This is a genomic window from Sphingomonas canaveralia (genome assembly GCF_047238125.1).
Lineage (GTDB): Bacteria > Pseudomonadota > Alphaproteobacteria > Sphingomonadales > Sphingomonadaceae > JBDFMH01.
Window position 1 is genome coordinate 2085586 of sequence record NZ_JBDFMH010000001.1, and the last position, 57671, is coordinate 2143256.

The following is a 57671-nucleotide window of genomic DNA, read 5'->3' on the forward strand; positions in this document are numbered from 1 at the left end:
ATCGAGGTCGTCGTGCCCGACGATCAGCTGTCGCTCGCCATCGGCCGTCGTGGCCAGAATGTCCGCCTCGCCAGCCAGCTCACCGGCTCCGCGATCGACATCCTGACCGAGGCCGACGCCTCCGAGAAGCGCCAGCGCGAGTTCGTCCAGAACAGCGAGCTGTTCCAGAACGAGCTCGATGTGGACGAGACGCTCGCCCAGCTGCTGGTGGCCGAAGGCTTCGGCAGCCTCGAGGAAGTCGCCTATGTCGAGGCCGACGAGATCGCCTCGATCGAGGGCTTCGACGAGGAGCTGGCGGCCGAGCTGCAGAGCCGCGCGCAGGAAGCGCTCGACCGCAAGGAGCAGGCCAATCGCGAGGCGCGCCAGGCGCTGGGCGTCGACGATGCGCTGGCCGAAATGCCTTATCTCACCGAAGCGATGCTGGTCACGCTCGGCAAGGCGGGCATCAAGACGCTCGACGATCTTGGCGATCTCGCCACGGACGAGCTGATCGAGAAGAAGCGCCAGGAACCGCGCCGCCGCGCCGAGACGACCGGCCCCGCCAAGCCGCGCCCGGTCGACAAGGGCGGCGTGCTCGGCGAATATGGTCTGTCGATGGAGCAGGGCCAGGAGATCATCATGGCCGCCCGCCAGGCCGCCGGCTGGTTCGACGACGAAGTGCAGGAGGACGCTCCTGCGGATGGCGGACAATGATCGCCTCGATCGGATAGCATCCGACAACGACCGTTCGTCCCGGGCGAAGTCGGGGGACGCTGCGCCCGCCGCTGATGGCGCGCAGCGTGTCTCGACTGCGCTCGACACGAACGGCGAAGGCAGGGACCGGCCCAAGCGCCACGTGCCCGAACGCCGCTGCATCCTGACCGGCGCGCATGGCGAGCGTGCGGATCTGATCCGGCTCGCGCTCGGCCCCGATGGGCAGGTCGCGCCCGACGTGCGCGCCCGCGCGCCCGGCCGCGGCGCCTGGATCGGGGTGGACAAGCCCGCGCTCGCCGCGGCGCTGGCCAAGGGCAAGCTGCGCGCCGCGCTGGCCCGCGCCTTCAAGACCGGCGACGTCACCGTGCCCGCCGACCTGCCCGATCGGGTGGAAGCCGCGCTGGCGCGTGATGCGCTCGACCGGTTGGGGATGGAGGCCAAGGCGGGCACGCTCGTCACCGGCAGCGACCGGATCGTCGATCATGCCCGCAAGGGCCAGGTCGCGCTGCTGCTGCACGCCGCCGATGCCAGCGCCGATGGCAACCGCAAGCTCGATCAGGCGCTGCGCGTGGGGCTGGACGAAGAGGGTTCGGGCGCGCGGGGACTCGTAATCCCGGCGGACCGCACCACATTGTCGTTGGCCTTGGGACGCGAAAATGTGGTACATGCCGCGCTGATCGCGCCGGCTGCCGCCGCGCGCGTCGCGCGGACACTCGGCCGGTGGCGCGGCTTTATTGGACGACAGGAAGGCTCCGAGCCTTGCGATAACGCATCGCAAGGCCCATCGGCGCTGACAAAGTGAGGGTTTCGACGACCGTATGAGCGATAACGACAAGCCGAAGCTGGGGATGCGCGCGCCGCTGGGCCTGAAGCGGACCGTCGAGACCGGCAAGGTGAAGCAGAGCTTCAGCCATGGCCGCTCCAACACCGTGGTGGTGGAGGTCAAGCGCCGTCGCGTGCTCGGCAAGCCGGGTGAGGCCGAGGCCGCCCCGGTGCAGGAAGCCGCGCCCGTCACGCCCGAGCCTGCGGCCCCCGTCGCCGCGGCGCCCGCGCCGGCGCCTGCCGCCCCGCCCCAGCGCCCGGCGCAGGCGCCGCGCGCGCTGAGCCCGCTCGAGCGGCGCGAGCAGCAGGAACGCCTGCTGCGCGAAGCCGACGAGGCGCGCATGGCCGCGCTCGAGGAAGCCCGCCGCCGCGAGGATCGCGCCCGCGTTGAGGCGAGCGAGGAAGAGAAGCGTCGCGCCGAGGAGAATCGCCGCGCCGAGGAAGCTGGCGAGCGGACCCCCGTGGAGGCTCCCGCGCCCGCGCCTGCCCCGGTTGAGGCACCGGCAGCACCGGCCGCGCCGGCTGCCGAAGCTCCCGCCGAGCCGGCCGCCACCGCTGCGGCCGAGCCTACCGCCGAGGAGCGCAAGCCCGGCTTCCCGCCGCCGCGCCGCTTCACCCCCGTGATCGCGCCCAAGCGGCCCGAGCCCGCCCGCCCTGCATCGCGGGATCGCAAGAGCGACGATCGTCGCCAGTCGGGCAAGCTCACCGTCACCCGTGCGCTCGACGACGGCAACGAAGGCGCCCGCGCCCGCTCGCTCGCCGCGCTCAAGCGGGCGCGCGAGAAGGAGCGCCGTGCCCACCAGATGGGCGGCGGTCCGCAGGCCAAGCAGATCCGCGATGTCGTGGTGCCCGAGACGATCACCGTCGGCGAGCTCGCCAACCGCATGGCGGAACGCGGCGCCGATCTGGTGAAGGCGCTGTTCAAGATGGGCAGCCCGGTCACGATCAACGCCACGATCGACCAGGATACCGCAGAGCTGCTCGTCACCGAGTTCGGCCACAACATCAAGCGCGTGTCCGACAGCGACATCGATCTCGATGCGACGGTCGACGTCGATGCCGACGAGACGATGGTGCAGCGTGCGCCGGTCGTCACGATCATGGGCCATGTCGATCACGGCAAGACCAGCCTGCTCGATGCGCTGCGCGGCACTGATGTCGCCGCGGGCGAAGCGGGCGGCATCACCCAGCATATCGGCGCCTATCAGGTGCAGGTGGCCAGCGGCGAGAAGATCACCTTCCTCGACACGCCGGGCCATGAAGCGTTCAGCGACATGCGTGCGCGCGGCGCCAACATCACCGATATCGTGGTGATCGTGGTGGCCGGCGACGATGGGCTGCGCCCGCAGTCGATCGAGGCGATCGCGCATACCCGCGCCGCAGGCGTGCCGATGATCATCGCGATCAACAAGATGGACAAGCCGGGCAGCAATGCCCAGCGCGTGCGCGAGGCGCTGCTCCAGCATGACGTGCAGGTCGAGAGCATGGGCGGCGACGTCCAGGAGGTCGAGGTCTCCGCGCTCAAGAAGACCGGGCTGGACGAGCTGATCGAGAAGATCCTGCTCCAGTCTGAACTGCTGGAGCTGCGCGCCAATCCCGATCGCGCCGCCGAAGGCACGGTGGTCGAGGCGACGCTGGACAAGGGCCGCGGCGCCGTCGCCACCATCCTCGTCCGTCGCGGCACGCTGAAGGTCGGCGATGTGTTCGTGGTCGGCGCGGAAAGCGGCAAGGTCCGCGCGCTGGTCGACGACAAGGGCAAGAATGTGAAGCTTGCCGGCCCGTCGGTGCCGGTCGAGGTGCTCGGCCTGTCGGGCGTGCCGTCGGCGGGTGATCCGCTGTCGGTTGTCGAGAACGAAGCGCGTGCGCGCGAGGTCGCGGCCTATCGCGCCGGCGTCATCCAGCAGAAGCGCACCACCAGTGCGCCCGCCTCGCTGGAATCGATGTTCTCCGCGCTGCGCGAGAAGCAGGCCCAGCAATATCCGGTGGTGGTCAAGGCCGACGCCCAGGGCTCGGTCGAGGCGATCGTGGGCTCGCTGAACAAGATCTCGACGCCCGACATCCAGGTCCGCATCCTGCATTCGGGCGTGGGCGGCATTACCGAGAGCGACGTCAGCCTGGCCGCGGCCTCGAAGGCGCCGATCATCGGTTTCAACGTCCGCGCCAATGCCAAGGCGCGCGAGATCGCCACGCGCGATGGCGTCGCGCTGAAATATTATGACGTGATCTACGATCTGCTCGACGAGATCCGTGCCGCGATGGCGGGCCAGCTCGGCCCCGAATATTTCGAAACCGTCGTCGGCCGGGCCGAGGTGCGCGAGGTCTTCTCGGCGGGCAAGCACGGCAAGGCGGCCGGTCTGCTCGTCACCGAAGGCTTCATCCGCAAGGCGCTCAAGGCGCGCATCACCCGCGAGGACGTCATCGTCTTCAACGGCGAGATCGCCAGCCTGCGCCGCTTCAAGGACGATGTCGCCGAAGTGCGCGCCGGCCTGGAATGCGGTGTCACCTTCAGCAACAACTTCGTCGACATCAAGCCGGGCGATTATCTCGAGACGTTCGAGGTCGAGGAACGCGCGCGCACGCTGTAACGAGGATCGTCATGCCGGCGCAGGCTGGCATCTCCGCTGGCCGAGGGATCCCCGGCCACGAGTGGCCCCGGCTCGTGCCGGGGTGACAGGCTGTTGGGAGCGCAGATGCGCCAGAAGGAAACCGCCGAGGGCCGCTCCGTCCGCACGCTGCGCGTGGGCGAACAGGTGCGCCACGCGCTGAGCGAGGTGCTGATGCGCGGCGACGTGCATGACGACACGCTCGCCAGCCATCTCGTCTCCGTCACCGAAGTCCGCATGTCGCCGGACCTGCGCCACGCCACCGTGTTCGTGAAGCCATTGCTGGGCGAGGAGGAGGAAGGCGTGCTCAAGGCGCTGCGCACCAACACCGCCTATCTGCAGAGCGAAGTCGCGCGCCGCGTGAACCTCAAATATGCCGCGAAGCTCAAATTCCTGATCGACGAGAGCTTCGACGAAGGCAGCCACATCGATCGCCTGCTGCGCGATCCAAAGGTGGCGCGGGATCTGGACTGAGCCCGGCTAGCCCGCCGCTCCGCACCTCGGCCGGCCATCGCTCCCCACCGAACAGCGGGCCACCTGCGCGCCGCCGGTCTCGCCGATATAGATCGCCCAAATACCGTCGCCGCCACAGTCCGCCACCCAGAGCGACAGGCCCGCCTGCTCGCGCTGATAGCCGGAGTTGGCGACAAACTGGCACGTCTGACCCGCATCGCGGATCGCGCGCACGAACACGGCATTGCGCGCGCCCGGCGTCATCGCGCGGACCCGGTCGCGCACCGCGGTCGCCCGGGGCGGCTGAGCGGGCGGCTCGGCGGTGTCGCACGATATCAATGCCAGTACGAGCCCGATCGGGATTGCACTCCGCATGTCCCTCTCCCGTTGATCCAGCTGGCGCGTCGTGGGAAGGCGGCGCGCCATGGCCAAGCTCTATTTCTACTACGCCTCGATGAACGCGGGCAAATCGACGATCCTGCTGCAGTCGAGCTTCAACTATCGCGAACGCGGCATGGCGACGATGCTGTGGACCAGCGCGGTCGACGATCGCTATGCGGTCGGGCGGATCACCTCGCGGATCGGGCTGGAGGCGGAGGCATCGGTCTTCGGCCGCGAGACCGATCTCTACGCCGCGGTCGAGCGACGCCGCGCGGAAGCCCCGCTCCACTGCGTGCTGGTCGATGAAGCGCAGTGGCTCGGCGAGCATCAGGTCCGCCAGCTCGCCGCCATCTGCGATCGGCAGGGCCTCCCCGTTCTCGCCTATGGCCTGCGCACCGATTTCCAGGGCCGGCTGTTCGAAGGCTCGGCCGCGCTGCTGGCGCTGGCGGACACGCTGACCGAGATCAAGGCGATCTGCGAATGCGGGCGCAAGGCCACGATGAACCTGCGCGTCGATGCCGCCGGCCGCGCGGTCCGCGAAGGCGCGCAGACCGAAGTCGGCGGCAATGATCGCTATGTCGCGCTGTGCCGCCGCCACTTCATGGAACGGATCGACGCATGAGGGATGCGCTGCACGTCGCCCTGGCCGAGGCCGACACCCGGCTCGATCCGCTGCTGCCGGCCGATCGCGAACCATTGCGCGCCGCCACCGGCGCCGACGAGGCGATCTGGCCGCTTTATCCCACAGACTGGTCCGGCCCCGCGTTCGACACCCAGTTCGATAAGCTGCTCGCCGATCCGCTACGCCTGCCCTTCGCCATCCGGGAGGACGGCGTCGTGGTCGGCATGACCGCCTATATCGTGCCCGATCTGTGGAAGGGCATCGTCGAGATCGGCAACAGCTATATCCTGCCCGCCGCGCGCGGCACCGGGCTCAACGATCGCGTCAAGCGGCTGATGATCGACCACGCCTTTGCCGCCGGCATCCGCCGCATCGAATTCCGCGTCGACGAACGCAATGGCCGTTCGCAGGCCGCGGTGCTGAAGCTCGGCTGCGTCAAGGAAGGCGTGATGCGGCAGGAACGGATCACCTGGACGGGCCATGTCCGCGATACCGCCCTCTTCTCGCTGCTGATCGGTGACTGGCGCGGGCGCCACGGATGAACGGCTGGATCATCCTCGACAAGCCGATCGGCATCGGCTCCACGCCGTGCGTATCCGCGGTCAAGCGCGCGCTGCGCGAAGGCGGCTATGCGAAGGCCAAGGTGGGCCATGGCGGCACGCTCGATCCGCTCGCGTCCGGCGTGCTGCCGATCGCGCTGGGCGAGGCCACCAAGCTCAGCGGCCGCATGCTCGATGCCGACAAGGCCTATGACTTCACCGTCCGCTTCGGGGCGGAGACCGACACACTCGATCTCGAAGGCAAGGTCGTCGCGATCGACCCGCATCTGCCCTCGGCCGATGCTGTCGCCGCCGTCCTCGCCCGCTTCACCGGTCCGACCGAACAGGTGCCGCCCGCCTACTCCGCGATCAAGGTCGATGGCCAGCGCGCCTATGATCGCGCCCGCGCCGGCGAGACGGTGGAAATGAAGATGCGGGCGGTGACGATTCACGCGCTCGATCTGCTCGAGACGACCTCGGATTCAGCCACATTCGCCGCCCGCGTCTCGAAAGGCACCTATATCCGCAGCCTCGCGCGCGACATCGCGGCCGCCTGCGGCACGGTCGGCCATGTCACCATGCTCCGCCGCACGAAAGCCGGCCCGTTCGGGCTGGCGCAGGCGATTTCGCTGGACAAACTGGCTGAACTTGCTAGGGCGCGCCGGCTTGAAGAAGCGCTCTTGCCGCTGACGGCGGGACTGGACGACATCCCGGTTCTGGCCCTCACCCCCGATCAGGCAAGGCTGCTCCGCCAGGGGCAGACGGCGATCGGGACTGCTGCCACGTCCGGCCTCGCATTGGCGATCGAAGGGTCCGTTCCCGTCGCGCTGGTAGAGGTATCGGGGCCCGTCATCCGGGTCGTGCGCGGCTTCAACATGGCCGATGTCGCGAAGGAAGATTGATGACGATTACTGCAGAGCGCAAGGAAGCGCTGATCAAGGACAATGCCCGCGCCGATGGCGATACCGGCAGCCCCGAGGTGCAGATCGCGATCCTGACGGAGCGCATCGCCAACCTCACCGAGCATTTCAAGACCCACGCGAAGGACAATCACTCGCGCCGCGGTCTGCTGATGATGGTCAACAAGCGGCGTTCGCTGCTGGCCTATCTCAAGAAGGAAGACGGCGATCGTTACGCCGCGCTGATCGCGAAGCTGGGTCTTCGCAAGTAGGAAAAGGCGCCCTTTCGGGCGCCTTTTTCGTATCCCGGACATGATCCGGGATCCAGCAAGTGACGGACGCGGAAGCGTCCATTCCAGCCGCTGGAGCTGGATCCCGGCTCCGAGTCCGGGATGACGGGTGGAAGGCAATCCGGTCGTCCACCCAACGAGCCGCTACCGGCTCGACCAAGAGGCGCAGGCAGCGCCTCCTATAGGCCCCGCACGCATCGGGCGTGCGGAGACAAGGAAACCAGATGTTCGATATCAAGAAGCAGGAAATCCAGTGGGGCGGCAAGACGCTGACGCTGGAAACGGGCCGCGTTGCCCGCCAGGCCGATGGCGCGGTGATTGCCACGCTCGGCGAAACCGTCGTGCTGTGCGCCGTCACGGCCGCGCGCTCGGTCAAGGACGGGCAGGATTTCTTCCCGCTCACCGTCCACTATCAGGAAAAATATTCGGCGGCCGGCCGCATTCCCGGCGGCTTCTTCAAGCGTGAGCGTGGCGCCACCGAGAAGGAAACGCTCACCAGCCGCCTGATCGATCGCCCGATCCGTCCGCTGTTCCCGGAAGGCTTCTACAACGAGATCAACGTCATCGCCCAGGTGCTGAGCTATGACGGCGAGAACGAGCCCGACATCCTGGCGATGGTTGCCGCGTCGGCCGCGCTCACCATTTCCGGCGTGCCGTTCATGGGCCCGATCGGTGCCGCCCGCGTCGGCTATGTCGACGGCGAATATGTGCTGAACCCGACCCTGGAGCAGGTGAAGGCCGGGGATCTCGATCTGGTCGTCGCCGCCACCCATGATGCGGTGATGATGGTCGAATCCGAAGCCAAGGAGCTTTCGGAGGAAGTCATGCTCGGCGCCGTCGTGTTCGCGCACGAAGCGTCGAAGCAGGTCGTCAAGGGCATCATCGGCTTGGCAGAGAAAGCCGCCAAGGATCCGTGGGAGCTGCCGAGCCTCGACGAGAGCGAGCTCAAGGGCAAGGTCAAGGCGCTGCTGGGCGATGGCCTGACCGCCGCCTACAAGAATACCGGCAAGGCCGATCGCGTCGCCGCCATCGCCGAGGCGAAGAAGGCGCTGCACGAGCATTTCAAGGATGCCGACGCCGAAACCCGCCTGAAGGCCGCCAAGCTCGGCAAGAAGGTGGAAGCCGAGATCGTCCGTACCGCGATCCTGAAGGAAGGCCGCCGCATCGACGGTCGCGACACCAAGACGGTCCGCCCGATCGAGGCGATGGTCCACTTCCTGCCGCGCGCGCACGGCTCGGCGCTGTTCACCCGCGGCGAGACGCAGGCGATCTGCTCGACCACGCTCGGCACCGCCGATGCGGAGCAGATGATCGATGGGCTGAACGGCCTGTCGTACGAGCGCTTCATGCTCCACTACAACTTCCCGCCCTATTCGGTCGGCGAAGTCGGCCGCTTCGGCGCGCCGGGCCGCCGCGAAGTCGGCCACGGCAAGCTCGCCTGGCGCGCGCTGCACCCGGTGCTGCCGTCGAAGGAGGAGTTCCCCTACACGATCCGCGTGCTCAGCGACATTACCGAGTCCAACGGCTCGTCGTCGATGGCCACGGTCTGCGGCGGTTCGCTGTCGATGATGGATGCGGGCGTGCCGCTGGCGCGTCCGGTGTCGGGCATCGCGATGGGCCTGATCCTGGAGGGCGATGACTTCGCCGTCATCTCCGACATCCTGGGCGACGAGGATCATCTCGGCGACATGGACTTCAAGGTGGCTGGCACGTCGGAAGGCATCACCAGCCTGCAGATGGACATCAAGATCGCCGGCATCACCGAGGAGATCATGAAGGTCGCGCTGGCGCAGGCCAAGGAAGGTCGCGCCCACATCCTGGGCGAGATGGCCAAGGCGCTCGACAGCACCCGCACCGAACTGTCGGCCCACGCCCCGCGCATCGAGACGATGAGCGTGCCCAAGGACAAGATCCGCGAAGTGATCGGCACCGGCGGCAAGGTGATCCGCGAGATCGTCGCCACCACCGGCGCCAAGGTCGACATCGAGGATGACGGCACCGTCAAGATCTCGTCGTCGGATCCGGAAAAGATCGCCGCCGCGCGCAAGTGGATCGAAGGCATCACGATGGAGCCCGAGATCGGCAAGATCTACGACGGCAAGGTCGTGAACATCGTCGATTTCGGCGCCTTCGTGAACTTCATGGGCGGCAAGGACGGTCTCGTCCACGTCTCCGAGATGAAGAACGAGCGCGTCGCCAGCCCGAAGGACGTCGTGTCCGAAGGCCAGGACGTGAAGGTCAAGGTGCTCGAGGTCGATCAGCGCGGCAAGGTCCGCCTGTCGATGCGTGTCGTCGATCAGGAAACCGGCGCCGAGCTGGAAGATACCCGCCCGCCGCGCGAGGCGCGTGAAGGCGGCGATCGTCCGCGCGGCGATCGTGATCGCGGCCCGCGCCGTGACGGCGATCGTGGCCCGCGCCGCGAAGGCGGCGATCGCGATCGTGGTCCGCGTCGCGACGGCGGTGACCGCGGCGATCGCGGCCCGCGTCGCGAGCGCAGCGAAGGCGGCAAGGATGACGGCCCCGCGCCCGATTTCGCCCCGGCCTTCCTGACCCGCAACGACGACTGATCGGTCCACCGGCGATCACGGAAAAGGGGCTCTGCGGAGCCCCTTTTTTTGTGCGCGTGACGGCAGCCTTACCCTTCCCGTCGCCCCTGCCAACGCAGGGGCGACGAATGAGGGCTGTCACGAGCCACCAAATCGCCTGCCGCACGTTGGCCGCGCATGGCGCACAAGAAGCTCACTCTGCCCACCAAGATCTGCGCAAGCTGCCAGCGCCCGTTCGCCTGGCGCAAGAAATGGACGCGCGACTGGGATCAGGTGAAATATTGCTCGGACCGCTGCCGCGCCGCCAAGGCCGCATCCTAGATCCTCCCTCGCCGGGGGAGGAATTGAATACCACCAACGAAAAAGGGGCCCGGTTGCCCGAGCCCCTCTCGCATCGTCTCCGGCCGGCCTGAACCGGCCGTCCGACTTACATCGAGTTGGCGACCGCCGCCTTCTGCTCGCCGCTCATACCCTCGGCGTTTACGTCGCTCTCGTCGATCGCCTCTTCCTTGCGCGCGCCTTCCTCGCGCAGCGCATCGGCCTGGTTCTCGAGCGCGTCCTCGGTGGCCGATCCATCGACGACATTGTCGGCCGCGGCGTCGAGCGCGTCGGCCTTGTTGTCGTAGCTCTGCTCGACCTGGTCGCCCAGCTTGTCGTCGCCATTGCCGCCGCAAGCAGCCAGCGCCATCAGGCCGCTCAGCGCGGCGGCGGTCATCAGCTTCTTCATGATCTTGTCGTCCCTGTCTGTTTACGCCCGGCGGACCGGTGCGTGGGGGTGACAAGCTGCGGGATGCGCCGAAGGTTCCGCGAATTGCGACGAACCGTTTCTGCGCGGCAACGACAGCGGCCGTTGCGATAGGAAAAAGTGGGGAGCTTCTGTTGCCCGGCGCCCCCCGTGCCGCTGGAATCCGATTCTGTTGCCCGGTTCGGCCCGAACCGCGTTCAAGCCTTGTAATCTAAGCCGTTAGGCCTTGATTACGCGGCAATCGCGAGCGCCTCGTTATCGTTGGCACTTGTGGTTTTGATCGGTTTAACGGCTCAATCAGGCCGGGCAAAAATAGAATGCTCGTCCGCACGTCGATCCTGGTTCGGCCCCGTCAGGATCGGCGCAGGGCGTCTAGGGTCGCCACGCGCCGATGATGGTGGAGCCGCCGGGTACTGCCCCCGGGTCCGCTGCGCCTTACACGCTACCATTTATCACCATAGCCGGGCGAACCCGGCACCGACCTATATAGGCCGCTGATGATGAATGGGAAGTGTCCGGCGGCGCGGTTTTGCGGCCCGCCGCTCAGATCACCGTGCCGCCGCTGCGCGCGCGCAGCTCGTCGCGGATCTCGCGCAGCAACACCACATCCGCCGGGTCTGCCGGTGGTGCCGCCGGCGCTTCGGCAGGCTTCGGGATCGCCCGGTTCACCGCGCGCACGATCAGGAAGATCACGAAAGCCACGATCAGGAACTGCACCGCCACCGTCACGAACTGGCCATAGCCGATCAGCGGCACCCCCGCGGCCTTCAGGTCGGCATAGCTGGTCACCGATCCCTTGAAGTCCGCCGGCACGTCGCCCAGCCGCACGAAATAGCTGGAGAAATCCAGGCCGCCCGCCACCTTGCCGATCAGCGGCATGATGATGTCGTCGGTCAGCGATGTCACGATCTTGCCGAACGCCGCGCCGATGATCACCGCCACCGCCAGATCCAGCACGTTGCCGCGCGCGATAAAGGCCTTGAACTCGTTCAGCATGTGCAACCCCCATTGTCGAATGCGCCGCCATCATGGCGGCACATCGATCCAGATCAAGCCCTGCGTTGCGGGCGGGCCGTGGCTGGCGTAATCGGGGGCCCAACGAGACGATGAACTTGGGGGGTCGACGATGATGAAGCTGCGGATGCTGGCGCCGGTCGCGGCGCTGTCGGTGGCGGCGTGCGGGCTCAACAGCGTGCCCACCGCAGAGGAAGCGGCCAAGGCGCGCTGGGCGGATGTGCAGAACGAATATCAGCGCCGCGCCGATCTGATCCCCAACCTCGTCTCCACCGTGAAGGGCTATGCCGCGCAGGAAGAACGCGTGCTGACCCAGGTGACGGAGGCGCGCGCCCGTGCCACCGCGGTCAACGTCAGCGCCGATCAGCTGTCCGATCCGGCCGCGATGCAGCGTTTCGCACAGGCGCAAGGTGCGCTCAGCCAGTCGCTCGGCCGGCTGCTCGTCGTCACCGAAAATTATCCCGATCTGAAGTCGAACGCCAATTTCCTCGCGCTGCAGGCGCAGCTCGAGGGCACCGAGAACCGGATCGCGATCGCCAGGCGCGATTATAACGGCGCGGTCCAGGCCTATAATACGCGCATCCGCACCTTCCCCGATGCGATCGGTGCCAAGATCTTCCACGGCGCCAAGCCGATGGCCACGTTCGAGGCAACGGCTCCCGGCGCCGAAACTGCCCCCACCGTCAACTTCGAACCGAAGGCGGGGTGATCCTGCCCGTCGCATTGCCGCGCCCCTTCGCGCTGCTGCGGGCCGTTGCCGCGCTGCTGCTGCTGCTTTTCGCGGCGGCGCCCGGCTATGCGCAGAGCTTCCCGAAATTCACGGGCTTCGTCGTCGATGCCGCGAACGTCCTGCCCGCCGATCAGGAAGCTGCGCTGACGGCTAAGCTCGATGCGCTGCAAAAGGATACCGGCCGTCAGCTGATCGTCGCCACCGTCCCCGATCTGCAGGGCTATGCAATCGAGGATTATGGCTATCGGCTCGGCCGCGCCTGGGGCGTGGGGCTGAAGGGCGTCGACAATGGCGCGATCCTGATCGTGGCGCCGGCCGATCGCAAGGTGCGGGTCGAGGTGGGCTATGGCCTCACGCCGGTGCTGACCGATGCCTTTTCCAGCGTCGTGATCCAGAGCCAGGTCCTGCCCGCCTTCCGCGCCGGCAATCTGCCCGCCGGCATCATGGCCGGCACCGATGCGCTGATCGCGCAGCTTCGCCTGCCCGATGCCGAGGCGCGGGCCAGGGTCGATGCCGCGGTCAAGGCGCGTGATCGGGCGGAGACGCCGAGCCCGATCGCGATCATCTTCTGGGTGATCGTGATCCTGGTGATCGTCATCGCGATGGTCGCGGCCAACAAGGGTGGCCGCCGCCACCGCCGCGGTGGCAGCAATGTCTGGGTCTGGGGGCCGGTCATCGCTGACGTGCTCAGCTCGTCCGCCCGCAGCGGCCGCAGCGGCGGGTTCGGCTCGTCATCGGGCGGCGGCGGCTGGATGGGCGGCGGCTTTTCGGGCGGCGGCGGCGGATCGTTCGGCGGCGGCGGGGCATCGGGCAGCTGGTGATGAAACTGACCGCAGACGATCATGCCCGCGTCACCGCCGCGGTCACCGCGGCCGAAGCGGCCACCGATGGCGAGATCTTGACGATCGTCGCCGACAAGTCCGACAGCTATCATGATGTCGGCTATCAGTGGGCGCTGCTGGTGATGCTGCTGGCGCTGGCGGTGATCGCCGCCACCCCCGGCCATTTCGTCTGGCTGCTCGATCTGGTGCACGAGGATTGGGGCCAGGGCCGTCCGTCGTGGCAGCTGCTCACCATCCTGTTGTTCACACTCACCGCTAAGTTCCTGGTCGCGCGCTATCTGCTCGCCTGGATGCCGCTGCGCATGGCGCTCACCCCCGGCGCCACCAAGGCACGCCGCGTGCGCCGTGCCGCGATCGCCTTCTTCAAGGTCGGGGCCGAGCGCCGCACCGCCAGCCGCACCGGCGTGCTGCTCTATCTCTCGCTGGCCGAGCATCGTGCCGAGATCGTCGCCGATGCCAGCATCGCCGCGCGCGTGCCGGCCGAAGCCTGGGGCGATGTGATGGCCGATCTCGTGGGCGAGATCCGCGCCGGCCGCCCGGGCGATGGCATGGTCGCCGCGATCGCCGCGATCGGCGCGCTGCTCGCCCGCGAATTCCCGCGCACCGGCACCGATCCGAACGAGCTGCCCGATCGGCTGATCGAGCTGTGAGCGCGGAGATCGAAACCGTCTGGCAGGGACGCTTCATCACCGTGAAGCGCGAAGGCAGCTGGGAATATGTCGGCCGCGCGCGCGATATCGAGGCCGCGGTCATCCTCGCGATCGATGACGGCCATGTCCTGCTGGTCGAACAGTGGCGCGTGCCGCTGAAGGCGCGCACGATCGAGCTGCCCGCGGGTCTGGTCGGGGACGATATGGCCGGCGAGCCGATCGAGGCCGCCGCCGCGCGCGAGCTGGAGGAGGAGACCGGCTATCGCCCGGCCCGCGTCGAAGCGCTCGGCCGCTTCTCCTCCTCGCCCGGCATGGTTTCCGAAACCTTCACTTTGGTCCGCGCGCAGGGACTGACCCGCGTCTCCGCCGGCGGCGGCGTCGATGGCGAGGACATCACCGTCCACCGCATCGCGCTCGATCGGGTCGCGGCCTTCGTCGCGGACAAGCGCGCAGCCGGCATCATCATCGATGTGCGCATCCTGCTGCTGCTGGGCGCCGGCATCCTCGCGGGGGGCTGAGCCCCCTCACTCGCCGGTCCGCGTCTTCACCTTGTTGGGCAGGTTCTTGCCCTTGGTCCGGCGCGAGGGCAGCTGGACCGGGTTCTTCTTCTTCCATTCGGCAAAGGTCATCGGCCCATCCGGCGTCTCGATGATCTGGTCGTCGATGCCGGCCATGCCGCCTCTCCCTTCAAGCCCGTTGCCGATTGCGCGGGCGCACCCTAGATGGCCGCTATGCCCAACGCCAAGACCAACGAACGCGCGCGCTCGCGATCCGCTGCGCGCCTTGCCGCCGTCCAGGCGCTGTATCAGCGCGAGATGGAGGCGACCCCGCTTGCCCGCCTGCTCGATGAATTCCATCAGCACCGCATCGGCAAGGAGATCGAAGGCGTCACCTATGCCGATGCCGAGATCGCGTTCTTCGACGATCTGGTGCGCGGCGTGGATGCGCGCTGCGGCGAGATCGATGCCGCCATCGCCGCGCGGCTGGCCGATGGCTGGTCGCTCGAACGGCTCGACAAGCCGATGCGCCAGATCCTGCGTGCCGGTACTTACGAACTGATCGCCCGCGCCGATGTGCCCGCCGCTACCGTGATCAGCGAATATGTCGACGTCGCCGATGCCTTTTACGCCAAGCGCGAGAAGGGCTTCGTCAACGGCCTGCTCGATGGGGTGGCCAAGGCCGTCAGGGCGTGATCCCGCGGCGCTGCCGCACCCGCTTCGTCATCCCTGCGAACGCCGGGATCCAGAGCCAAAAGCGCCAACGCCTGCCACACTGGACCCCGGCGTTCGCCGGGGTGACGATCCGGTAGCCGATGATCAGCGCGGAAGCCGCCTTCATCGCCCGGCTGCGCGCGGCGGCCACGCATCCCGGCGCACGCGGGCTGATGGACGATGCCGCGATCCTCGGCGATCTCGTCCTCACGCACGACATGATCGTCGAGGGCGTCCATTTCCTGCCCGGCGATCCGCCCGCCACGGTCGCGCACAAGCTGGTCGCCACCAACCTGTCCGATCTCGCCGCCAAGGGCGCCGAACCGGTCGGCGCACTGCTGGGCTATACGCTGTCCGATTCCGGTTGGGATGCCGCCTTCGCCGATGGCCTCACGACGGCCCTCGCCCGCTATCGAGTGCCGCTGCTGGGCGGCGATACCGTCTCCGCCCCCACCCGCTGTTTCGGCCTGACCGCGATTGGCCGCGCACCCGCGGGCGGTGCGCCCGATCGCCGCGGCGGGCAAGCAGGCGATCTGCTGTTCGTATCGGGCACGATCGGCGATGCAGGTCTTGGCCTGCAGATCGCGCGCGGGGAAATGGATGGGCCGCCCGCCCTCCTCGCCCGCTATCGCACCCCCGAACCGCGGCTGGCGCTCGGCAGCGCGCTCGCGCCTCATGTCAGCGCGATGTGCGACGTGTCCGATGGGCTGCTGATCGATGCCGCGCGGATCGCCGAAGCCAGCGGCCTGGCGGTCACGATCGATCTCGATCGAGTGCCGCTATCGGCGGACGCCCGCAAGCTCGGCCTCGATCCGCTCGATGCCGCCACTGCCGGTGATGATTATGAACTGCTGTTCGCCGCCCCCGCCCCGCCCGCAGGGATCACGGGCATCGCCTGCATCGGCCGGCTTGCTCCCGGCACTGGCCTCACCCTGCTGCGACATGGGCAACCGGTCCCCCTGCCCGCCAGCCTCGGCCATCAGCACGACTGACGGGCAGCTCAACGCCTTGATATGAATCCGTTCGTCCCGAGCGAAGTCGAGGGACGTGCCGCAGGCGTCACGTAACGTGTCCCGACTGCGCTCGACATGAACGGAGGAAGCCAATCGGCTTCGATCCGGCCCAGACACGAAAACGCCGCCGATCGCGAGACCGGCGGCGTCTTCAATTCCGCGATCGGCGATCAGGCGGCGGCGTAGCCGACCTTCGTCACGCGGCGACGCATCGCGCCACCGACCAGGCCGAAGCCACCGATCATCAGCGCCCAGGCAGCCGGCTCGGGCACGGCCGAGGTGGCAACCTGCGCCAGCGTCAGGTTGTTCACCGTCGCCCAGTAGCTGTTGCTCGGCGCCAGCGCGACGATGCTCAGCGACACCAGCTGCGAATCGGTGGTGAAGCCGACGAAGCTGCTGGTGGTGGCGTCGAACAGCTGCTGCGTCACCGAACCGCTGCTGTCCGTCGCCGTGATGGCGAAGCCAAGCGGAGACGCCGTGAACTCACCGAACACGTCGGAGCCGAAGAAGTTGGCGCCGATCGCGGTCAGGTTCGGGCTGAACGAATCGAAAGTGATCACGCCCGAGTTATTGTCGTTCGACAACCACGCATCGGTGCTGCCAGCACCATAGAGGACGCTGAAATCATCGCTCACCGTGTAGGTGTAGCCGCCCGTGGTGCGGGTCAGCGACGCATCGAGCGGGCTGCCGGGCGGCAGATCGTCGAAGCTGTCGACGGCGGCGCCGGTCGTCGCCGCGGCAAACGAAGCGGCATCGGTGTAAACAGTCAGCGCGGCGTTGGCGCTGCTGCCCATCAGGGCGGCGACGGCGACGGCGGCAAAGGCAAGTGTCTTCACGGCTATTCTCCCAGAGTGACGAACTCGAACGCCGGTTAACCTGCCGTAAAGAATTGGCGATTGGAAGAAACCGACAACACTGATGCTGTCCCGATCAGGGACTCAGGGAGACAGTGCCGCGCCGCTCACTGCGCCGTGAAACCGCCGTCCACCATCAGGTTTGTGCCGGTGATGAACCCTGCCTCGTCGCTCGCCAGGAAGCACACCGCCTGCGCCACTTCGCGCGGCGTGCCGATCCGGCCGATCGGGTGCAGGGCGGCGAACGGCTGTTCGTTGGCCGCCCCCACTTCCTTGTCGAACGCGGGCGTGCGGATCACACCGGGGCTCACCATGTTGATGCGGATGCCGCGCGCGGCGAATTCCACTGCCATCGCGCGCGTCATGTTCGCCACCGCGCCCTTGGCCGCGCCATAGGCCACGTGCCGCGCCAGCCCGACATGGCCGTGCACCGATGCGATGTTGACGATCGCGCCCGCGCCCTGAGCCAGCATCGGCTGCAGCGCCGCGCGCGACATGAAGAAAGCGGTATCCATGTTGCCCGCCTGCATCTCGCGCCAGTCCGCGTTGCTCAGCGTCTCGGTCGGCACCAGCCGTCCGCCGCCGGCATTGTTGACGAGGATGTCGAGCCGCCCGAACCGGGTGCACGCCTCCGCCACCGCGCGATCGCAGGTGTCGGGATCGCTGATATCGCCGGTGAACAGCGCCACCTCGCCCTGCGTGGCCAGGTCGCGCTGCACCGCGCCGCCGCCGACGGCATCGCGGTCCACGATCAGCACGCGTGCGCCGCGCTCCACGAACAAGGCCGCGATCGCGGCCCCGATCCCCGATCCCGCGCCCGTCACCAGCACGGCCTTGCCGTCGAACTGCGCCATCCCGGTCCTCCCCCCCCTTCATCCCGGGGCCGGGCATCGCGCGGATCCGGCGCGGCATCAAGCCCTTGGCGGGCATGCCGCGCCGCGGGGTCGGGTCACGCGGTCGCGCGCGCGAGCGGCCGGCCGCGCCGCCGCAGCGCCGCCCCCGTCATCCCGAACCCGCCGATCATCAGCGCCCAGGATGCGGGCTCGGGCACCGCGGTTGCGATCTGGCGCACGTCCAGCAGCAGATCGTCGATGCTCACGATGCCGCTGAAGCTTGCGAACTCCAGCGTGATCGGCCCGGAATAATAGGCGCTGTTGATCGCAAGCGTCGGATTGGTGGTGCCGGGCGATCCGGTGTCCTGTGTGAAGACCACCATGTCGTTCTCGTCGAGCAGCCGGAACCGGGCCGGCGCAGATGTCGCCGTGCCACGGAAATAGTTGAGGCTGGTGAACGAGACTTCATAGCCAGCGGTAGGCGTGAAGGTGATCGCGGCGTAATTGCCGCTGGCGGCATCGCTGTTGCCGGCCGAATAGGTGCCGAGATCGCCCGCCCCGCCCGATCGGTCGTCGGTCCGGAACGCCAGATCGGCGGAACCATATGGCTGGAACAGCACCGCCAGTTCGGCGGTCGTGCCGTAATCCCGGCCGACGAACTGGTTGGTACCGGTGCATTGCTGGCTGGCGACACCGCCGTTGGTCGCCGCGCAGGCGCCCGGCGCGGGTGCATTCTCGAAGGTCAGCAGCACCGTCGCGGCAGACGCGGGTGCGGCGATGGCCACGGCCACTGTGGCAAGGCCGATGAAAAGAGCGCGCATGGATCATCCCCTGTCGGCCCGGCCGCGATTGGCGGGGCTATCGGGAAAGGCGTCGCCCGCGCGCAGAACCCGTCACCTGCGCGCGTCCGAAACTGCCGCTGTGCCGGTTTGGCACGATCGCGCGGGGCGACTGCCCATGCTCACCCCAGCATCGGTGGAAAGTCCGGCTCCGCCTTCCGCATGGCGCGCTGGAAGGCGGGTCGTTCCCCGATCCGGGCCAGATAGGCGCGGATGTTGGGATAGGGGCCCAGGTCGCGTGGCGCGAAGGCGCGCATCGTCGTCAGCGGGAACAGCATGATGATGTCGGCCGCGGTAAAGCGCTCGCCCGCGAAAAAGTCGACCTCGCCCAGCCGCGCCTCCACCATCCGGTAGCCGCGTTCCAGCCGGTCGCGCACGCCGTCCAGCGTGGCATTGCCGTCAGCGCCGCCGCCGGTCATCGCCAGCACCATGTCGACCATGCCGGCCGGCATCAGCGATCCGTTGGCGAAGTGGAACCAGAACAGATAGTCGGCGAAGTCCGCATCCTCGGGCTTCGGGCGCAGCCGGCCGCCGCCGTGCCGCTCCACGATATAATCGATGATCGCGCCGCTCTCGCCCAGCACCAGATCGCCGTCGCTGATCACCGGCGCGGTGCCGAACGGATGCAGCGCGCGATAGGCCGGCGGTGCCAGCTTCGTCACCGGATCGCGCTCGTATCGCTTCAGATCGTAATCGATGCCGAGTTCCTCGCAGAGCCAGACGATCCGGTCCGACTGCGATATCCCCAGATGATGCACGGTCAGCATCGCGCTCTCCTCTTCGATTCTGCTTTGGTGGATCGGCTGATAGCGTCCGCACACTCGCTTGCCAGCCTGTCGAATTGTCCGCATACCGCTGCGCATAATCCGCGCCGGCGTCCGCACGCCGGCGTTCAACAGGGAGAGGATGCGGATGCCGATTGTTTATCTCGCCATCGGATGCGGCCTGCTGGCCGTGCTCTATGGCATCGTCACCAGTCGCCAGGTGCTCGCGGCATCCGCGGGCAATGAGAAGATGCAGGATATCGCCGCCGCCATCCAGGAAGGCGCGCGCGCCTATCTGGCCCGGCAATATACCGCGATCGCGGTGGTGGGCGTGGTCGTCGCGATCCTCGTCGCGCTGTTCCTCGGCCCGATCTCGGCGGTCGGCTTCGTGCTCGGCGCGCTGCTGTCGGGCGTCACCGGCTTCATCGGCATGAACATCTCGGTCAAGGCGAACGTGCGCACCGCGGAAGCCGCGCGCCAGTCGCTGCAGGCCGGGCTCACCACCGCGTTCCGCGCGGGCGCGGTCACCGGCGTGCTCGTCGCCGGGCTCGCGCTGCTCGCGATCGCGATCTTCTTCTGGTACCTCACCGGTCCCGCCGGCCATGCCCCGCAGGATCGAATCGTCATCGATGCGCTGGTGGCGCTGGCGTTCGGTGCCTCGCTGATCTCGATCTTCGCGCGGCTGGGCGGCGGCATCTTCACCAAGGCGGCCGATGTCGGCGCCGATCTGGTCGGCAAGGTCGAAGCCGGCATTCCGGAAGATGATCCCCGCAACCCCGCCACCATCGCCGACAATGTCGGCGACAATGTCGGCGATTGCGCGGGCATGGCCGCCGATCTGTTCGAAACCTATGTCGTCACCGTCGGCGCCACGATGGTGCTGACGGCGCTGCTGGTGCAGGGCTCCGCGCAGCAGCTGCTGGCGCTGATGTCGCTGCCGCTGCTGATCGGCGGCGTCTGCATCATCACTTCGATCATCGGCACCTATTTCGTCCGGCTCGGCCGCAGCCAGTCGATCATGGGCGCGCTCTACAAGGGCTTCCTCACCACCGCGATCCTCTCGATCCCGGCGATCTGGCTCGTCTCCGTCTTCGTGCTGGGCGATCTTTCTGCCGTGATCGGCGGCGTCGTCGAAGCGGTCGGCGTGGAGGCGGTGGACACCCCCGATGCCGCCATCGTCGCCGCCCAGGCGGTCGCCGGCGGCTTCACCGGCTGGGATCTGTTCTGGTCGATGATGGTCGGCCTGGCCGTCACCGGGCTGCTCGTCTGGATTACCGAATATTACACCGGCACCAGCTATCGCCCGGTCAAGTCGATCGCCAAGGCGTCGGAGACCGGCCACGGCACCAACGTGATCCAGGGCCTGGCGATCAGCCTGGAGGCGACCGCGCTGCCCACGCTCGTCATCTGCGTCGGCATCATCGTCGCCTATCAGCTCGCCGGGCTGATCGGCATCGCCTTCGCCGCCACCGCGATGCTGGCGCTGGCCGGCATGGTCGTCGCGCTCGACGCCTATGGCCCCGTCACCGACAATGCCGGCGGCATCGCCGAGATGGCGGGCCTGCCCGATGAGGTGCGCGTCCGCACCGATGCGCTCGATGCGGTCGGCAACACCACCAAGGCCGTGACGAAGGGCTATGCGATCGGATCGGCGGGCCTGGCCGCGCTGGTGCTGTTCGGCGCCTACACCACCGATCTGGGCATCTACTTCCCCGATCTCGCGGTCGATTTCTCGCTCAGCAACCCATACGTCATCGTCGGCCTGCTGCTCGGCGCGCTGCTGCCCTATATCTTCGGCGCGTTCGGGATGACGGCGGTCGGCCGCGCCGCCGGTTCGGTGGTGGAAGAGGTCCGCGCCCAGTTCCGCGATAATCCGGGCATCATGGCGGGCACCAGCCGGCCCAATTACGGCCGCACCGTCGATCTCGTCACCCGCGCCGCGATCCGCGAGATGATCGTGCCGTCGCTGCTGCCGGTGCTGGCGCCGATCGTGGTCTATTTCCTGATCGCCGCGGTCGCCGGCCAGGCCAACGGCTTCGCGGCACTCGGCGCGCTGCTGCTCGGCGTGATCGTCTCCGGCCTGTTCGTCGCCATCTCGATGACGAGCGGGGGCGGCGCCTGGGACAATGCCAAGAAATATATCGAGGACGGCAACCATGGCGGCAAGGGCAGCGAAGCGCACAAGGCCGCGGTGACCGGCGATACCGTCGGCGATCCCTACAAGGATACCGCCGGCCCCGCGGTCAACCCGATGATCAAGATCACCAACATCGTCGCGCTGCTGCTGCTCGCCGCGTTGGCGCACGCCACCTGAAATCCTCCCCCGGCGGGGGAGGTGGCAGCCCGCAGGGCTGACGGAGGGGTAGCCGCACTCTCGACAGTGCGGCTGCCCCTTCGCCGTTTCCGGCATCCGCGCTAAGGGCCGGGGCGATGTCCGATCCCGCCCCCGTCCGCCGCGCCGCGATCGCTTTCATCCTCGTCACCGCGCTGCTCGATATCATGGCGATGGGCATCACCATCCCGGTGCTGCCGCCGCTGATCGAACAGATGAGCGGATCCAGCCAGCGCGCCGGCCTCTGGAACGGGCTGTTCATCACGCTGTGGGCGGCGATGCAGTTCCTCTTCTCGCCGATCATCGGATCGCTGTCCGATCGCTATGGCAGGCGGCCCACCATCCTGATCTCCTGCGCGGGGCTCTCGGCCGATTTCGTGCTGATGGCGCTCGCGCCCGATCTGTGGTGGCTGGCGGCGGGCCGCATCCTCAGCGGCATCACCTCCGCCAGCTTCGCCACCACCTATGCCTATATGGCGGATATCACCCCGCCCGAGGGCCGCGCCCGCGCCTATGGGCTGGTCGGCGCGGCGTTCAGCGCGGGCTTCATCGCCGGGCCGCTGCTGGGCGGCGTACTGGGCGAGATCAGCCCGCGTGCCCCCTTCTGGGCGGCCGCCGCATTGTCGGGGCTGGCCTTTCTCTATGGGCTGGCGGTGCTGCCCGAAAGCCTGCCCGCCGATCGCCGCATGGCCTTTGCGTGGAGCCGCGCCAATCCGTTCGGCGCGCTCCGCCTGCTGCGCTCGCAGGTCGAGCTTGGCCGGCTCGCGACGGTCAACTTCCTGCTCTATTTCGCGCACCATCTCTTCTCGGCGGTCTATGTCCTCTATGCCGGCCATCGCTACGGGCTCGGCGCGCTCGAGGTCGGGCTGCTGCTCGCCGCCGCCGGCGCGCTCGACATGGCCGTGCAGGGCGTGCTCGTCGGCCCCGTCGTCAAGCGGATCGGCGATCGCGCCACGATGCTGATCGGGCTGGTCGGCGGGGCGGCCGGCATCGCCGCGATGGGCATCGCCCCCAGCGGCTGGTGGTTCGCGGCCGCGCTGATCCCCAACGCGCTCTGGGGCCTGGCGATGCCCACGCTGCAGGCGCTGATGACGGCGCGCGTCTCCGAATCCGAACAGGGCCAGTTGCAGGGCGCCAACAACAGCGTGGCCAGCATCGCCGGCATCGTCTCGCCCCTGTTCTTCGGCTGGATCTACGCGCTCACCATCGCGCCCGGGCTGGATGCCGCCCTGGCCGGCACCGCCTTCCTGCTCGCCGCCCTGGTCCTGCTGGCCGCCGCCCTGCTGGGCTGGCGCGCGGTGGGGCGGGGGCTTCCAGACGCTGCCCCAACCGCTTAGCAAGTGCTGGGTAGAGTATTGATACCATGATCTGTCAGATGATGAGCGCTTAAGAAGGATTTTAAGATGACAGCCGCTCACGACGACACTCAGCTTAAGATAATGTCTTCGATCGGCCACGTTTGCATTCAGTGGGCACTTCTTGAGCACCTTCTCCTTGGCTGCATTGCCGCGATAGAGAACATCAAACTCGAAAAAACATACATCATGTTCGGCTCAGCCGACGTGGTTGCACGGTGCGGATTCGCTATAAATTTAGCTAGGGACGCCAACTTGCCAGGGCACTTTCCAGCACGTCTGGACGCTATACGCAAAGAGTTGAACGGTGGGCTGAAAGACAGGCGCAATCAGGTCGTGCACGGGGTTCACGCAGCTGCTGATATGCCCGACGCCGTTCGTTTAACAATCGCGAAATGGACTGGACCGCGTCGCCACGAAGTAGTTTCCGTTATGCAAATGTACGAGCTCGGAAGCCGTCTCAACGAGCTCGCGAATAGCGCTAACGCTATCCAAAATGAGATCTTTGAATGGCGCATCAAGATGCTTGAGAATTGCCGAGATCACAAGCAACGAGAGTTCTCGGAGAGATATCCAAAAGTCTTGCTTGGGCTGCGCACGCAAATCAGAGCAAGCATAAGTCGCTTTCGAGGGCAACTCGGGCATTGGCTAGATTAAGATACTTATCTCTTCTATATGATAGAGTATCCATAGCTCGACGTCATGATTATCATCGCCGACCCGGAAACCCTAATGGCCATCTCGTCCCAATCCTAAGCCTAGCGGCTGTGTAATCAATGGGCGAGCCATTAAGTGGCTGTCACCATCGCCATAACCGATGCGATGCGCACCGCCGATCGCGACTGAACCATTTTCCTACAGGTCTCGAATCTGCGATAAGGGGCCATGCCTCATTGCAGCCCCTTGCCCCGCGCAGCCCGGGGCCGCGTGCCGTTCGCCGGCGGACCCCTTCCATCGCGCGCCCGCCCTCCCGTCGCCCCTGCGCAGGCAGGGGCCCATGGCTGTTCCTTCGGGCAGCCGGCGTCGGCCATGGCGAACCGGCGGGCGGGCCAGTTGATGGTCGGACTGCCACACCGCAAAGTCATCGGGTCCTGCCTGCGCAGGGGCGACGTTGGTCGGTGCCGGACCGGCCACGTCCATCCGCAAGGAAGTTACAACCGCACGCAACGATCCCTGCATCCGACCGCCCCGTTAGCGCGTCCATGGTGTGAACTTCGTCCCGAAACGGGACGCGGCGGTGCCCCCTCGCTTGCCCCGCGCCCCGGCTTCCCTTTTCGATGCTTAAGGCGTAAGGCGGCGCGATTTTTTCGGCACCCGATCAGGCAAGAGGTTTTGTTTGGCCAAGGAAGAACTGCTCGAGATGCGCGGCCAGGTGGTGGAGCTGCTGCCCAACGCCATGTTCCGCGTCCGGCTCGAGAATGATCATGAGATACTCGGCCACACCGCCGGCAAGATGCGCAAGAACCGCATCCGCGTCCTCGTCGGAGACGAGGTGCTGGTCGAGCTGACCCCCTATGATCTCACCAAGGGCCGGATCACCTACCGGTTCAAGTGATGGGGGCCGCGCCGCCGCTGCCGCCGCGGCTGGTCCTCGCGTCCGCCAGCCCGCGCCGGCTGGATCTGCTGGCCCGGATCGGGATCGTGCCCGATGCGGTCGACCCGGCGGAGATTGACGAGGCGCCGCTGCCCGGCGAACGGCCGCGCGATCATGCCCGCCGACTGGCCGTGGAAAAGGCCGCTGCGGTCGCCGTCCGCCATCCGGGCGCGATGGTGCTGGCGGCCGATACGGTCGTCGCCGCCGGCCGCCGGATCCTGCCCAAGGCGGAGGACGAGGCTACCGCGCGGTCCTGCTTGGTGCTGCTGTCGGGCCGCCGCCACCATGTGCTGACCGCAGTCACGCTGGTCGGCGCGGATGGGGTGGCGCGGCACCGGCTGTCGGATACGATGGTCGTCTTCAAGCCGCTGTCCGCGGCCGAGATCGCCGCCTATCTGGCCGGCGGCGAATGGCGAGGCAAGGCCGGCGGCTATGCGATCCAGGGCTTTGCCGAGGCGTTCATCCGCCGCATCGACGGCAGCCATTCGGGCGTGATCGGCCTGCCGCTGGCGGAAACGCGCGCGCTGCTGCTGGCGGCGGGCCTGGTGGCCGGTGGCTGAATGGCTCTACGAAGCGGGCGTAGGGGAAGCCCGCGCCGCGCTGGTGAAAGACGGCGCGATCCTTGAAGCCGCGATCGAGCGGGATGACGGGGCGTTGCGTGCGGGCACGGTGCTCGATGCCCGCTTCGCCCGCGCCACCCTGCCCGGCCGCCGCGGCATCGCCGTCGCCGATGGCGTGGAGCTCTGGCTGGAGCCGCTGCCGCATGGCCTGAGCGAGGGCCGGCCGTTGCGCGTGGAAGTGGGGCGCGAGGCACTGTTCGAAGCGGGCCGCGCCAAGCCGCCCCGCGTCCGCCCCGCCGCCGATGGCGCGGTGCCCGGCCCCGGCCCCGATCTGCGCGCGCGGATCGCCGCCACCGGCCTGCCCGTCGTCGACTGCGCGGCGCACGGGCCCGACCGGCTGGAAGCGGCTGGCTGGTCCGAACTGTTGGAGGAGGCCGCGACCGGCGAGATCGGCTTTCCCGGCGGCGCGCTGCGGCTGTCGCTTACCCCGGCGATGGCGCTGTTCGATGTCGATGGCGTGCTGCCCCCCGCCGATCTTGCCGTCGCCGGCGCCACCGCCGCGGGCCGCGCGATCCGGCGGATGGGGATCGCGGGCTCGATCGGCATCGATCTGCCGACCGTCCCCGATCGCGCCGCCCGGCAGGCCGCCGCCGCCGCGCTCGACGCGGTCGTGCCGCAACCGTTCGAGCGCACCGCCGTCAACGGTTTCGGCTTTCTGCAGCTGGTCCGCCGCCGCACGCGCCCGTCGCTTGCCGAACTTCTGCAGGCCGATCCCGCGCTCGCCGCCGGGCTCGCGCTGCTGCGCCGCGCCGAACGCGAACCCGGTATCGGCGCGCGCACGCTGGTCGCCGCGCCGCCGGTCGCGATGCCGCTGCTCGCCCGGCCGGACTGGATCGCGGCGCTGTCACGGCGGATCGGCGCCTCGGTCGCGTTGCGCCCCGATCCCGCGCTCCCCATATCGGCCGCCTATGTCGACGTCGCGAACCCCTCGCTCTAGCCGCGCCGGCTGCCCGGTCTGCGGCAGTCCCGCCGTGCCGGCCCACGCACCGTTCTGCAGCCGCGGCTGCCGCGATCGCGATCTGCTCGCCTGGTTCGGCGAAGGCTATCGCATCCCCGCCCGGCCGACCGAAGCCGAAGCCGCCGAAATCGACAGCAGCCCTCTGGACAGCGACGCCGACCCCCGCCTATAGGCGCGCCTCCAACGCGTGCCTTCGATGCCCAGGTAGCTCAGTTGGTAGAGCATGCGACTGAAAATCGCAGTGTCGGCGGTTCGATCCCGTCCCTGGGCACCACTTCTTCCGGCGTCGCCAGCTTGCCATATCGGCGGTTGCACCCGCCTATTTTCCTCCCTCAACGACTTCCCGAGCAACCGCTAAAGAGTTCGGGTCACGGAACTGCGCGGTAGCCGGCAGTCGACTTACCTTACGAGCAGCGTGGATCAGCCCCAATAGTACGCGTTGCGTGGCCCACGCGGTCGGGGAGCCATGTCGGCGAGCGGTCGCTGGCAAGCTCGCCCAAGCGGTTGCGGGCCTCGCAGGACCCACTGACGATGTCAGGGCAGAATGGCGATCCTAATCGTAGGTAGGTCGCCACGATACGTTCGAAAAATCGGGGGGGCGGCTCTCGAGCTTTTCCGATAGCGCTTGCGCTGCGACCGCTTGGGCGACGCTGAGAGCAGTGTCGCGCAAGGACTCGATCGGCGGCAGCAGGGCGTCGGCTTGGGCCGCGGCATCGGCAAGGGCGCGTGCGGCGGCCAGGAACATGCCGTCGCTGATCGCACGCGCGCCGCAGGCCAATGCGCCGAGCCCGACGCCGGGAAATATGTGGACGTTATTGACCTGCGCCACGCCTGCGACGCCGAACGGGCTGCCGGTGCCGACGATCGCGCGGCCCTCCGTCCAGGCAAGCAGGTTCGCCGGATGCGCCTCGGCATGGGTAGTCGGGTTCGACAACGGCAGGATGATCGGGCGCAGGGTCCCGGCAGCCATTGCGCGCACCGCCTCCTCGGTAAAGGTGCCGGCGCGCCCGGAGGTGCCGAGCAACACGGTGGGGCGGACGCGGCGGACGACTTCAGCCAGCGAGATCGCGCCATCGGCGTCGCGCGTCCATGCGGCGACCTGCGCGGCCGGGCGCGCGATCGCCGCCTGCGCCGGGGTGAGGCCCGGCTGTCCTGCGACCACCAGACCCATCCGGTCAACCGCCCAGATCGCGCCCCGCGCCGCGCCCTCGGTCATGCCTTGCGCGATCATCGCGCGGATCGCGAGCTCGGCAATGCCAGTCCCGGCCGCCCCCGCGCCGACCAGCACGACGCGCTGGTCTTCAAGGCGCCCGCCGGCGCGCGCGACCGCTGACATCAATGTACCGACCGCTGTCGCCGCGGTGCCCTGGATGTCGTCGTTGAAGCTCAGCAGCCGATCGCGATAGCGGTCGAGCAGGCGATAGGCATTGGCCCCGGCAAAATCCTCCCACTGCAAAAGCACGTCTTCCCAGCGTGTCCCCACCGCCGTCACAAACCGGTCGACGAAGGCGTCATACTCAGCGCCGCGCACGCGCGCATGGCGCCAGCCGACATAGAGCGGGTCGTCACGCAGCGCGGCATTGTCGGTGCCGACATCGAGCAGGATCGGCAGCACCTCGGCCGGGTGGAACCCGGCGCAGGCGGTGTAGAGCGCGAGCTTGCCGATCGGGATGCCCATGCCGCCCGCGCCCTGATCACCCAGGCCCAGAATGCGCTCGCCGTCCGACACGACGATCACCTTGACCCGATCGAGCGCGGGATCGGCCAGGATGTCGGCGATCCGGTCACGGTTGGGCCAGGACAGGAAAAGCCCGCGCGGGCGTCGCCAGATCTCGCTGAAGCGCTGGCAGCCTTCCCCGACGGTGGGTGTGTAGACCAGTGGCAGCATGCGCGACAGGTCGCTCTGGATCAGGGCCTGGAACAGCACCTCGTTGGTGTCCTGAAGTTCGCGCAGAAAGGCGTAGCGGTGGAAGTCGTCCGGCAGCGCCTCCAGCGCGCGGCGGCGGCGCGCGATCTGCCCCTCCAGCGTGCCGACGTGCGGCGGCAGCAGCCCGTGCAGCCCGAGCCGATCGCGCTCCTCGCTGGTGAAGGCAGTGCCCTTGTTGGTCAGCGGATCGGCCAGCAGCGCGCGGGCCGCGGCGTGTCGAGCGACGGTGATGGGGTGTCTCCTGCCGTCAGAAGCGGAAGCTGAGCCAGCCGGCGAAAAAGTCCGAGCTGCGGAAGCCGGCCTTCGTCAGCGACGGGCCGGCGGCGAGATGCTCGTAGCGGCCGGTGAAGGACAGTCGCGGACTGATCGACCAGACGAGCTGCGCCCGCGCGACTTCACCGATCTTGGCATCGCCTATGTTCTGCGTCCCCGCAAACGGCTGCCCGTTCGCGCGGTAGACCGCGTCAGTAACGCTGTCGCGCCAGGCGAACTGATATTCTGCCGTCAACCGTACCTTCGGCACCGGTGATACGGTCAGGTTCGGAGCGACCGTGATCAGGTTCGATGGGGTCAGGAACAGCGCGTAGCTGTAATAGATGTTGTTGCCGAACGGCGCATAGGCGTCGCGCAGCTTGCCGTCGCCGTAGCCGCCGCCGCCACTGGCATAATCGGCGTGGAACCCGATCCGCGGCGCGGTGGGCTGCTGCCCCAGCCGCCAGGTCTGCGCGAAGAAGGCCTGCCAGGCATCGATCTCCTGATCGCGATAGGTGCCCCATTGGTGATTGACCGACCAGTCGATGGTCAGCCGGCCGGCATCGCCCCATAGTCTCGCGCCGGCATAATAGCGTGTCGCCGGGCCGATCCGCCCGCCCCACGCGCCGACCTTGTTGCGACGACGCCAGACGAAAGGATCGAAATAGAGCTTCGACCCGCCGAGCCACGTGTCAGGCAGGACGAAGCCGAGCGTGGCGCCCGAAAAGCGGCGCGCGGGGTCGTTGATGTCGTCGCTGGTACCGAGGTCGCCATAGGCGGTGGGACGCAGGTCGAACAGGTCGATCCGCATCTTGCTGCCCCGCGCCCACAGCCGCAGGCCATTCAGCGTGTAGCGGATGGTATTGTTGTCGCGCTGGGAGACCAGAAGGTTGGGGCCGTCCGTGAACTCCTGCCGGCCGTACCGCGCGCCCAGTGCGACGCCGCCGACATCGGCAGTAACGTCAGCAAAATATTGCTGTAAGACGAGGTCGTTGCGCAGCGTCGCCGCGGGGGCGCCAAGATTACGACCGGAGATCCCGCCATGCGCGATCTCGCCGTACAGCCGAACATGGGGGCCAAGGTGGAGGTCCGCACCGCCGACCAGCCGCCGAATATCCTGTCGCTGGTGCGGCACCTCGCGCAGGTTGGGATTGGTGGTGAGGTTGACCCGCAAGCGCGCCTCGCCCGACAAAGTGAGGTAGACATCACCGTCGCTATTCAGCGGCAGATATTTCAGCCGGTCGAACAGGTCGTCGCGCTTGGCCGGATCGCGCAGGTTGCCCCAGTTCTCGGCCCAGCGCGACAGGTTGAACCCGCCGGTGGTCGCCCCGTCTCCAGCGGCCGCCGCGGGATAGGCAGTGACGGTTGGGTTCGCCGGAACGCGGGTCTCTCCCGCTTCGCTGGGGGCGACCCGGCCGGTGGCGACCTGAGCGGCGATCGGCGTCGTGAAGGCGCAAAGGGCGGTGGCTGCCGCAGCAGCGCGAATGAAGCGGGTCATGCTGGCCTACTCCGCAGCGATGGCGTCGGCGGGCAGCTCATCGACGGGCAATGCGCGGCCGTCGAGCGCGAGGGCGAATTGCTCGCGGTCGAGCCGTCCCTCCCAGCGCGAGACGACCACCGTCGCGACGGCATTGCCGATGAAGTTGGTCAGGCTGCGGCATTCGCTCATGAAGCGGTCCACGCCGAGGATCAGCGCCATGCCGGCGACCGGCACGTCAGGCACGATCGAGAGCGTCGCGGCCAGGGTGATGAAGCCGGCACCAGTCACTCCGGCCGCGCCCTTGGAGGAAAGCATCGCCACTGCCAGCAGCAGCAACTGCTGGCCAAGCGTCAGATCGACGTTGCACGCCTGCGCGATGAAGAGGGCGGCGAGCGTCATATAGATGTTGGTACCGTCGAGATTGAACGAATAGCCGGTCGGCACCACCAGCCCGACGATCGACTTCGGGCAGCCCGCGCGCTCCATCTTCTCGATCAGGCTCGGCAGCGCGCTTTCCGACGACGAGGTGCCGAGCACCAGCAGTAGCTCCGCCTTGAGATAGGCGATCAGCCGGAAGATCGAGAAGCCGCACGCACGCGCCACGAGCCCCAGCACGACGATCACGAACAGCAGGGAGGTGAGGTAGAATGTCGCCACCAGCCCTGCCAGGTTGGCGAGCGTGCCCACCCCGTACTTGCCGATCGTGAACGCCATTGCGCCGAACGCGCCGATCGGCGCTGCCTTCATGAGGATCGCGACGACCTTGAAGACTGCCAGCGACAGCTCCTCGAGCGCCGAAGTGATGCGCGCGCCGCGGTCGCCGATCATCGCGAGGCCGATGCCGAAGAGGATGGCGACGAACAGCGTCTGCAAGATGTTGCCTTGGGTGAGCGCCGAAACGAATGTGTCGGGGATGATCGAGGTGAGGAACCCGGTCAGCGTCGTCTCATGCGCCTTGGCGGCATATTCGCCGACCTTGGTGGTATCGAGCGTCGCCGGATCGATGTTCAGCCCGGCACCGGGCTGCACGACATTGGCGACGATCAGCCCGACGACCAGCGCCAGCGTCGAGAAGAACAGGAAATAGGCGAACGCCTTGCCCGCGACACGGCCGACTGCGGATAAATCGCGCATGCCGGCGATGCCGGTGACGATCGTCAGGAAGATGACCGGTGCGATGATCATCTTCACGAGTTTGATGAAGGCATCGCCGATCGGCTTCATCGCCTCGCCGGTCGCCGGGGCGAAGTGGCCGAGAAGGACGCCGGCGACGATGGCGACGAGCACTTGGACGTAGAGATGCGCGTACCAGGGCCGGGGCGGTGGCGCGGCGGCGGGGATCGCGGGGCTGTCGAAACGCATGATCGTTTCCTCTCCAATGGCGCTCGCTCCACGGCGACGCTCTTCCTCCCCGCGATCGTGCGCCATGCCAGACTGCGGACCACTACTTTTATGAATTGGATAATATCGTTCCTGATCAATGGTATAGTTCTGTCTTGGGAATCAAAGCGGTGAATTCCTGCACAGCCATGCGATGCTCCGTGCAAAATCTTGCACAATCCAATGGGGAGCCTAGTCTCGGCCAATGACTCGGCGATCGGGCTCTGGTTGGCGCTGGCTGTCGGTAACGGTCGTCCTGGCGGTCATGGTCGCGCTTGCGACCGGGCTGCTCGCCCGCGACCGCGCCCGCGACCTGCTGGCGGCAAGTGTCCTCACCGACGCGCGGCTGCGCGCGGGGTTGCTGGACCGCGAGGTCGCACGGTTCGAACTGCTGCCGCTCGCGCTGCGCGACGATGTTGACGTCGCCGCGGCGACCGCCAGCCGTCCCGCAGCGCTCAACCGCAAGCTGGAGCAACTGGCGCGGGTCACGGGTGCGGCGGTCATCTATCTGGTCGGGCCGGACGGGGTCGCGCTGTCGGCGAGCAACTGGCGCCGCCCTGATAGCTTCGTTGGCACCGACTATCGCTTCCGCCGCTATTATCGTGACGCTCGCAAACGCGGCACCGCACGCCAGTTCGCGCGCGGCAGCGTCAGCGGGCGTTCCGGCCTGTATCTTGCGCGCCGGACCGCGGCCGGTGGCGTGATCGTCGTCAAGGTGGAGTTCGATCGGCTGGAGGCCGACTGGGCGCGGGCCGGCGGCGACACGATCGTGCGCAATGCGGAAGGCGTCGTGCTGGTGAGCAGCCGCCCGGCATGGCGCTTCGCGACCACCACGCCGCTCTCCCCCGCGCGGCTCGCGGCGGTGCGTGCGGAGGCGAGCCTTCCCGATACCGCGCTGCGCCCCCTGCCGGACCGGCCGGATAGCGTCTCGCGCTCGGTCGCGACGGCGCAGCCCGGCTGGACGCTCACGCTACGCAAGCCGCTCCCGCGCGATGCCGGGCGGACCGCGGCGTTGGGCGCGGCGCTGGCGGTGGCAGCACTCGCGGCGCTTGCGTGGGGGCTGCGCCAGCGCGCGCTGCTTGGGCGCCGCCGCACCGCGGAGCTCGAGGAGGCGGTCCGCGCCCGCACGGCCGCGCTAACCCGCGAGATCGAGGAGCGCGCCGCCAGCGAGGCGCGCGCTGCCGAGCTGCGCGAGGGGCTGCGTCAGGCGAACCGCCTCGCGACGCTGGGCCAGGTCACCGCGGGGGTCGCGCACGAGACCGCGCAGCCGGTGGCGGCGATCCGCACCTATGCCGCGACCACCGCCGCGCTGATCGATCGCGGCGATCCGGCGGCCGCGCGCAGCAACCTCGATGCGATCGCCCGGCTGTGCGACCGGATCGGAACCATCACTGCGGAGCTTCGCGGCTTCTCCCGCCGTCAGGCCGGCGGCGTGCGCGCGATATCGCTTGCCGAGGTCGTCGATGGCGCGCTGCTGATGCTGAAGGAACAATTGCGGTCGGTGTCGCTAGTTCATCCGGTAATCGATCCAGACCTGCTGGTACGCGGCGGACGCGTTCGGCTGGAGCAGGTGCTGGTCAACGTGCTGCAGAATGCCGTGGAGGCGCAGCGCGGCTGCGAGGCGCCGCATATCGAGATGGCGCTGACGCGGGCTGGCGCTAGCGTGACGCTGACCGTCTCTGACAACGGGCCGGGGATCGACCCAAAAGTCGCCGCACGCCTATTCACGCCGTTCGTCACGAGCCGACCTGACGGACTGGGACTGGGTCTCGTCATCGCCCATGACATCATGACCGAATTCGAAGGCGCGCTGCGGCTGGTGCCGTCGGAGACCGGCGCCTGTTTCGCTATCGAGATGGTCGCAGCATGAGCGATCCCGCGCCCGTCGCGCTGGTCGAAGACGATATCGACGTGCGCGTCGCCACCGCGCAGCTCCTGTCGATCGCGGGGCACGCGACGGTCGAATTCGCCGATGCCGCTAGCGCACTGGCCGCGATCGGCGCCGACTTCCCCGGTGTTGTTCTGTCCGACATCCGGATGCCCGGGCAGTCCGGCGTGGAGTTGCTCCGTGCGCTCCGGGAGCGCGATGCCGAGCTTCCCGTGATCCTGATGACCGGTCACGGCGACGTCGCCACTGCGGTCGCCGCGCTGAAGGCAGGCGCGTGGGACTTCCTCATCAAACCGTGCGACCCGGACCTGCTGCTGAGCGCGATCGCGCGCGCCGCGGCGGCACGGTCCCTGACGCTCGAGAACCGCCGCCTGCGCATCGCCGCCGAAGCGGCGGGGGCGGACGAACTGGTGGGTCACAGCCCCGCCATCCGCCGCCTTCGTGCCAGCGTCGCGACGTTGGCCAATACCGAGCTCGACATTATCGTGGAAGGGGACTCGGGCACCGGGAAGCAATTGCTGGCGCGCTCGATCCATCGCGCGGGGCATCGTGTGCGCCACCGGTTCGTCCTGCTGGATTGCGCCGCCCCCCCGGCCAACGTCAGCGAGCTGTTCGGAGCGCAGGGGCCGATCGCCAGAGCGGAGCGCGGTACGCTGTTCCTTGATAATCTGGAAGGTGCGGATCAAGCGCTGCAGCTGCGGCTGGCCCAGTTCGCCGAACACCGGCTGATCGCGACGGACAGCCGTGCGCCGCAGCCGGTCGATGTGCGGATCATCGCCGCGATCGAGGGACGCGCCGCCGATCGCGTACTGCCTGCGCTGTATCACCGCATCGCCGCGGTCGTCCTCAGCTTGCCGCCGCTCGTTGCGCGGGGCGAGGATTTGCAGCTCCTCATCGCCCATTTCCTCGCGACGCTGTCACGCAAGCATCGTCGCAACGAGCCGCCGCTCGCCGCCGCCGCTGGCCTGCTCGCGCGTCGTGACTGGCCCGGAAATGTGCGTGAGCTGGAATATGCGGTCGAACGGCTCGTCCTCGGCCTCGACGACGCCATCGGCAGCGAGACCGCGGACATGGACACGCCGCTGCCGGAGCGCATGCGCGCGTTCGAACGCGCCATCATCATGGATGCCCTGCTCAAATCGGATGGTGAGGTGCCGCGCGCGCTTCGCAGCTTGGGAATCCCACGCGAAACTTTCTACTATCGCGTGAAGCGTCTGGGCATTGATCTGACCGAGCTTCGCCCGAAACGCTGACGCGGTTCCGCGACCGTTGCCTAGGTGTGCAACTTCGACTTACGCGGCTTGGGCGTCGGCAGTTCGGCTGCCGTCAGGCGCAGCAGTTCGCCGAGCCATTCCGCATCATCCCATCGGTCGGCCGTGATCAGCAATTGTGGTTTCGCTCCCGGGTAAGGCGGCGCGTCCGACACCGGTTCGGCATGGACCCGGCCTACTGCCGTCGGCTTCACGAAAAGTTGATCGTCGCAGACCGACCCGATCATCTTGCCGTCGACATACACGTTGTACTCGCCGAACATCGGCTTCGCCGATACCGTGCCGGCGCAGGTCGCCTGTCCGATCAGATAATCGATCGTGCTTTGCTGGGTGGCCATGGCTCGGCGTAACAGACGAGCGTCGCAGCAGACAACAACCCGTTCGCTGCGGCGGAGCAGCCGTCCCCAACTTTTTGCTGACCTACGGCCACGGCAAGCGCATCCCGTTCGGCTCGGATCGAATGATCTGGCCACAGGGTACGGCGTTGGCGATCGCGCGAATTCGCAAAGCCAGCTTCCTTTCCGCGAACCAGCGTCGCGACACCCTCTTCAACAACGCCGTGCGCCCTGTTCGGCTGGGCAGACCTGGAACCCTGTGGGTGATCGCGCGGGCCGGGTTTCGAAGCCGAGACCGCAATCACAACTCATCCGGGATCTCTCTGCGAACTGGATAGGCGTCCGCTTTCGAGTGGCGAAATATCGCGAGCGGATGACTATCGGCCGAGGCGCCGGGAAAAAGGTGGAAGCGAGGCCAGATCTCGGCCAACCGACCTTCATTCTTGTAGTTCCTCACGTGATAGCGTGAAGCCGATCACCATTGGTCAGGAGCGCGCAATGGACCTCTATGCTTGGGCGGCCTTCGCGGGCGCGTCGTTTGTGATTGGCGTGATCCCCGGCCCAGGCGTTGCCAGCATCATAGGGTTCGCATTCAATTCCGGCCGGCGGGTGGCTCTTGCATCTGTCGCCGGCATGGCGGTGGGGAATGCGACTGCAATGTCGGTGTCGCTGGCTGGGGCGGGGGCGATCCTTGCGTCATCCGCCCTCGCCTTCACGATCCTGAAGTGGGCGGGGGCGCTCTATCTCATTGCGGTCGGCCTGCTTGCCATCGCGAGAAGCGAATCAACGGCGGAAGTGGCGGCGCCCGGCACTGCGATCAGCGCGACGACGGCGTTCCTGACCAACGTCGCGGTGGGCACCTTCCACCCAAAAACGATCATGTTCTTCGTGGCGTTCGCTTCCCAATTCATCCGGCCGGAGGATCCATATGCTCCGCAGGCCGCGATTCTCATCGCGACGTTCACCGGCCTCGCGGCGGCGACGGACACGCTCTACGCCTTGGCTGCTTCCCGCGCTTCGAGGCTGGTACGGGATGCCCGCTTTCGCCGCTGGGCCCAGCGCGCCGGAGGCGGCGCATTGATAACGGCAGGGCTCGCCACCGCGGCGATACGGCGTTGATCCGCGTCAGCTGCAGGCCTGCCATAGCGCGTAGGATCATTCTGTAATTTTATGTGTCGTCGCAGGAAGGCGGGGATACCTTGCCGGGGTGAGACTGTTCCCGCTCGACGCAATCGGGAGCCCCCATGTCCAAGACCGCCTTCGCCCACATTCTGCTTGCGTCGATCGCGATCACCGCAGGCGCAAACGCTCAGTCCATACCGCAGGTGATCGGACTCGATGCGCAGCCAGAGCCATATGCGACCGAGTCGGTCGTAAACCATCCCCGCACGATCGGCTGGCCCGAGGGCCGCAAGCCGGTCGCGCCGCGCGGATACGAGGTGGTGCAGTTCGCCGGCGGGCTTGATTATCCGCGGCAGGCGCTGCTGCTTCCCAATGGCGACGTGCTGGTCGCGGAAGCGCGGACAAAGCCGAAGCTGGACGCCGATCCTGAAGTTCAACGTGGGCAGGCATTGTCAAAGACTACCGGGTTCAGTGCCAACCGCCTGACCCTGTTGCGCGACGCGGATCGCGACGGAGTGGCCGAGCAGCGCTTCGTGCTGCGCGAAGGACTGAACCAGCCGTTCGGGATGCAATATGCGAACGGCCGGCTCTACGTTGCCAATACCGACGGGGTGGCGGTCTTCCCGTTCCAGCCTGGGCAGACAAGGATCACAGCCGCGCCTAAGCCGGTGATCGCGCTTCCGGCAGGGGGCTACAATAACCACTGGACGCGCAACCTGCTGCTAAGCCCCGATGGGCGAACACTCTATGTATCGGTCGGATCGGCCTCGAACGTCGGCGAGTACGGCATGGTCGAAGAACAACGCCGGGCTGCGATCCTTGCGGTGGACGTCGCAACCGGTCGTGAGCGGCTCTACGCCTCGGGCTTGCGCAACCCGGTCGGCATGGCGTGGTCACCGACCAGTGGAACGTTGTGGACCGCAGTCAACGAACGCGACGAAATCGGAGACGATATCTCGCCGGACTATCTTGTCGGCGTGCGTGAGGGCGGGTTTTACGGCTGGCCGTACAGCTATTACGGCAAGCAGGACCCCCGCCACGCCAATGAGCGACGCGATCTGCTGGCGACGACCTTGTTGCCCGACGTGGCGGTGGGTGCGCACGCCGCTGCGCTTGGAATCGCGTTCGGCAAGGGGGATGCAGCGCAGACTGCCTATGTCGCGCGGCACGGGTCGTGGAACCGGTCGAGCTTCAGTGGCTATGACGTGCTTGCCGTACCGTTCGCAGGCGGGCGGCCGACCGGCGAACCGCAGCCGTTCCTGACCGGTTTCGTCGCCGACGCGAAAAAGGGCGATGTCTATGGACGCCCGGTCAGCATCCAGACCCGCGAGGACGGCGCGATCTTCGTCGTCGACGATGCGGGCGACACGGTCTGGCTCGTCCGCCGCAAGTCGTGATCCATCGGCATGGAGTTGCGGCGGCGCTTGCGATGCTCGTCGCAGCGCCGGGCGCAGCGCAATCGGTTCCGTTCGCCGACACTGAAGACGCGACACTCTCCGAGATCGACGTACCAGCGCGGCGTAATTGGCACCCGATCGTCTCGTTCGACCTGCGCAACGGAGATTATGCGCGCGGCGCGCTCGATGACGATGCTGCTGGGCTTGCGCGCCTGCCGGCCCATGTCGCGATCGGCGGCGTGTTTGTGGCGGGGCGCGGCGCGGACGGCGACGGTACGCTGTTTCTGATCGGGCAGAGCTCGAACGGCTTTCACGCCCCGCGCGGCGATGAGCGCGCCGTGCCGCGTGCCTGGTACGAGAGCAACAATCTGCTTGGGCTGGCGTGGCGCCCGACCGATGGGCTCACCACGGCCGCAACCTATACGATAAAGGCGAGCCCAAACGGTGTCGCCAAGACGACGCACGAGGCGAGCTTCACCCTGCTATATGCCACCGACGACGGGATCGGCCGGCTGAAACCACGGGCTGCGCTCACCCGACGCACGCGAGGCGACGGCGGCGTCTTCACAATCATCGGGATCGCGCCGTCGTTCGACTTGTCTGCACGAGAAAATGGCCCGACGCTCGCGGTTCCGCTTACCGCGGGGATTGGCTGGCGAGATTTTTACGGCGCATCCAGCGGGAACCGCGCCTATGGCAGCGCTGGCCTCGCGCTATCGCAGCCGGTGCGCCTAGGTAGTGCTGCCGCGACGCTGCAGGCCGAAATGCTCGCGCTCATTCGCGACGCTCGGCTGCGCCGCCTCGATGCTCCCGGTGGCACCACCGCGACGGTGGTGCCTTACGCCACGTTGTCGCTGATGGTTGCGTGGTAGCCCGGCACCAGCACACGGCAGTTCCGGTAGACCGCCGTACGCAACCCGACCCCCAACCGTGCGCCGTCAAAGCGCGGGGCTGCGCCAGATGATCAGAAGTTGACGCGCTTGGTGAAGCCACCATCGATCACCACGTTCGCACCGGTCATGAAGCGGCAGGCTGGTGAGGCGACGAAGGCGATCGCACGGGCGATCTCTTCGCCCTGCCCCATCCGTCCCATCGGGATCTGGCCGAGAATGCCGTTATAGAAATCGGGCATCGCGGTCTTGATGTGATCCCACGCGCGGCCTTCCATTTCCACCGGGCCGGGCGTGATGCAGTTGGCGCGGATGCCCTCCGGCGCCAGTTTCTGGGCAAGCGCGGCGGTATAGTTGATCGTCGCGGCCTTCAGCGCATTGTATGCGCCCGGGCCCATGAACTCTTCCAAGGCGGCGGTGGAGGACACCGTGACGATCGCGCCAGCGTCGGAATTCTTCAGCGCCGGCAGGGCGGCAGCGACCCCGCGTACCAGCGGCAGCGTGTCGGCCTCGAACACCGCGCGCCAGCCGGCTTCGTCGTCCACGCCGGTATTGGTCGAAGTGAACGGGATGAAGATGTCGCATCCGCCCAGGCGCTCCGCCGCCTGCGCGATCCAGCCGCCATGGGCCGCGGCATCCGATGCATCGACGGCACCGCCGAACACGTTGCCGCTATCGCCGCCGAGTGCGGCAACCGCAGCGTCGACACTCTCTTGAGAGCGTGAGCAGAGTGCGATGGCGCAGCCCTCGGCCGCGAGCACCTTGGCAGTGGCAAGGCCGATGCCGTGGCTGGCACCGATGAGGATGGCCTTGCGACCAGCGAGCCCGAGATCCATGCGGCAGGTCTCCTAAGGAAAAGTCACGCTCTCTTACATCGGCCAGCGTATCGCGCCACCCGCATTTCGCATGATGCCGCCGCGCACGAGAGACAATATCATCTTTTTGGGCAAAACCGCGATCCAGCGCAGGACGGGCTCGCGCCACCGATGGAGGACTTGCCGGCTGAAAGGTCTGCAAAGCCTGCGGGATCCTTGCATCAACTTCTGTGCGTCCGCCGTGGTGATTTGCCTCTGCGATTTGGGAACGGGACGCTGGAGCCGATCCGCCCCAATTGGCGAAAAGCATCCCACCTCTTCAGAGCATAACCGGCTACGGACCCTGCAGAAGTCAGCCCGTCACACGCGTCAGCCGGTGCATTCGGATCGTGCCATAAGCCTTGGCCAACGGCACCCGCCCGACATAGTTGGTGGCGAAACGGGCGACCGGTTCGAGCGCAAGGATCGCGGCAAAGGGTTGGGTCGCATAGACTTTTCCGACCGGAGTGATCGGCTCGATCCGTGCAGCGCGGGTCACTTCCGTGCCGAAATAGCCCTGGCGGCCGGTAATCGGATCGGGTGCCACGAAGACCGGCCCATGGTGCACCCCGATCCGCGTGCCGGCGGTATCGGGCAGGCCCAGCCGCTGCGGATCGAACCCGGCAAGCGCCTCTTGGATCGACAGTGCGATCTCGGCGGCGTGCACGGGCGTATCGACCACCGCGTACAGCGCATCACCCCAGCTGTTACGGAAGCGGACATGCGGTGCATGGCCATCCAGCACCCGCCCGATGCGACCCATCACCTCTTCCCAGAAGCGCGGCAGCGCCGCTTCTGCCAGCTTTGAGAAGCCGGAATAATCCGTGAAGATGATCGACCGGGTCTCACGGGGGATGGCAGGCACATCCATGGTTGCAGCCTGGCCGCGCGCGCGATCGAGCGGGCCGAGCGGGATGACATCGACCGCGATACCCAGTCGCTCGGCCAAGGCGATGTCCTGCTGGGTACCGGCAGGGCCGACACCGCTGCTGCCGTCCCACACCGCGATCAAGGCGACGCGTGTCTCGAGTGCGCGGGCGCGCAGGCGGGCGAGACCGAACATGTAGGCGGTGCCATGATGATACTGGCCCGGATCGCCGACCGCGCCGGCGGACGTGGCATGACTGACGCTGGCCGCTCGGCCGATCACCGCATCGAAGCGCGCGCGCCAGCAAGCGCCGCCGGTATCGACCGACTGCAAGACGAAGTCGGTGGTGGCGAAGGGCAATACGATATTGAGTTCGGCGCCGGCCGCCAACAACGCCTCGGCGATCAGCAGATCGGCGCCGCAAGCGAGCGCGCCATAGGCGATGCTGGCACCAGCGGACGCGATTGCCGCGTCGATCCGCGCGCGCAGCGCCGCTTCGGCCGGCTGGTTCCCGCCGAACATGTGGCCGCTGTAGACCAGCACCGGCGGCGGCCGCAGCAAATGCTGCAGCATGTCCGTTACATCGGCGTCGATGGACAGGGCTGGTGCCAGCATCCGAATCTGGCGTGCGGTGGAGGCGCGCGCGCCTGGATTTGCATCGGGCAGGCGGATCGCGGCGCGGATCAGCCGTGCCGCTTGGGTCGGATCGCCCAGCAGCAGCGCTGCCTCGGCTGCGCTGGCATGTTCGAAATAATCATTCGGCTGCGCCAGCGCGGAACTGTCTCGCAGCGCTCGCGCCAACGCTTGCGAACGCGGCCGATCGCCAGCGAGCAAGGCGAGGGTGGCGGCATTGATCCCCGCGAAATAGCCGCCGAAACGAGCATGAGCCGCCTCATACGCAGCGCATGCTGCCGCGAACGCGGCGGCCCGCTCTGCAGGTGGCGCAGCCAGTGCGCGGTCCTTGAGCAAACGGCCGCGCAATGCGGCCTGGTCCTCGTCGACCGCCGACTGCCCATCCAGCTGGTCGAGCGCACTGTCGGTATCGCCCATCCGGGCCAGAGCCAGAACCATCTGGTAACGTAGCCGCGGGGCCGGGTCGCCTGCCGCGACGGCCTCGGCGGCGATATCGTAGGCCAGCAGCGTATCGCCCTGCTGTAGCGCGCGCTCGGCCTGCGCGACGGGGTCGTCACTCATCCTTTGGCATCCCGGATCCGGGCGCGGCGTGCGGCGAGATCGACCGCATAGAGCGATCCTGCTGGCCAGCGCATCGTAATCGCCGGCATCGCCTTGGCCAACAGGGTGCGCGCCTGGCCGCCACGCCCATCGCGCGCAAGGCAGTCCGCGCGGATCGCCAGGTTCCATGCCGGCCGCCAGGGATCGTCGGGATAGGTTTCGGCGACGATCGGCGCGGCCTCGTCGAGCATTCTCAGCCCCCCGGCGATATCACCGGCCGCGCAGCGCATATCCGCCATATCGGTCAGGATCGGGCCGAGCGTGCGGTGCTTGTGCAGACGAGCGGCGGCGAGCGCCTTTTCGAGCAGCGCGCCTGCACCGGCATCGTCACTCAACCCGCGCCGCGCCGCCGCCAGGCTGGCGAAGATGAACGCCATGTCGTCATGGGTTTCCGCCTTCTGCGCCAGCGTGATCCGCGCGGCGCGCGCCAGCAACGCCTCCGCGTCGGCGAAGCGGCGGCGTTCGAGCAGCACCCGGCCGAGATTGTTCAGCGTGATGGCGACGTCGGGATGGTCGGAGCCGAGCACCTTCTCGTCCACCCGAAGGCTTTGTCGCCAATAGCGTTCCGCAGCCACCCCGTCCTGACGCAAATAGGCGATGTTGCCCAAGCTGTTTAGATTGTCCGAAACGCTGGGGTCGAGCGGTCCGCCGGTCGCCCTGCGGATTGCCAGCGCGCGGGCCACGATCGGTTCGGCCTCCGCATAACGCCCTGCATAGAAGGCGTTGAGGCCCAGCGCTTCGAGATCGCGCGCCACATCGGGTGAGCGCCCACCCTTCGCCTTGAGATCACGAGCGAGCGCGGCGCGGATCGTCCGTGCGGCCGCCGCGTCTTCGCCGAGTGCGGAGAGCGTCTGCCCGAGCCCCACCTGCAACGAAGCGATCATGTCGTCAGTTGCCGGGGCGGCGGCGGCAGCGGCTGCCAGGCCACGACGATAGGCGTCGGCAGCCGGCTCGTAATCACCCAGCCGGAAGCGGGAATCGCCGAGTGCGCGCCACTGCCGGGCCCGGGTCGCCTCGCGGCCATGGGGGATGCGAAAGGTCCATGCGATCAACTGATCCGCCTGGCGCAGCAGGCCAAGGCTGCCATAGACCTCGCCCAGCGTCAGCCCGAGCTCGGCACGCACCGCGGGTTCGTCCTGCAGGCTGGTGCGGATATCTCGAACGCCGCGATCGATCACCTCGCGCGCGGTGATGGTGGCACCGCGGGCCTCGGACGGATCCGACACCTCGAACATCGACTTGACGAAGCCGACCGTGCGCTCTGCCGTGATCGTGCGTTCGCGCGCGATGTCCCGTTGGCGGACAGCTTCGTTGCGCGCCAGCAGTGCCGCGATCGCGAGACCCGCCATCATCACGAAGCCGACCGATGCCGCCGCAGCGATTGCCAGCAGCCGCTTTTGCCGCCGCGCCGCTTCCCGCTGGCGCAACTCGTCGTAGGGAAGCTGGAGCAGGGCGGCGAGCAGCTTGAGCTTGGCCGCAGCGCGGCCGTCGCCCGATTTGCGCAGGTCCGCCGCCAGCGGCTCCTGGCCGATCTCCTGCAATGCGGGCGGCATGCAGGCGGCGGGCTCATCGGCGGGTGCGAGCGGATCACCCGCGACGATCAGGCAAAGGATGCGATCCGCCCGGCCGAGCCGGGCGAAGGTACGGATCTCTTCATTCACCCAGCGCGATCGCGCACCATTGGGCGAGCAGATGACGATCAGCGAGCCCGATACCGCCAGCGCATCCTGCACCGATTGCGCCAGATTGGAGGATGCGGCCAGCTCCTCACGATCGCGAAACACCGGCGGCAGCCTGGCGGCGATCGGCCCGAACGGCCCCTCGCGCCCGAGCAGGCGGCGCGGCACGCGATAGCGCTCCAGCGCCTTGTGCAGCCATCGGGCCCAGGCGACGTCGCGATGATTGTAACTGATGAAGGCACTGTATCGAATGTCGCTCACCTGCCTATCTACGGATGGCTTTGCCAAGTAAGCAAGTCGCGCTATTTGCCGTTTGGGGCGAATGACTTGGGCGGGGCAAGAGATGGCAAGGACAAGGCGGGCGGCAGTCGATCAGGGCGGCAGCTTCGATATCACCGGGGAGATCTGGGAGAATCGCAGCAATCTGAGCATCGGCGGATTTGATGCTGCCGCCCGACGGACCATCACCCTGCCCTTTGCGATCGATCTGGGCGGCAGCGCGCCCGTCACCACCGTCACGATCTGGGCGCTTGGTTTCGTTTCGCTCGGCGACGCGACGGCGGAGCAGATCGACTGGCTGTACAATGGCGGCACCGCAGAGGGTTTCCCCGGCAACGTCTTCGTCCTCGCGCGCGATAGTTTCTTCTACGATTTCAACATCGGCCACGGCATCATCGATTTCGATCCCGACTTCAGCGACGGCACCCCCTGGTCGATCGCGGATTCGGAAGAGATTTTCTTCATCGATTTCGGCTTCGAGAGCGGCCAGCTGATCCTGACCCGCGACAGCTTCAGCATCGTCGATACGTTCGGCACCGGCAGCTACCGGATCGGCAACAGCCAGGGTTCCGACGAAAGCGGCACATTTCCCGACAGCATCGACTTCGCGGGCCTGCTCAACTTCGCAGGGTCGGCGGGCGCCGACGCGCTCGTCGGATCAGCCGGCGACGATCTGATCGCCGGCGGTGGCGGCAGCGATGTGCTGACAGGCGGGCTCGGCCGTGATGTCTTCCGCATCACGGCGCTCGGCGATTCAACCACCGCCGCTCCCGATCTCATCACCGATTTCCAGACCGGGGTCGATACGCTCGATGTCCGCAATGTCGTCGCCACGTCGATCTCGATCGCGACCGTTTCTGGCGAATGGCGCGTCACCATCGGTACTGCGACGGGATCGCTGCTGATCCGCTCGAGCCAGGCGATCGCCGAGACGGACATCCGGGTATCGCGCGCCATCACCGGCGGCACTGCCGCCGATGTGCTGACCGGCGGCGCGGGCGACGACATCATCCGCGGCGCGGGGGGCACGGATACGCTCACGGGGGGGCTCGGCGCCGATCTGTTCGTTTATGCCGCGGCGAGCGACAGCGTATCCGGCGCCGCGGATCGGATCACCGATTTCGTCAGCGGCGTCGATCGCATCGATCTGACCGCAATCGCAGTCACTGCGTTTGCGCTCACGCCAGGATCGGGCGGGACCCAGTTGAGCATCACTACCGGTGCCGGTGCGATGACGATCCTATCCGCAAGCCCGCTGCTCGCGACCGACCTGCTGCTCGGGCGCAGCTTGGCGCTAACCGGCGGCGCGAGCGACGACGCACTGCTCGGCGCGGAGCGCGGTGATACGCTGACAGGCGCTGGCGGCAACGACCAGATCGCCGGCAATGGCGGAGACGACATACTGTCCGGCGGGATCGGCACCGACACGGTTCGTGGCGGAGCGGGGATCGACCGGATCGATGGCGGCGCAGACGGCGACACCCTGTTCGGCGACGATGGCGACGACATCATCCAGGGCGGGTCCGGCAACGACATCATCGACGGCGGAAAGGGCAGCGACCAGATCGACGGTGGCGCCGATACCGACATCATCTCCGGCCGCGGCGGTACCGATTTCATCCAGGGCGGCGACGGCGCGGACCTGATCTTCGGCGGGTACAACCCGACCGGCAACGCGGCCTCGTCGGTGGACGCAATCGAGCTGTACGCACAGGCGCAGGACGATATCGACGACGATATCCTGCGGGGTGATGCAGGCGATGACGAGATCTACGGCCAGTTCGGAGATGATCAACTTTACGGCGGTGCCGACAATGACATCCTGTCGGGCGGTTCGGGCGACGACTATCTGAACGGCCAGGAAGGCGACGACACGCTGATCGGCGGATCCGGCGCCGACGTGATGGAGGGCGGCAACGGCAACGACCGGTTCATTATCGATTTTGGCGACTATGCGGATGGCGGCGATGGCTACGACGTCGCTACGATCGGCTTCGAGCGCTATCCGGACGAGATCGGGACCGGGGCGACGCTCGAGCAATCAATCGAATTCTACATCGCGCTCTACAATATCGAGCTCGTGCGGATCATCGGCAGTCGGTTGGAGGATTCGCTGATCGGATCGGCCCTCGCCGATGAAATCCGCGGCGGCGAAGGGTTCGATGTCCTCAATGGGGCCGGCGGTGACGATCTGCTGATCGGCGGCGCGGGCGATGACGAGCTGCAGGGCGGCGCGGGCAACGACCAACTCTATGCCGACGATCCCGACAACTCGAACGAATATGGCTTTTACAATCTGCTGAGAGGCGGTGAGGGCGACGATATCCTCAATCCCGGCCAGTATGAAGCCCTCGTCTACGGAGATGACGGCAATGATCTGCTCGTCGTCACCGCCAACGGCAACTATGACGGTGGCAACGGCGAGGATCGCGCATTCGTCGATCTGCGCAACTTCTTCGGCGTCGAATTCATCGCCTATGATGGTAACTATACGTCCAACGCCTTCAGTGTGAATTTCGTGTCTGTCGAAGCGGTGACGATAATCGACAGCTATGGAGACGACGTCCTGGTCGGCGGCAGCGGGGCGGACGATATCATCGCCAGCGGTGGCAACGACTTGCTGGACGGAGGGGGCGGGATCGATCGCATCCGGCTGAGCTTCGACTTCGAGAACGGCGTCACCTTCGCGCTTGCAAGTTCGGTCAGCGTGCAGACCTATTCCGGCACCCAGCAGCTGGAGAATTTCGAGGTCGCCACGATCCGCGGCAGTCTCGGCGACGATCGTCTGACGGGCGGGATCGGCAACGACGATTTCAACGGCAGCAACGGCGCGGATATATTGGACGGCGGCGCGGGCGACGATCGCCTGGTCGGCGAAGCCGGTGACGATCTCTATTTTGTCGATTCGGCCGGCGACGTCGTGATCGAGGGCGATGGTCTGGGCAGTGACGAGATCCGCACCGCACTTGCCAGCTACACCCTCCCCAACTTTGTCGAATCGTTGCGCTACACCGGCACTGCCAGCTTCACCGGCACCGGTACCGACCGGGCCGACCGCATTTTTGGCGGCGCGCAGGCCGATATACTGAGCGGGCTGGACGGCAACGATCGGCTGGACGGCGGCGGCGGCGCGGATCGGTTGGTGGGCGGTGCGGGCAACGACGTATATCTGGTCGACGATAGCGGCGACGTCGTCGTTGAAGCTGCCGGCGGCGGCGCGGACGAAGTCCGCACGACGCTCACCAGTTATACATTGCCCACCGAAGTCGACCGGCTGGTCTATCTCGGTACGGACAATTTCACGGGCATCGGCAACGGCCTTGCCAACAGCATTACCGGCGGCATCGGCAATGATCTGCTTCAGGGTGGCGACGGTGCCGATACGCTGACCGGCGGACGCGGCAACGATACCCTGCGCGGCAACAGCGGCGCGGACCTGCTGATCGGCGGCGAAGGTGACGACAGTTACGTCGTCGATGCTGGCGACACCATCACCGAGCTCGCCGGCGAGGGCACCGACACGGTTACCGCCGGGCTCGACTGGACGTTGACGGACGATGTGGAGAACCTGATCCTGTCCGGCACCGGGGCGATCAACGGCACCGGCAACGCGCTGGCCAACACGCTGAGCGGCACGCTGGCCGCCAATCGGCTCGACGGCGGCGGCGGGGATGACGTGCTGAACGGCCGGCTGGGTGACGACACGCTGATCGGCGGCGCCGGCCGCGACACCCTCGATGGCGGCGACGGCATCGATGCGATGGCCGGCGGCGCGGACGACGACATCTACATTGTCGACAATGCCGGCGACACAGTGACCGAACTCAGCGGCGGCGGCATCGACACCGTTCGAACCAGCCTCGCCATCTTCACGCTCGGCAGCTTCGTCGAGCAACTCAGCTACACCGGGAGCGGCACCTTCAGCGGTACCGGCAATGCGCTCGACAATCGCATCACCGGCGGCCAGGGCGACGACCTGCTGGCCGGAGGAGACGGGGCGGACACGCTGATCGGCGGCGGCGGCAACGATACGCTGCGCGGCAATCTCGGCGTCGATACGCTGATCGGCAACGGCGGTAACGACACCTATGTCATCGACGCCGGCGATATTGTTATCGAGGCGCTCAACGAAGGCTTCGACAGCGTATCGACCAGCTTCAGCTACATGTTGACCGCCAATGTCGAGCGGCTGCTGCTGCAGGGCACCGCTGCGATCGACGGCATCGGCAACGCCGTTGCCAACACGATCATCGGCAACGCGGCTACCAACCGGATCGACGGCGCGGACGGGGCCGACCTGCTTTACGGGCGCGGGGGGAACGATATTCTGGTTGGCGGAGCCGGTGACGATCTGCTCGATGGCGAAAGCGGTGCCGATGCGATGAACGGCGGCAGCGGCAACGATCTCTATTATGTCGACGACGCCGGCGACACGCTCGTCGAAGCAGCCGGCGGCGGCATCGATCGCGTCGTCGCATCGGTCAACATCATACTCGCCGCGGAGGTGGAGAATGTGCAGCTCGCCGGCACCGCGCTGAACGCCACCGGCAACGGCAGCGCGAACGCCATTTCCGGCACCGACGGTGCCAACCAGCTGATGGGCCTAGCCGGTGATGATACGCTCACCGGTTTCGGCGGGGACGACATGCTCGACGGCGGCACCGGGGCGGATCGGATGCAGGGCGGGCTCGGCAACGATGTCTACATCGTCGACAATGCCGGCGATCGTACGCTCGAAACCGACGGGGGTGGCATTGACGAGGTCCGGACCACGCTTTCGCTTCACCAGCTCGCTGCCGCGGTCGAGTATCTCGTCTTCACCGGGAGCGCTAACTTCGCCGGCAATGGCAATAGCGGCAATAACCGCATCACTGGCGGCGCTGGCAACGATCAACTGGCCGGACTGGCAGGCGCGGACATATTGATCGGCAATGACGGTAATGACCTGCTGGGTGGCGGCGCGGGTGTCGATCGGATGGAAGGCGGCTCCGGCAACGACACCTATCTCGTCGACGATGTCGGCGACGTCGTCGTCGAGCTCGCTGGCAGCGGCAATGATGCTGTCTCCGCGTCGGTCAGCTACACGCTGGCAGCGGAGGTCGAGCGGCTCGGCCTGTCCGGCACGCTCGCCATCGACGGCACCGGCAACCAACTCGCCAACCTGATCGAAGGCAATGGCGCGGCGAACCGGATCGATGGCGCCGGCGGGGACGACACGATCTTCGGCATGGCGGGTAACGATACGCTGGCCGGTGGATCTGGCGCCGATTTCCTGCGCGGCAACGAAGGCGACGATAGGCTGTCGGGCGATGCCGGCATCGATCTGCTGCAGGGTGGTGCCGGCGCAGACCGGTTCCTGTTCAGGCCGGGCGATACCGGTACGACCGCCGCGACCGCGGACCAGATCCTCGACTTCAGCCACGCCGATGGCGATCGCATAGACCTGTCGGCGGTCGACGCAGTCAGCGGCGTCGCCAACGATCAGGCGTTTGCCTTCGTCGGGACGCAGGCCTTTTCCGGCACGGCCGGCGAGCTTCGCGTCGAAGGCAGCGGCACCTCGATCCAGCTCTGGGGCGACGTCAATGGCGATCGAGTTGCGGATATCGTCGTGCTGGTCGGCGTGGCCGGCGGCGTCGCGCTCGTCGCGGCGGACATCGTGTTGTGAGTTGGGGGCAGTACGCCTGCCTTCGAACGCGAACGAGGGCAGCGTCGGGGCGCTTAGACCTGACGACACCAAGAACGACTTTGCGGCTTTTTTGACGGCAACCGCAGGGGCGCCTAACGTGGCAAGCAGTTGATCGGAGGAACGATCGCATGTTGCGTGTCTTGATCTTCTCGATGCTTGTCACACCCGCCCTGGCCGCTTCGCCCGCCGTCGCGCAGTCCGGCGATGATCCGGACGCCGTCGTCTGCCAATTGCTCGGCGATTGTACCGCAGCGCCCGCTGCGCGGTCCAGCACGGCGCGTGGGTTCAGCTTCGCCAAGGACAGAGGCAAGCCAGCCGCCCCCCCGGCCGCGGCGCCTTCCCGACGCAGGCCGGTCGCCACAGCCGCCGCGCCCGCCGGCCAATATGATCTACGGGTCACGTTCGTTTCGGGATCCGATGAGGTGAACGCCGGCAGCCAGGCGCGCATCCGCACCTTCGCCACCGCGCTCGCCGATCCGCGGCTCGCCGGCCGCAGGTTGCGCATCGAAGGGCATACGGATTCGATTGGCAGTGCAGCCAGCAATCGCGAGCTATCGGAACGGCGCGCACGCGCCGTCGCGGACCTCGTCACTGCCCAAGGCGTCGATGCCGAAAGGCTCGATGTCCGCGGCTATGGTTCAGACCGGCCGCTGCCCAGCCTTTCGCCGCGGAACGGCGCCAATCGCCGCGTGGTCGCGGTGCTGATCAAGTAGCGGCAAAAAAACGGCACGGCCGCTAGCGACCGTGCCGTCAGGAGGAGCCGTTTAGGCCGCGTCAGCGCGTATCACGGCCGAATTTGAAGCCGAGTTCCACGCCATAATAGCGCGGTGCCCCGAACTGGGTGGCCTGCCAGAGACCGCCCACAACCTGAGATGCGGTGCGGTAGCGTTTGTCGGACAGGTTCTGCCCGATCAGGCGAACATAATATTTATCGTCAGCATCGGAGAGCGTGACCGAAGCGTTGAATAATGTCCGCGCATTCAGAAACGTGTTGTCAGCCGGGTTATCGATCGACTGGGTAAACAGATTGCGGCCGACATAATTGGCGTTGCCATTGAACAGCAGCTTGAAGTCACCGACCGGCACCTCGTAGCTGGCATCTACCGTCCACTGCCATTTCGGAGCACGGTCGAGCGGCGCGGTCGACAGATCATAGCCAGCCGGGATGGGCGTCACATACTCCTTGTACTTGGCATCTAGATAGCCGAGCACGCCGCGCAGCGTCAGTCCACGCGTCGGCACCGCAGTCAGTTCGACTTCGGCGCCATTCACCTCGGCCTTGGCAGCGTTGAAGAAGGTCGTCACCTGGAATGGCTGGCCGTTGACCACCAGCGGCACCACGATCTGCTTCTGGAGATCGTTGTAGATGACGTGGAAGCCGGTGAGATTGAAGCGCACCCGCCGGTCGAAGAATTCGGTCTTCACACCGGCTTCGTAGCTGTCGGCCTTTTCAGGCTTGGTGGCGGCAGACGCGGCCGCAAATAGATCGAGATTCTGGGTGCCGTCAGCGTTCTGGAACGGGGCGAAGGTGCCGACCTGATCGTTGAAGCCGCCACCTTTGAAGCCGTGCGAGTAGGTGGCATAGGCGAAGATATCGGGCGTCGCCTGCCAGCCTAGGCTGGCGCGGTAGGTCGGCTCGTTGGCACGGGCGCGGACACGGATCACGTTCGCCGGATAATCGAACACATTGGCATCAAGCGCGCTGTCGATCGTGATCGACGGATCGAAGCCGCCGTTCAATTGCGGCACGAAGACCTGCTGCCGGCCGAAGAAGGTCTTGCGTTCCCACGTATAGCGGCCGCCCGCGGTGAAGGTCAGCTCGGGGGTGATCTTGTAGGTCCCCTCCAGGAATACCGCGGTCGATTTCGCCTTCTGCGCATTGCACAGGATATAGGGTTCGTCGTTCCAGTTGCCGAACGGCAGTGGGCCGCTGGCGAGATCGAGGAACGCAAGCAGTTCGGTCACGCAGTAGCTGGTCTTGTCCTTCTGGAAAAAGCCGCCCGCCACGAACTGGAACGGCCCATCGAAGGTCGAAGCGAACCGCAGTTCCTGCTGATAGGTCTTGCGGTCATCGTCGCGGCTGGCATCGAACAGCGAAAGCACCGTCCCATCCGCCGCGACCGGCGCCACGCCCATATAGGTGTTGGGAAGGCGGGAGATCTGCTTGCGATACCCGGACACCGACGTCAGCGTGCCGACATCGCCGACATCCAGGTTCATGTTCAGATAAACGCCATCGACGTTGATCCGCTGGCCACGGCCCATGAAGATAAAGCCGTCATTGCGATCGGTCACGGCAGCGTTGTCGAGCGGATCGGTGCTGCCAGGGCGGAAATTCTTGCCCAGGCCGAGTGCGGAGAACAGGAAGCGCGGATCATTCGGCGTCTCGTTGATGGCAGGCACGCTATCCGATCGATCGCGCAGGAATTCATACTGCAGCAGTGCGTTGAAGCTGTCGCTCGGTTCGAACAGCAGCTTCGCGCGACCGTTCCACACATCCGCGCCGCCCAGCCGGCGGCCGTCCCCGCAACCGGATACGCCGCGGAACTTGTCCGCGACCGGACCGGTGGCGAAGGGCGTGACGGGGCCGAAGCAGCCGCCGTTGCGGTAATAGCCGCTGGATTGCTGGTGCCCGATCACGCCGCGGAAGGCGAGCGTATCGCCGATCGGCACGTTGAAGGCGCCAGCGACATTGGCAGTGCCGAAGCTGCCCGCCTGCACGCGCCCTTCGACGCCGATCTCGCCAAGCACGGGCGCCTTCGTCTTCACTACGACCGCGCCGCCCGACGTGTTCTTGCCGAACAGCGTGCCCTGCGGCCCGCGCAGCACCTCGACCTGCGCGACATCGAACGTGTCGAGCAATTGGGTCTGGACCGATGGGACCACGAAGTCGTCGACCAGCACCGCGACGGGCGGCTCGAAATAGACGATGATCGTGTTCTGGCCGACGCCGCGGATCGAGAAGGATGCCGCGTTGAAGCCGGTGATGGTGGCGGCCGAGAAGTTCGGCACGAACACTGCCAGGTCGCCGATCGTGCGCGGGCTGGATTGCTGGATCAGCGTCTGATCGACTGCGGTCACCGCGATCGGCGTCGTCTGCAGATTGGAATCGCGCCTGGTCGCGGTCACCACGATCTCGGCAAGGCCGCCGTCGTCGGCCGGCTCGGGCTGACCGTCGGTCGCGGGGGTCGCGGTGGCCGGCCCCGCCGGATCTGCCTGCGCATGTGCAGGGCACGCAAGTCCCAAGGCCACCGCCGCGCATGCGGCCGTGGCGAACAATGTCCGCTTCATCATTGTCATCACTCCCTCATGCGGGCCGGGCGTCTTCCCCGGTACCGAACTAGAAATCCTTCAATCGCGCTTGCGCACTCCATGCCACCAGTCCGCGACCAGGATCGGATAGATCGCCAGCTGATCGCGTATCTTCTGCGGCGTGTCGGCCGGCAGCGGATCATTCTCGGTTGGTGGCAGCCCGGATCCCCCGCCCGTCACCGGATCCACCCATTCCATCCGCATGGCAGCGAACATGTCGGTGAAATCGTCGAGGAACTCGTCATGATAGTCGCTGCCCTGGTGGGCATAGAAAGCGGCGGCCGTTGGATAGGCCAGTAGCGCATAATATTTGCCGCGCTCCTCGCCGCGCCAATATTCGTAGCGCAGCATGTCCGGCTCGTCGCCATGGGTATGCTGCACCATCAGCTGGAGGATCTCTTCCCACCGCGCGATGGCATCCGGTTTGACTTCGATATGGGTCAGCAACGTCGGCATGGTCCGCTCCTCATTTCGATGCGCGCGCTGCCTGCGCCGCGACATAGCCACGGATTGATTCCGCTTGGCCGGGGGTGAGATATTTGGCGAAGCTCGCCATGCCCCGGTCGGCCAGTGCGCCATCGATGATGACTGTCTTCCAGGCATCGCGATCCGCCAGCGAACCGGCGCGCCGAAGGTCGGGCAGGATGCCGGCGCTCAACGTGCCCATGCCGTGGCAGGCGGCGCAGATCTGGCCGTACAGCTGGCCACCTTCGGCAATCTGGGCGGCCGAGAAACGGTCCGCCACGGGATTGGGCGACGCGACAGTTCCAGCGAGCGCCGGGAGCTTGGCCTTGCCGCCGATCCGGAACACCAGCACGCGCGGCGGCGGCTGGACGCGCGGGCCATCGAACGACGGTAGCGACAGTGCGAACCCGCCGCCATTGCCCGCGACCACGGCGACATATTGCACGCCCTTCACGCTGTAGCTGATTGGCCCCGGCAGTAGCGGGGTCTGCGCATCGAACCGCCACAATTCCTTGCCGTCCTGCGCGCGATAGGCGCGGAAGGTAGCATCGGACAGGCCTTGGAACACGATATCGCCCGCCGTCGCTAGCACACCGCCGTTCCAGGTGGCGTCATGCGGTACGCGCCACACTTCCTTGCGCGCGATCGGATCCCAGGCGATCAGCCGACCCTGTAGCGCCTGCTTCATGCCGGCAATCTCAGCCGGGGTGCTGGGCAGCGGTGTGGACATCATGTCGACGCCCAGGTTCCAAAGATCCGGCCGCCAGCGGAATTTCTCGTCCTTCACATAGAGGAACGGCACTTCCTGCGCCGGGATATAGACCAGCCCGGTCTTCGGGCTGAACGCCATCGGATGCCAATTGTGCGCGCCCGATGCACCGATCGTGGCGAGGAACGGCTTGTCCTGGAATCGCGCGCCCGGCGTTTCGACCGGGCGGCCCGTCTTCATGTCGACATGGCTGGCCCAGTTGGCCGGCGCGAACTTGTCGGCCGAGACCAGCTTTCCCGTATCGCGATCGATCACGTAGAAGAAGCCGTTCTTGGGGGCATGCAGGATCAGCCGGCGCGGCTTGCCGTCCACCGCCAGCGTGGCCAGCATGATCTGCTGAGTCGCGGTGAAATCCCAGGTATCGCCCGGCGTCTCCTGATAGTGCCAGACATAGGCCCCGGTCTTGCGATCGAGCGCGACGATCGAGCTCAGGAACAGATTGTCGCCGCGATCCTCCGACCGGATCTTGCGGTTCCACGGGCCGCCATTGCCGACGCCGATGTAGATGCGGTCCAGTTCGGGATCGTAGACGATCGAATCCCAGACGGTGCCGCCGCCGCCGAACTTGTAATATTGGTCACCGAACCAGGTCGGCCGCGCCAGCCGTTCGAGCGCGTCGTCCGATGCAGCAGCGTCCTTCTTTGCAGGATCGCCCGGCACGGTGTAGAAGCGCCAGGCCAGCTTGCCTGTTCTCGCATCATAAGCGGACACATAACCGCGCACGCCATATTCGCCGCCGCCATTGCCGATCAGCACCAGCCCCTTTGCGACCCGGGGGGCTCCGGTGATTGTATAAGGCTTGGTCTGATCGACGGTGACGGTGGACCACAAGGGCTTGCCGGTCGCGGCGTCCAGCGCGACGAGGCGGCCGTCGATGGTGCCCACGAAGACGCGGCCGGCATCATAAGCGGCGCCGCGATTGACGACATCGCAGCAGGCGCTCACGCCGAAACGGCCGGGCACCTGCGGATCATACACCCACTTCTGCTTGCCGGTGGCGGCATCGAGCGCGACGACCTTCGACCAGGCGGTGGTGACGTACATCGTGCCGTCCACCACCAGCGGAGTCGATTCCTGGCCGCGCTCGCTGGGCAGATCGGCCGACCAGGCCAAGCCGAGCTGGCCGACATTCGCGGCGTCGATCCGGTCGAGCGTGGAGAAGCGCTGCTCGGCATAGGTGCCGCCATGCGTCAGCCAGTTCTGCGGTTCCGCACCGGCGTTCACCAGCCGATCGACATTTCCGGATCGGCTTTCGGCATCGGCGGGCGCGCAGCCTTGCAGACTGATTGCCGCCGCCGCCAGCGCGATCGTCAGCCCGATCCGGTATCGCTGGGTCATCATCCCCTCCAGGCAACCGCGCCGCATCAGGCGCTCAGCTGAACATAGACGGATTTGCTCTCGGTAAAGGCTGCCAGCCCTTCCGCGCCCATCTCGCGGCCCCAGCCCGATTCCTTGAACCCGCCGAACGGCAGCGCGGGGTGGACGGTGCCGTAGCAATTGATCCAGACATTGCCCGCATCGATCGCGCGCGCCATCAGATGCGCCTTGTTCACGTCGCGCGTGAAGATGCCGGCACCCAGGCCGTAGCGCGTGTCGTTGGCAGCGGTCACCACTTCGGCCGGATCGTCGAACGGTGTGGCCACGAGCACGGGGCCGAAAATCTCCTCGCGCACGATATCCATGTCGCGATTGACGTTCGCGAACACGGTCGGCTCGATGAAGAAGCCGTTGCGCGCCGGCGTGCCGCCGCCCGTCACCACTTCGGCCCCCTGTTCGCGGCCGCGCGCGATATAGCCGGTCACGCGCTGCTGCTGCTTGGCGGAGATCAGCGGCCCCAGCAGGTTGGCTGGGTCGAACCCGCTGCCGATCTTCAGGCCCTTGGCGAATTCCGCCACCCCGGCCACCACCTTGTCGTAGATGCCGCGCTGCACGAACAGCCGTGAGCCGGCGAAACAGACTTGGCCGGTATTGGCGAAGATCGCCATCGCCACCTGCGGGATGGTGGCTTCGAGATCGGCATCGTCGAACACGATTGCGGGGGATTTGCCGCCCAGTTCCAGCGTCACCCGCTTCAGATTCCCCGCGGCCGAGCGCACGATGCGTTTGCCGGTCTCGGTCGATCCGGTGAAGCTGATCTTGTCCACACCTGGATGGTCCGCCAACGCTTGGCCCGCCACCCGGCCATGGCCCGGTACGATGTTGACGACACCCGCAGGAATGCCTGCCTCCAGCGCCAGTTCGCCCAACCGCAGTGCGGACAGCGGCGTATCCTCTGCCGGCTTGACGACGCAGCTGTTGCCCGCGGCCAGCGCCAGGGCGAGCTTGATCACCAGATTGCCCGCCGGCGCGTTCCACGGCACCACCAGCGCGACCACGCCGACCGGCTGGACCAGCGTGTAGGCATGCATGTTCACGCCGCCGCCCGACATCATGCCCGATGCGTTGCGCCCGAACAGCTGGGTGGCGATGCCGGCCGCGTTGCGCAGCCAGGCTTCGCATGCGCCGATCTCCCACTGCGCGAACGCCAGCGGCATGCCGTTGTCGACGACGTCGAGATGCGCGAGTTCCTCACGATGTTCGGCCACGAGATCGGCGAAGCGCCAGAGGATGCGGCGGCGCTCCTCGGCGGCCAGGCCGTGCCAGCGGCCATCGTCGAACGCGCGCCGTGCGGCGGCCACCGCACGATCGATATCGGCCGTTCCGGCCGCGGGCACGCGCGCGACTTCTTCGCCGGTGGCGGGATCGAGCACGGCAATCTCGCCGTCACCGCCGTCCAGCACGGGCGCGCCATCGATGATCAGCGCATGGCGGCGAGACAGATAGTCGCTGACCGCCGGTATCGGCTGATGGATCGTCATGCCTGTTCGCCCCCCGTGGCATCGTCTGGCCAGATCACGCGCTCCTCGCGCGCCAGCATCGCTTTGGTCCCGTCGGGATCGGCGATGCGATTTACCTCGGCCGCGATCGCCGCGCCGTCTCCCCAGGCCGCGTCGAAGCGAGCCCGATCGTCAAAGCTGATCTCGACGATCGCATCGAACGGCCCCGCCGCCTCCGCCGATCCGGGCAGGGTGGCGCGCAGTCCAGTGCGTTCGGGCAACAGATCGCGCAGACGACACAGCAGCGATCGCAGGGCGGGTTCGTCGATCGCCGCGGGCCCCGCCTTCAGCAGCAGCAGCGCCTTGACCGGCATCGTCGCCGCGCCGGCCGCCTGCGGCGTCAGCACGATCTCCTGTCCGATCGACCAGGCCAGTTCGCTGCGGACGTACATCTCGTCGGCATCGGCATCGAGCTCGGGATAATTCGGATGCGCATTGGCCGCGGCCAGCGCTTCGAAATCATCCACCCAGATCACCGGCATGCCAAGCCAAGGGCCGGATGCGAAGCCGGGTACGGCAGGCGGATTGCCGAGCCCGTGGTTCTGCACGTACCGTCGGAATTGCGGAATGCGCCGTGTCATCGTGCCGTGCGGATGTCGCCAGTGCGCGAAGAAGGCCTCGTCGCTCAGCTCGGGCAGCTTCACAAGAAAGGCATGAACCTTCAGCATTCCCTCTCCCCGCGCGTCGTCGGCCTCGTTACGGGTCGATCAGAAACGCACATGCATGGTAATCTTGTAGCCTCAGCGTGGCAAGATGACATGCCATGTTAGCGTTTGCAGCACATTTGGGCTGAGATTGGCGGCCCATTGGCGGATACGAGCCATTTTCAACTGCGACTGAGCTGCCGCGGTGCAGCACTCACCGATCCTGCTCGAAACTTTTTTATGACACTCGTTTCAATCGAGTTGCGGCGGGCCGAGACGGGCGTGGGCATTAGCAAGAAGATCGGTAAGCCGATCGCGCTCCAGTCCCTGCGATGCGATGATCGCAGTCATCAGAAAATTGGCCTTCAATTCCTCGGCCACGCGCTCGTTCGGCGTCTGCCCGGCCGCCCATTTGTTGAACTGGACATATTCGGTATCGACCTGGTGCAGCGCGATCCGCTCGCGATCGAGCGCGGGGGCCAGATGCCCCGCGCGCGCGGCATGGTCCATCCAGGCGACGATCCGCTGATAGGCGACGCTGCGTAACGAGGCGAGCGCGCGCGGGCGCGGGTTCTGCGAGAAATAGAAGCCGACGATCACGCGCGCGAATTCCGGCCCGCGGAACAGCTCGGCTGTGATCCAGTCATATTCGCGAAATACCGATTCAATATCGCCTTTCAGCGGCGCGACCGCCAGGAAGGCCTGGATCGCCTCCATATGCTCGGCGATCACGGCGTGGATCACGCCTTCCCGATCGCCGAATGCGCGATAGACGGTGCGGGCCGCGACTTCGGCGCGCTCGCACAGCCGGTTGATCGTCAGGTTGGATTCGCCTTTGGCCAGCAAATCGCGCGCCTCGCGC

The 57671-nt window shown here is 67.0% G+C and carries 51 protein-coding genes, 1 tRNA gene and 1 other RNA gene (2 of these 53 only partly in view); 31 read left to right on the top strand and 22 right to left on the bottom strand.

Translation table 11 applies throughout. From position 1 onward, the window contains the following. The 4 genes from nusA to rbfA all read left to right on the top strand — a co-directional run. Positions 1–693: the 3' portion of a transcription termination factor NusA gene (nusA, locus tag ABC347_RS10370; protein WP_413245654.1), read on the top strand. It extends 930 nt beyond the left edge of the window; 693 of the gene's 1623 nt are visible here — the last part of the coding sequence; its start codon lies off the left edge, out of view; it ends in the stop codon at positions 691–693. Beyond that, positions 674–1495 (top strand): DUF448 domain-containing protein, encoded by an 822-nt coding sequence (locus tag ABC347_RS10375; protein ID WP_413247036.1) that lies wholly within the window; start codon positions 674–676, stop codon positions 1493–1495. Before nusA ends, ABC347_RS10375 begins: the two co-directional genes overlap by 20 nt. 16 nt (positions 1496–1511) lie before the next feature. Continuing rightward, positions 1512–4100 (top strand): translation initiation factor IF-2, encoded by a 2589-nt coding sequence (gene infB, locus ABC347_RS10380; protein WP_413245655.1) that lies wholly within the window; start codon positions 1512–1514, stop codon positions 4098–4100. A 105-nt stretch (positions 4101–4205) separates the two neighbouring features. Beyond that, complete coding sequence (gene rbfA / locus ABC347_RS10385) at positions 4206–4592, top strand: 30S ribosome-binding factor RbfA (protein ID WP_413245656.1); 387 nt, start codon at positions 4206–4208, stop codon at positions 4590–4592. Positions 4593–4598: 6 nt separating this feature from the next. On the opposite strand, the gene ABC347_RS10390 is transcribed toward rbfA, so the two are convergent. Further along, on the bottom strand, positions 4599–4946 hold the full coding sequence (locus ABC347_RS10390; RefSeq protein WP_413245657.1) for a hypothetical protein: 348 nt from the start codon (positions 4944–4946) through the stop codon (positions 4599–4601). A gap of 49 nt (positions 4947–4995) precedes the next feature. On the opposite strand from ABC347_RS10390, the gene ABC347_RS10395 reads away from it, so the two are divergent. From ABC347_RS10395 to ABC347_RS10420, 6 genes are all read left to right on the top strand, one after another. After that, positions 4996–5574, top strand: a complete 579-nt coding sequence (locus ABC347_RS10395) for a thymidine kinase (RefSeq protein ID WP_413245658.1) — start codon at positions 4996–4998, stop codon at positions 5572–5574. Next, positions 5571–6116, top strand: a complete 546-nt coding sequence (locus ABC347_RS10400) for a GNAT family N-acetyltransferase (RefSeq protein WP_413245659.1) — start codon at positions 5571–5573, stop codon at positions 6114–6116. The genes ABC347_RS10395 and ABC347_RS10400 overlap by 4 nt, the downstream gene beginning before the upstream one ends. Then, complete coding sequence (gene truB, locus ABC347_RS10405; RefSeq protein WP_413245660.1) at positions 6113–7015, top strand: tRNA pseudouridine(55) synthase TruB; 903 nt, start codon at positions 6113–6115, stop codon at positions 7013–7015. The genes ABC347_RS10400 and truB overlap by 4 nt, the downstream gene beginning before the upstream one ends. Then, complete coding sequence (gene rpsO, locus ABC347_RS10410; RefSeq protein ID WP_413245661.1) at positions 7015–7284, top strand: 30S ribosomal protein S15; 270 nt, start codon at positions 7015–7017, stop codon at positions 7282–7284. The genes truB and rpsO overlap by 1 nt, the downstream gene beginning before the upstream one ends. A gap of 242 nt (positions 7285–7526) precedes the next feature. Then, complete coding sequence (gene pnp / locus ABC347_RS10415; RefSeq protein WP_413245662.1) at positions 7527–9869, top strand: polyribonucleotide nucleotidyltransferase; 2343 nt, start codon at positions 7527–7529, stop codon at positions 9867–9869. Positions 9870–10025: 156 nt separating this feature from the next. Further along, complete coding sequence (locus ABC347_RS10420; protein WP_413245663.1) at positions 10026–10169, top strand: DUF2256 domain-containing protein; 144 nt, start codon at positions 10026–10028, stop codon at positions 10167–10169. A 106-nt stretch (positions 10170–10275) separates the two neighbouring features. Here the strand turns inward: ABC347_RS10420 and ABC347_RS10425 are convergent, their stop codons facing one another. The 3 genes from ABC347_RS10425 to mscL all read right to left on the bottom strand — a co-directional run bounded on the left by ABC347_RS10425 (position 10276) and on the right by mscL (position 11589). Continuing rightward, positions 10276–10575 (bottom strand): hypothetical protein, encoded by a 300-nt coding sequence (locus ABC347_RS10425; RefSeq protein ID WP_413245664.1) that lies wholly within the window; start codon positions 10573–10575, stop codon positions 10276–10278. A 176-nt stretch (positions 10576–10751) separates the two neighbouring features. Then, positions 10752–11108, bottom strand: a transfer-messenger RNA (tmRNA) gene (ssrA, locus tag ABC347_RS10430). 28 nt (positions 11109–11136) lie between these two features. After that, entirely contained in the window at positions 11137–11589 is a 453-nt protein-coding gene (gene mscL, locus ABC347_RS10435) for a large conductance mechanosensitive channel protein MscL (protein WP_413245665.1), read from the bottom strand. A gap of 130 nt (positions 11590–11719) precedes the next feature. Here mscL and ABC347_RS10440 point away from each other — a divergent pair, with 130 nt between their 5' ends. Genes ABC347_RS10440 through ABC347_RS10455 form a run of 4 tightly spaced genes read left to right on the top strand, consistent with a single transcriptional unit; the run spans position 11720 to position 14347 of the window. Continuing rightward, a complete protein-coding gene (locus tag ABC347_RS10440; RefSeq protein WP_413245666.1) occupies positions 11720–12316 on the top strand; it encodes a LemA family protein in 597 nt (198 codons plus the stop codon). Continuing rightward, a complete protein-coding gene (locus tag ABC347_RS10445; RefSeq protein ID WP_413245667.1) occupies positions 12313–13158 on the top strand; it encodes a TPM domain-containing protein in 846 nt (281 codons plus the stop codon). Before ABC347_RS10440 ends, ABC347_RS10445 begins: the two co-directional genes overlap by 4 nt. Beyond that, entirely contained in the window at positions 13158–13829 is a 672-nt protein-coding gene (locus ABC347_RS10450; protein WP_413247037.1) for a TPM domain-containing protein, read from the top strand. Before ABC347_RS10445 ends, ABC347_RS10450 begins: the two co-directional genes overlap by 1 nt. Further along, a complete protein-coding gene (locus tag ABC347_RS10455) occupies positions 13826–14347 on the top strand; it encodes an NUDIX hydrolase (protein WP_413245668.1) in 522 nt (173 codons plus the stop codon). The genes ABC347_RS10450 and ABC347_RS10455 overlap by 4 nt, the downstream gene beginning before the upstream one ends. Before the next feature lie 6 nt (positions 14348–14353). Here the strand turns inward: ABC347_RS10455 and ABC347_RS10460 are convergent, their stop codons facing one another. Further along, positions 14354–14503 carry a hypothetical protein gene (locus ABC347_RS10460; RefSeq protein WP_413245669.1) on the bottom strand — a complete coding sequence of 50 codons (150 nt, stop codon included), beginning with the start codon at positions 14501–14503 and terminating at the stop codon, positions 14354–14356. A gap of 57 nt (positions 14504–14560) precedes the next feature. Here ABC347_RS10460 and nusB point away from each other — a divergent pair, with 57 nt between their 5' ends. Beyond that, positions 14561–15022, top strand: coding sequence for a transcription antitermination factor NusB (nusB, locus tag ABC347_RS10465; protein WP_413245670.1), 462 nt, complete (start codon positions 14561–14563; stop codon positions 15020–15022). Positions 15023–15141: 119 nt separating this feature from the next. Further along, positions 15142–16032, top strand: a complete 891-nt coding sequence (gene thiL / locus ABC347_RS10470; RefSeq protein WP_413245671.1) for a thiamine-phosphate kinase — start codon at positions 15142–15144, stop codon at positions 16030–16032. 191 nt (positions 16033–16223) lie between these two features. On the opposite strand, the gene ABC347_RS10475 is transcribed toward thiL, so the two are convergent. The 4 genes from ABC347_RS10475 to ABC347_RS10490 form a co-directional block, all read right to left on the bottom strand. Next, positions 16224–16889 (bottom strand): PEPxxWA-CTERM sorting domain-containing protein, encoded by a 666-nt coding sequence (locus tag ABC347_RS10475; RefSeq protein ID WP_413245672.1) that lies wholly within the window; start codon positions 16887–16889, stop codon positions 16224–16226. Positions 16890–17014: 125 nt separating this feature from the next. Beyond that, positions 17015–17761 (bottom strand): SDR family NAD(P)-dependent oxidoreductase, encoded by a 747-nt coding sequence (locus ABC347_RS10480; protein WP_413245673.1) that lies wholly within the window; start codon positions 17759–17761, stop codon positions 17015–17017. 95 nt (positions 17762–17856) lie between these two features. Continuing rightward, positions 17857–18561: a PEPxxWA-CTERM sorting domain-containing protein gene (locus ABC347_RS10485; protein WP_413245674.1), complete on the bottom strand. Its 705-nt coding sequence runs from the start codon at positions 18559–18561 to the stop codon at positions 17857–17859. A gap of 140 nt (positions 18562–18701) precedes the next feature. Beyond that, entirely contained in the window at positions 18702–19346 is a 645-nt protein-coding gene (locus ABC347_RS10490; protein WP_413245675.1) for a glutathione S-transferase family protein, read from the bottom strand. Positions 19347–19491: 145 nt separating this feature from the next. Here ABC347_RS10490 and ABC347_RS10495 point away from each other — a divergent pair, with 145 nt between their 5' ends. The 8 genes from ABC347_RS10495 (at position 19492) to ABC347_RS10530 (ending at position 26476) form a co-directional block, all read left to right on the top strand. Then, on the top strand, positions 19492–21657 hold the full coding sequence (locus ABC347_RS10495) for a sodium-translocating pyrophosphatase (RefSeq protein ID WP_413245676.1): 2166 nt from the start codon (positions 19492–19494) through the stop codon (positions 21655–21657). A 116-nt stretch (positions 21658–21773) separates the two neighbouring features. Continuing rightward, a complete protein-coding gene (locus ABC347_RS10500) occupies positions 21774–23012 on the top strand; it encodes a TCR/Tet family MFS transporter (protein ID WP_413245677.1) in 1239 nt (412 codons plus the stop codon). Positions 23013–23078: 66 nt separating this feature from the next. Next, entirely contained in the window at positions 23079–23687 is a 609-nt protein-coding gene (locus ABC347_RS10505; protein WP_413245678.1) for a hypothetical protein, read from the top strand. A gap of 679 nt (positions 23688–24366) precedes the next feature. Further along, positions 24367–24585 (top strand): translation initiation factor IF-1, encoded by a 219-nt coding sequence (gene infA, locus ABC347_RS10510; protein ID WP_003049127.1) that lies wholly within the window; start codon positions 24367–24369, stop codon positions 24583–24585. Then, positions 24585–25184, top strand: a complete 600-nt coding sequence (locus tag ABC347_RS10515; protein ID WP_413245679.1) for a Maf family protein — start codon at positions 24585–24587, stop codon at positions 25182–25184. The genes infA and ABC347_RS10515 overlap by 1 nt, the downstream gene beginning before the upstream one ends. Then, positions 25177–26181 carry a ribonuclease gene (locus ABC347_RS10520; protein WP_413245680.1) on the top strand — a complete coding sequence of 335 codons (1005 nt, stop codon included), beginning with the start codon at positions 25177–25179 and terminating at the stop codon, positions 26179–26181. Before ABC347_RS10515 ends, ABC347_RS10520 begins: the two co-directional genes overlap by 8 nt. After that, the gene (locus ABC347_RS10525; RefSeq protein ID WP_413245681.1) at positions 26153–26374 is read left to right on the top strand and encodes a DNA gyrase inhibitor YacG; all 222 of its coding nucleotides are present in this window, start codon (positions 26153–26155) and stop codon (positions 26372–26374) included. The genes ABC347_RS10520 and ABC347_RS10525 overlap by 29 nt, the downstream gene beginning before the upstream one ends. Before the next feature lie 26 nt (positions 26375–26400). Next, positions 26401–26476: transfer RNA gene (locus ABC347_RS10530), tRNA-Phe, on the top strand. Positions 26477–26755: 279 nt separating this feature from the next. On the opposite strand, the gene ABC347_RS10535 is transcribed toward ABC347_RS10530, so the two are convergent. Genes ABC347_RS10535 through ABC347_RS10545 form a run of 3 tightly spaced genes read right to left on the bottom strand, consistent with a single transcriptional unit; the run spans position 26756 to position 31223 of the window. Beyond that, positions 26756–28360 (bottom strand): NAD-dependent malic enzyme, encoded by a 1605-nt coding sequence (locus ABC347_RS10535; RefSeq protein ID WP_413247038.1) that lies wholly within the window; start codon positions 28358–28360, stop codon positions 26756–26758. A 16-nt stretch (positions 28361–28376) separates the two neighbouring features. Then, a complete protein-coding gene (locus ABC347_RS10540; RefSeq protein ID WP_413245682.1) occupies positions 28377–29879 on the bottom strand; it encodes an alginate export family protein in 1503 nt (500 codons plus the stop codon). Positions 29880–29885: 6 nt separating this feature from the next. Next, the gene (locus ABC347_RS10545) at positions 29886–31223 is read right to left on the bottom strand and encodes a dicarboxylate/amino acid:cation symporter (protein WP_413245683.1); all 1338 of its coding nucleotides are present in this window, start codon (positions 31221–31223) and stop codon (positions 29886–29888) included. 223 nt (positions 31224–31446) lie between these two features. On the opposite strand from ABC347_RS10545, the gene ABC347_RS10550 reads away from it, so the two are divergent. Together ABC347_RS10550 and ABC347_RS10555 are read left to right on the top strand one after the other, a co-directional pair. Then, positions 31447–33111, top strand: a complete 1665-nt coding sequence (locus tag ABC347_RS10550) for a sensor histidine kinase (protein ID WP_413245684.1) — start codon at positions 31447–31449, stop codon at positions 33109–33111. Next, on the top strand, positions 33108–34382 hold the full coding sequence (locus ABC347_RS10555; protein WP_413245685.1) for a sigma-54-dependent transcriptional regulator: 1275 nt from the start codon (positions 33108–33110) through the stop codon (positions 34380–34382). The genes ABC347_RS10550 and ABC347_RS10555 overlap by 4 nt, the downstream gene beginning before the upstream one ends. A 20-nt stretch (positions 34383–34402) precedes the next feature. Here the strand turns inward: ABC347_RS10555 and ABC347_RS10560 are convergent, their stop codons facing one another. Further along, positions 34403–34738 (bottom strand): TfoX/Sxy family protein, encoded by a 336-nt coding sequence (locus tag ABC347_RS10560; RefSeq protein ID WP_413245686.1) that lies wholly within the window; start codon positions 34736–34738, stop codon positions 34403–34405. Positions 34739–35200: 462 nt separating this feature from the next. Here ABC347_RS10560 and ABC347_RS10565 point away from each other — a divergent pair, with 462 nt between their 5' ends. The 3 genes from ABC347_RS10565 to ABC347_RS10575 all read left to right on the top strand — a co-directional run bounded on the left by ABC347_RS10565 (position 35201) and on the right by ABC347_RS10575 (position 38126). After that, positions 35201–35854 carry a LysE family translocator gene (locus tag ABC347_RS10565; protein ID WP_413245687.1) on the top strand — a complete coding sequence of 218 codons (654 nt, stop codon included), beginning with the start codon at positions 35201–35203 and terminating at the stop codon, positions 35852–35854. A 125-nt stretch (positions 35855–35979) separates the two neighbouring features. Then, positions 35980–37254 (top strand): PQQ-dependent sugar dehydrogenase, encoded by a 1275-nt coding sequence (locus tag ABC347_RS10570; RefSeq protein WP_413245688.1) that lies wholly within the window; start codon positions 35980–35982, stop codon positions 37252–37254. Positions 37255–37286: 32 nt separating this feature from the next. Continuing rightward, positions 37287–38126, top strand: a complete 840-nt coding sequence (locus tag ABC347_RS10575; RefSeq protein ID WP_413245689.1) for a hypothetical protein — start codon at positions 37287–37289, stop codon at positions 38124–38126. Positions 38127–38218: 92 nt separating this feature from the next. Here the strand turns inward: ABC347_RS10575 and ABC347_RS10580 are convergent, their stop codons facing one another. From ABC347_RS10580 to ABC347_RS10590, 3 genes are all read right to left on the bottom strand, one after another. Continuing rightward, positions 38219–38980: an SDR family NAD(P)-dependent oxidoreductase gene (locus tag ABC347_RS10580; protein ID WP_413245690.1), complete on the bottom strand. Its 762-nt coding sequence runs from the start codon at positions 38978–38980 to the stop codon at positions 38219–38221. 331 nt (positions 38981–39311) lie between these two features. Then, positions 39312–41060, bottom strand: coding sequence for a tetratricopeptide repeat-containing protein (locus tag ABC347_RS10585; RefSeq protein ID WP_413245691.1), 1749 nt, complete (start codon positions 41058–41060; stop codon positions 39312–39314). Next, positions 41057–43039 carry a tetratricopeptide repeat protein gene (locus tag ABC347_RS10590; protein ID WP_413245692.1) on the bottom strand — a complete coding sequence of 661 codons (1983 nt, stop codon included), beginning with the start codon at positions 43037–43039 and terminating at the stop codon, positions 41057–41059. Before ABC347_RS10590 ends, ABC347_RS10585 begins: the two co-directional genes overlap by 4 nt. Before the next feature lie 82 nt (positions 43040–43121). Between ABC347_RS10590 and ABC347_RS10595 the strand changes: the two genes are divergently transcribed. Then, positions 43122–48722: a beta strand repeat-containing protein gene (locus ABC347_RS10595; RefSeq protein ID WP_413245693.1), complete on the top strand. Its 5601-nt coding sequence runs from the start codon at positions 43122–43124 to the stop codon at positions 48720–48722. A 149-nt stretch (positions 48723–48871) separates the two neighbouring features. Next, a complete protein-coding gene (locus ABC347_RS10600; RefSeq protein ID WP_413245694.1) occupies positions 48872–49456 on the top strand; it encodes an OmpA family protein in 585 nt (194 codons plus the stop codon). A 61-nt stretch (positions 49457–49517) separates the two neighbouring features. Here the strand turns inward: ABC347_RS10600 and ABC347_RS10605 are convergent, their stop codons facing one another. The 6 genes from ABC347_RS10605 to ABC347_RS10630 form a co-directional block, all read right to left on the bottom strand. Next, positions 49518–52043, bottom strand: a complete 2526-nt coding sequence (locus ABC347_RS10605; RefSeq protein WP_413245695.1) for a TonB-dependent receptor — start codon at positions 52041–52043, stop codon at positions 49518–49520. 51 nt (positions 52044–52094) lie between these two features. Further along, positions 52095–52511 (bottom strand): putative quinol monooxygenase, encoded by a 417-nt coding sequence (locus ABC347_RS10610; protein WP_413245696.1) that lies wholly within the window; start codon positions 52509–52511, stop codon positions 52095–52097. 10 nt (positions 52512–52521) lie between these two features. After that, complete coding sequence (locus ABC347_RS10615) at positions 52522–54627, bottom strand: PQQ-dependent dehydrogenase, methanol/ethanol family (protein WP_413245697.1); 2106 nt, start codon at positions 54625–54627, stop codon at positions 52522–52524. Positions 54628–54653: 26 nt separating this feature from the next. Then, positions 54654–56147: an aldehyde dehydrogenase family protein gene (locus ABC347_RS10620; protein WP_413245698.1), complete on the bottom strand. Its 1494-nt coding sequence runs from the start codon at positions 56145–56147 to the stop codon at positions 54654–54656. Continuing rightward, positions 56144–56833: an EthD domain-containing protein gene (locus ABC347_RS10625; protein ID WP_413245699.1), complete on the bottom strand. Its 690-nt coding sequence runs from the start codon at positions 56831–56833 to the stop codon at positions 56144–56146. Before ABC347_RS10625 ends, ABC347_RS10620 begins: the two co-directional genes overlap by 4 nt. A gap of 228 nt (positions 56834–57061) precedes the next feature. Next, on the bottom strand, positions 57062–57671 hold the 3' portion of the coding sequence (locus tag ABC347_RS10630) for a TetR/AcrR family transcriptional regulator (protein ID WP_413245700.1). It continues 71 nt past the right edge of the window; 610 of the gene's 681 nt are visible here — the last part of the coding sequence; the start codon falls outside the window, past its right edge; the stop codon is at positions 57062–57064.

Coding starts and splice junctions, on each gene's coding strand:
- infB (WP_413245655.1), top strand. CDS start 1,512: ATGAGCGATAACGACAAGCCGAAGCTGGGGATGCGCGCGCCGCTGGGC.
- rbfA (WP_413245656.1), top strand. CDS start 4,206: ATGCGCCAGAAGGAAACCGCCGAGGGCCGCTCCGTCCGCACGCTGCGC.
- ABC347_RS10390 (WP_413245657.1), bottom strand. CDS start 4,946: ATGCGGAGTGCAATCCCGATCGGGCTCGTACTGGCATTGATATCGTGC.
- ABC347_RS10395 (WP_413245658.1), top strand. CDS start 4,996: ATGGCCAAGCTCTATTTCTACTACGCCTCGATGAACGCGGGCAAATCG.
- ABC347_RS10400 (WP_413245659.1), top strand. CDS start 5,571: ATGAGGGATGCGCTGCACGTCGCCCTGGCCGAGGCCGACACCCGGCTC.
- truB (WP_413245660.1), top strand. CDS start 6,113: ATGAACGGCTGGATCATCCTCGACAAGCCGATCGGCATCGGCTCCACG.
- rpsO (WP_413245661.1), top strand. CDS start 7,015: ATGACGATTACTGCAGAGCGCAAGGAAGCGCTGATCAAGGACAATGCC.
- pnp (WP_413245662.1), top strand. CDS start 7,527: ATGTTCGATATCAAGAAGCAGGAAATCCAGTGGGGCGGCAAGACGCTG.
- ABC347_RS10420 (WP_413245663.1), top strand. CDS start 10,026: ATGGCGCACAAGAAGCTCACTCTGCCCACCAAGATCTGCGCAAGCTGC.
- ABC347_RS10425 (WP_413245664.1), bottom strand. CDS start 10,575: ATGAAGAAGCTGATGACCGCCGCCGCGCTGAGCGGCCTGATGGCGCTG.
- mscL (WP_413245665.1), bottom strand. CDS start 11,589: ATGCTGAACGAGTTCAAGGCCTTTATCGCGCGCGGCAACGTGCTGGAT.
- ABC347_RS10440 (WP_413245666.1), top strand. CDS start 11,720: ATGATGAAGCTGCGGATGCTGGCGCCGGTCGCGGCGCTGTCGGTGGCG.
- ABC347_RS10450 (WP_413247037.1), top strand. CDS start 13,158: ATGAAACTGACCGCAGACGATCATGCCCGCGTCACCGCCGCGGTCACC.
- ABC347_RS10460 (WP_413245669.1), bottom strand. CDS start 14,503: ATGGCCGGCATCGACGACCAGATCATCGAGACGCCGGATGGGCCGATG.
- nusB (WP_413245670.1), top strand. CDS start 14,561: ATGCCCAACGCCAAGACCAACGAACGCGCGCGCTCGCGATCCGCTGCG.
- thiL (WP_413245671.1), top strand. CDS start 15,142: ATGATCAGCGCGGAAGCCGCCTTCATCGCCCGGCTGCGCGCGGCGGCC.
- ABC347_RS10480 (WP_413245673.1), bottom strand. CDS start 17,761: ATGGCGCAGTTCGACGGCAAGGCCGTGCTGGTGACGGGCGCGGGATCG.
- ABC347_RS10485 (WP_413245674.1), bottom strand. CDS start 18,561: ATGCGCGCTCTTTTCATCGGCCTTGCCACAGTGGCCGTGGCCATCGCC.
- ABC347_RS10490 (WP_413245675.1), bottom strand. CDS start 19,346: ATGCTGACCGTGCATCATCTGGGGATATCGCAGTCGGACCGGATCGTC.
- ABC347_RS10495 (WP_413245676.1), top strand. CDS start 19,492: ATGCCGATTGTTTATCTCGCCATCGGATGCGGCCTGCTGGCCGTGCTC.
- ABC347_RS10500 (WP_413245677.1), top strand. CDS start 21,774: ATGTCCGATCCCGCCCCCGTCCGCCGCGCCGCGATCGCTTTCATCCTC.
- ABC347_RS10505 (WP_413245678.1), top strand. CDS start 23,079: ATGACAGCCGCTCACGACGACACTCAGCTTAAGATAATGTCTTCGATC.
- ABC347_RS10515 (WP_413245679.1), top strand. CDS start 24,585: ATGGGGGCCGCGCCGCCGCTGCCGCCGCGGCTGGTCCTCGCGTCCGCC.
- ABC347_RS10525 (WP_413245681.1), top strand. CDS start 26,153: ATGTCGACGTCGCGAACCCCTCGCTCTAGCCGCGCCGGCTGCCCGGTC.
- ABC347_RS10540 (WP_413245682.1), bottom strand. CDS start 29,879: ATGACCCGCTTCATTCGCGCTGCTGCGGCAGCCACCGCCCTTTGCGCC.
- ABC347_RS10545 (WP_413245683.1), bottom strand. CDS start 31,223: ATGCGTTTCGACAGCCCCGCGATCCCCGCCGCCGCGCCACCGCCCCGG.
- ABC347_RS10550 (WP_413245684.1), top strand. CDS start 31,447: ATGACTCGGCGATCGGGCTCTGGTTGGCGCTGGCTGTCGGTAACGGTC.
- ABC347_RS10555 (WP_413245685.1), top strand. CDS start 33,108: ATGAGCGATCCCGCGCCCGTCGCGCTGGTCGAAGACGATATCGACGTG.
- ABC347_RS10560 (WP_413245686.1), bottom strand. CDS start 34,738: ATGGCCACCCAGCAAAGCACGATCGATTATCTGATCGGACAGGCGACC.
- ABC347_RS10570 (WP_413245688.1), top strand. CDS start 35,980: ATGTCCAAGACCGCCTTCGCCCACATTCTGCTTGCGTCGATCGCGATC.
- ABC347_RS10575 (WP_413245689.1), top strand. CDS start 37,287: ATGCTCGTCGCAGCGCCGGGCGCAGCGCAATCGGTTCCGTTCGCCGAC.
- ABC347_RS10580 (WP_413245690.1), bottom strand. CDS start 38,980: ATGGATCTCGGGCTCGCTGGTCGCAAGGCCATCCTCATCGGTGCCAGC.
- ABC347_RS10585 (WP_413245691.1), bottom strand. CDS start 41,060: ATGAGTGACGACCCCGTCGCGCAGGCCGAGCGCGCGCTACAGCAGGGC.
- ABC347_RS10595 (WP_413245693.1), top strand. CDS start 43,122: ATGGCAAGGACAAGGCGGGCGGCAGTCGATCAGGGCGGCAGCTTCGAT.
- ABC347_RS10600 (WP_413245694.1), top strand. CDS start 48,872: ATGTTGCGTGTCTTGATCTTCTCGATGCTTGTCACACCCGCCCTGGCC.
- ABC347_RS10605 (WP_413245695.1), bottom strand. CDS start 52,043: ATGACAATGATGAAGCGGACATTGTTCGCCACGGCCGCATGCGCGGCG.
- ABC347_RS10610 (WP_413245696.1), bottom strand. CDS start 52,511: ATGCCGACGTTGCTGACCCATATCGAAGTCAAACCGGATGCCATCGCG.
- ABC347_RS10615 (WP_413245697.1), bottom strand. CDS start 54,627: ATGACCCAGCGATACCGGATCGGGCTGACGATCGCGCTGGCGGCGGCG.
- ABC347_RS10620 (WP_413245698.1), bottom strand. CDS start 56,147: ATGACGATCCATCAGCCGATACCGGCGGTCAGCGACTATCTGTCTCGC.
- ABC347_RS10625 (WP_413245699.1), bottom strand. CDS start 56,833: ATGCTGAAGGTTCATGCCTTTCTTGTGAAGCTGCCCGAGCTGAGCGAC.